At 69.1% G+C, this 54,209-nt stretch carries 58 protein-coding genes, 1 pseudogene and 1 riboswitch (1 of these 60 running past the window's edge); of the genes and pseudogenes, 27 read left to right on the top strand and 32 right to left on the bottom strand.

All coding sequences use genetic code 11. The annotated features are described in order from the left end of the window. The 3 genes in view from IEY87_RS33125 to IEY87_RS33115 are tightly spaced (at most 56 nt apart) and all read right to left on the bottom strand, a layout consistent with a single transcriptional unit that may run on beyond the window. On the bottom strand, positions 1–1,590 hold the 5' portion of the coding sequence (locus IEY87_RS33125) for a sensor histidine kinase (protein ID WP_189142781.1). Its footprint begins 960 nt before the window's first position; the window shows 1,590 of its 2,550 coding nt (coding positions 1–1,590); the start codon lies at positions 1,588–1,590; its stop codon lies off the left edge, out of view. Between the two features lie 56 nt (positions 1,591–1,646). Continuing rightward, the gene (locus tag IEY87_RS33120) at positions 1,647–2,297 is read right to left on the bottom strand and encodes a DUF998 domain-containing protein (protein WP_189142780.1); all 651 of its coding nucleotides are present in this window, start codon (positions 2,295–2,297) and stop codon (positions 1,647–1,649) included. A 42-nt stretch (positions 2,298–2,339) separates the two neighbouring features. Beyond that, positions 2,340–3,074, bottom strand: coding sequence for a TetR/AcrR family transcriptional regulator (locus IEY87_RS33115; RefSeq protein ID WP_189142779.1), 735 nt, complete (start codon positions 3,072–3,074; stop codon positions 2,340–2,342). 91 nt (positions 3,075–3,165) lie between these two features. Between IEY87_RS33115 and IEY87_RS33110 the strand changes: the two genes are divergently transcribed. Further along, positions 3,166–4,377, top strand: coding sequence for a saccharopine dehydrogenase family protein (locus tag IEY87_RS33110; RefSeq protein WP_189142778.1), 1,212 nt, complete (start codon positions 3,166–3,168; stop codon positions 4,375–4,377). A 110-nt stretch (positions 4,378–4,487) separates the two neighbouring features. Here the strand turns inward: IEY87_RS33110 and IEY87_RS33105 are convergent, their stop codons facing one another. Continuing rightward, on the bottom strand, positions 4,488–4,676 hold the full coding sequence (locus tag IEY87_RS33105) for a hypothetical protein (RefSeq protein ID WP_189142777.1): 189 nt from the start codon (positions 4,674–4,676) through the stop codon (positions 4,488–4,490). A gap of 200 nt (positions 4,677–4,876) precedes the next feature. On the opposite strand from IEY87_RS33105, the gene IEY87_RS33100 reads away from it, so the two are divergent. Next, positions 4,877–5,125, top strand: a complete 249-nt coding sequence (locus IEY87_RS33100; protein ID WP_189142776.1) for a hypothetical protein — start codon at positions 4,877–4,879, stop codon at positions 5,123–5,125. Positions 5,126–5,224: 99 nt separating this feature from the next. Here IEY87_RS33100 and IEY87_RS33095 read toward each other — a convergent pair whose 3' ends face one another. Next, entirely contained in the window at positions 5,225–5,806 is a 582-nt protein-coding gene (locus IEY87_RS33095) for an NADPH-dependent FMN reductase (RefSeq protein ID WP_189142775.1), read from the bottom strand. Between the two features lie 98 nt (positions 5,807–5,904). On the opposite strand from IEY87_RS33095, the gene IEY87_RS33090 reads away from it, so the two are divergent. Both IEY87_RS33090 and IEY87_RS33085 read left to right on the top strand, forming a co-directional pair. After that, entirely contained in the window at positions 5,905–6,255 is a 351-nt protein-coding gene (locus IEY87_RS33090) for a winged helix-turn-helix transcriptional regulator (protein ID WP_225277430.1), read from the top strand. A 31-nt stretch (positions 6,256–6,286) separates the two neighbouring features. Next, positions 6,287–6,472: a hypothetical protein gene (locus IEY87_RS33085; protein WP_189142774.1), complete on the top strand. Its 186-nt coding sequence runs from the start codon at positions 6,287–6,289 to the stop codon at positions 6,470–6,472. On the opposite strand, the gene IEY87_RS33080 is transcribed toward IEY87_RS33085, so the two are convergent. Continuing rightward, the gene (locus IEY87_RS33080; RefSeq protein WP_189142773.1) at positions 6,473–6,940 is read right to left on the bottom strand and encodes a hypothetical protein; all 468 of its coding nucleotides are present in this window, start codon (positions 6,938–6,940) and stop codon (positions 6,473–6,475) included. A gap of 75 nt (positions 6,941–7,015) precedes the next feature. Next, complete coding sequence (locus tag IEY87_RS33075) at positions 7,016–7,744, bottom strand: neutral zinc metallopeptidase (RefSeq protein ID WP_189142772.1); 729 nt, start codon at positions 7,742–7,744, stop codon at positions 7,016–7,018. 144 nt (positions 7,745–7,888) lie between these two features. Between IEY87_RS33075 and IEY87_RS33070 the strand changes: the two genes are divergently transcribed. After that, entirely contained in the window at positions 7,889–9,136 is a 1,248-nt protein-coding gene (locus tag IEY87_RS33070; RefSeq protein WP_189142771.1) for an AAA family ATPase, read from the top strand. Further along, complete coding sequence (locus tag IEY87_RS33065; protein WP_189142770.1) at positions 9,133–9,819, top strand: RloB family protein; 687 nt, start codon at positions 9,133–9,135, stop codon at positions 9,817–9,819. Before IEY87_RS33070 ends, IEY87_RS33065 begins: the two co-directional genes overlap by 4 nt. Positions 9,820–9,824: 5 nt before the next feature. On the opposite strand, the gene IEY87_RS33060 is transcribed toward IEY87_RS33065, so the two are convergent. Then, on the bottom strand, positions 9,825–10,334 hold the full coding sequence (locus tag IEY87_RS33060; protein ID WP_189142769.1) for a hypothetical protein: 510 nt from the start codon (positions 10,332–10,334) through the stop codon (positions 9,825–9,827). A gap of 115 nt (positions 10,335–10,449) precedes the next feature. Further along, entirely contained in the window at positions 10,450–11,322 is an 873-nt protein-coding gene (locus IEY87_RS47045) for a nitroreductase family deazaflavin-dependent oxidoreductase (protein ID WP_308112962.1), read from the bottom strand. A 117-nt stretch (positions 11,323–11,439) separates the two neighbouring features. Continuing rightward, positions 11,440–11,555: riboswitch (TPP riboswitch) on the top strand. On the opposite strand from IEY87_RS47045, the gene thiC reads away from it, so the two are divergent. The 4 genes from thiC to IEY87_RS33035 all read left to right on the top strand — a co-directional run bounded on the left by thiC (position 11,547) and on the right by IEY87_RS33035 (position 16,993). Next, positions 11,547–13,178, top strand: a complete 1,632-nt coding sequence (thiC, locus tag IEY87_RS33050) for a phosphomethylpyrimidine synthase ThiC (protein ID WP_308112963.1) — start codon at positions 11,547–11,549, stop codon at positions 13,176–13,178. Its footprint overlaps the riboswitch before it by 9 nt. 50 nt (positions 13,179–13,228) lie before the next feature. After that, the gene (locus IEY87_RS33045; RefSeq protein ID WP_189142768.1) at positions 13,229–13,849 is read left to right on the top strand and encodes a GNAT family N-acetyltransferase; all 621 of its coding nucleotides are present in this window, start codon (positions 13,229–13,231) and stop codon (positions 13,847–13,849) included. Between the two features lie 87 nt (positions 13,850–13,936). After that, positions 13,937–16,303: an ATP-binding cassette domain-containing protein gene (locus tag IEY87_RS33040; RefSeq protein ID WP_189142767.1), complete on the top strand. Its 2,367-nt coding sequence runs from the start codon at positions 13,937–13,939 to the stop codon at positions 16,301–16,303. Positions 16,304–16,321: 18 nt separating this feature from the next. Beyond that, positions 16,322–16,993, top strand: coding sequence for a 2'-5' RNA ligase family protein (locus IEY87_RS33035; RefSeq protein WP_189142766.1), 672 nt, complete (start codon positions 16,322–16,324; stop codon positions 16,991–16,993). Positions 16,994–17,060: 67 nt separating this feature from the next. Here IEY87_RS33035 and IEY87_RS33030 read toward each other — a convergent pair whose 3' ends face one another. After that, positions 17,061–18,389, bottom strand: a complete 1,329-nt coding sequence (locus tag IEY87_RS33030) for a hypothetical protein (protein WP_189142765.1) — start codon at positions 18,387–18,389, stop codon at positions 17,061–17,063. A 175-nt stretch (positions 18,390–18,564) separates the two neighbouring features. On the opposite strand from IEY87_RS33030, the gene IEY87_RS33025 reads away from it, so the two are divergent. From IEY87_RS33025 to IEY87_RS33015, 3 genes are all read left to right on the top strand, one after another. Continuing rightward, positions 18,565–19,062, top strand: coding sequence for an RNA polymerase sigma factor (locus IEY87_RS33025; protein ID WP_308426465.1), 498 nt, complete (start codon positions 18,565–18,567; stop codon positions 19,060–19,062). Beyond that, a complete protein-coding gene (locus IEY87_RS33020; protein WP_189142763.1) occupies positions 19,055–19,999 on the top strand; it encodes a hypothetical protein in 945 nt (314 codons plus the stop codon). The genes IEY87_RS33025 and IEY87_RS33020 overlap by 8 nt, the downstream gene beginning before the upstream one ends. Positions 20,000–20,136: 137 nt before the next feature. Then, positions 20,137–21,105 (top strand): hypothetical protein, encoded by a 969-nt coding sequence (locus IEY87_RS33015; RefSeq protein ID WP_189142762.1) that lies wholly within the window; start codon positions 20,137–20,139, stop codon positions 21,103–21,105. Here the strand turns inward: IEY87_RS33015 and IEY87_RS33010 are convergent. The 3 genes from IEY87_RS33010 to IEY87_RS33000 all read right to left on the bottom strand — a co-directional run bounded on the left by IEY87_RS33010 (position 21,089) and on the right by IEY87_RS33000 (position 26,353). Beyond that, complete coding sequence (locus tag IEY87_RS33010; protein ID WP_189142761.1) at positions 21,089–22,090, bottom strand: BtrH N-terminal domain-containing protein; 1,002 nt, start codon at positions 22,088–22,090, stop codon at positions 21,089–21,091. The genes IEY87_RS33015 and IEY87_RS33010 overlap by 17 nt on opposite strands. Positions 22,091–22,322: 232 nt before the next feature. Then, entirely contained in the window at positions 22,323–23,222 is a 900-nt protein-coding gene (locus IEY87_RS33005; RefSeq protein ID WP_189142760.1) for a zinc-binding dehydrogenase, read from the bottom strand. Between the two features lie 65 nt (positions 23,223–23,287). Beyond that, entirely contained in the window at positions 23,288–26,353 is a 3,066-nt protein-coding gene (locus IEY87_RS33000; protein WP_225277432.1) for an AfsR/SARP family transcriptional regulator, read from the bottom strand. Positions 26,354–26,481: 128 nt separating this feature from the next. On the opposite strand from IEY87_RS33000, the gene IEY87_RS32995 reads away from it, so the two are divergent. Next, entirely contained in the window at positions 26,482–27,483 is a 1,002-nt protein-coding gene (locus IEY87_RS32995) for an NADP-dependent oxidoreductase (protein ID WP_189142758.1), read from the top strand. A 196-nt stretch (positions 27,484–27,679) separates the two neighbouring features. Here IEY87_RS32995 and IEY87_RS32990 read toward each other — a convergent pair whose 3' ends face one another. After that, positions 27,680–28,354 carry an FMN-dependent NADH-azoreductase gene (locus IEY87_RS32990; RefSeq protein ID WP_189142757.1) on the bottom strand — a complete coding sequence of 225 codons (675 nt, stop codon included), beginning with the start codon at positions 28,352–28,354 and terminating at the stop codon, positions 27,680–27,682. Between the two features lie 52 nt (positions 28,355–28,406). Then, the gene (locus IEY87_RS32985) at positions 28,407–30,644 is read right to left on the bottom strand and encodes an LLM class flavin-dependent oxidoreductase (protein WP_189142756.1); all 2,238 of its coding nucleotides are present in this window, start codon (positions 30,642–30,644) and stop codon (positions 28,407–28,409) included. A gap of 123 nt (positions 30,645–30,767) precedes the next feature. On the opposite strand from IEY87_RS32985, the gene IEY87_RS47280 reads away from it, so the two are divergent. Further along, positions 30,768–31,130 carry a winged helix-turn-helix transcriptional regulator gene (locus IEY87_RS47280; RefSeq protein ID WP_189142755.1) on the top strand — a complete coding sequence of 121 codons (363 nt, stop codon included), beginning with the start codon at positions 30,768–30,770 and terminating at the stop codon, positions 31,128–31,130. A gap of 87 nt (positions 31,131–31,217) precedes the next feature. Here IEY87_RS47280 and IEY87_RS32975 read toward each other — a convergent pair whose 3' ends face one another. The 4 genes from IEY87_RS32975 to IEY87_RS32960 all read right to left on the bottom strand — a co-directional run bounded on the left by IEY87_RS32975 (position 31,218) and on the right by IEY87_RS32960 (position 37,125). Next, on the bottom strand, positions 31,218–33,083 hold the full coding sequence (locus IEY87_RS32975; protein ID WP_225277433.1) for a CocE/NonD family hydrolase: 1,866 nt from the start codon (positions 33,081–33,083) through the stop codon (positions 31,218–31,220). A 68-nt stretch (positions 33,084–33,151) separates the two neighbouring features. Continuing rightward, positions 33,152–34,381, bottom strand: a complete 1,230-nt coding sequence (locus tag IEY87_RS32970; protein ID WP_189142941.1) for a serine hydrolase domain-containing protein — start codon at positions 34,379–34,381, stop codon at positions 33,152–33,154. A gap of 144 nt (positions 34,382–34,525) precedes the next feature. Beyond that, positions 34,526–36,052, bottom strand: coding sequence for an FAD-dependent monooxygenase (locus IEY87_RS32965; protein WP_189142753.1), 1,527 nt, complete (start codon positions 36,050–36,052; stop codon positions 34,526–34,528). Positions 36,053–36,264: 212 nt separating this feature from the next. Beyond that, positions 36,265–37,125: an SDR family oxidoreductase gene (locus tag IEY87_RS32960; protein WP_189142752.1), complete on the bottom strand. Its 861-nt coding sequence runs from the start codon at positions 37,123–37,125 to the stop codon at positions 36,265–36,267. A 124-nt stretch (positions 37,126–37,249) separates the two neighbouring features. Here IEY87_RS32960 and IEY87_RS32955 point away from each other — a divergent pair, with 124 nt between their 5' ends. Beyond that, a complete protein-coding gene (locus IEY87_RS32955) occupies positions 37,250–37,861 on the top strand; it encodes a TetR/AcrR family transcriptional regulator (RefSeq protein ID WP_189142751.1) in 612 nt (203 codons plus the stop codon). Positions 37,862–37,939: 78 nt separating this feature from the next. Here the strand turns inward: IEY87_RS32955 and IEY87_RS32950 are convergent, their stop codons facing one another. After that, complete coding sequence (locus tag IEY87_RS32950; RefSeq protein WP_189142750.1) at positions 37,940–38,956, bottom strand: alpha/beta fold hydrolase; 1,017 nt, start codon at positions 38,954–38,956, stop codon at positions 37,940–37,942. A gap of 337 nt (positions 38,957–39,293) precedes the next feature. Here IEY87_RS32950 and IEY87_RS32945 point away from each other — a divergent pair, with 337 nt between their 5' ends. Continuing rightward, positions 39,294–39,875 carry a dihydrofolate reductase family protein gene (locus IEY87_RS32945; protein ID WP_189142749.1) on the top strand — a complete coding sequence of 194 codons (582 nt, stop codon included), beginning with the start codon at positions 39,294–39,296 and terminating at the stop codon, positions 39,873–39,875. A gap of 27 nt (positions 39,876–39,902) precedes the next feature. Here the strand turns inward: IEY87_RS32945 and IEY87_RS46825 are convergent, their stop codons facing one another. Both IEY87_RS46825 and IEY87_RS46820 read right to left on the bottom strand, forming a co-directional pair. Then, positions 39,903–40,436, bottom strand: a complete 534-nt coding sequence (locus tag IEY87_RS46825) for a pirin-like C-terminal cupin domain-containing protein (RefSeq protein ID WP_308112968.1) — start codon at positions 40,434–40,436, stop codon at positions 39,903–39,905. Between the two features lie 3 nt (positions 40,437–40,439). Further along, positions 40,440–40,601: pseudogene (locus IEY87_RS46820) on the bottom strand (pirin family protein); the annotation flags it as partial. 28 nt (positions 40,602–40,629) lie between these two features. Between IEY87_RS46820 and IEY87_RS32935 the strand changes: the two are divergent. Beyond that, the gene (locus tag IEY87_RS32935; protein WP_189142747.1) at positions 40,630–40,974 is read left to right on the top strand and encodes a winged helix-turn-helix transcriptional regulator; all 345 of its coding nucleotides are present in this window, start codon (positions 40,630–40,632) and stop codon (positions 40,972–40,974) included. Positions 40,975–41,045: 71 nt separating this feature from the next. On the opposite strand, the gene IEY87_RS32930 is transcribed toward IEY87_RS32935, so the two are convergent. Together IEY87_RS32930 and IEY87_RS32925 are read right to left on the bottom strand one after the other, a co-directional pair. Continuing rightward, positions 41,046–41,525 carry a hypothetical protein gene (locus tag IEY87_RS32930; protein WP_189142746.1) on the bottom strand — a complete coding sequence of 160 codons (480 nt, stop codon included), beginning with the start codon at positions 41,523–41,525 and terminating at the stop codon, positions 41,046–41,048. Positions 41,526–41,616: 91 nt separating this feature from the next. Next, entirely contained in the window at positions 41,617–41,988 is a 372-nt protein-coding gene (locus IEY87_RS32925; protein ID WP_189142745.1) for a YciI family protein, read from the bottom strand. Positions 41,989–41,991: 3 nt separating this feature from the next. Here IEY87_RS32925 and IEY87_RS32920 point away from each other — a divergent pair, with 3 nt between their 5' ends. Continuing rightward, positions 41,992–42,222, top strand: coding sequence for a hypothetical protein (locus IEY87_RS32920; RefSeq protein ID WP_189142744.1), 231 nt, complete (start codon positions 41,992–41,994; stop codon positions 42,220–42,222). Positions 42,223–42,279: 57 nt separating this feature from the next. Here the strand turns inward: IEY87_RS32920 and IEY87_RS32915 are convergent, their stop codons facing one another. Next, positions 42,280–42,792: a GNAT family N-acetyltransferase gene (locus IEY87_RS32915; RefSeq protein WP_225277435.1), complete on the bottom strand. Its 513-nt coding sequence runs from the start codon at positions 42,790–42,792 to the stop codon at positions 42,280–42,282. A gap of 239 nt (positions 42,793–43,031) precedes the next feature. Between IEY87_RS32915 and IEY87_RS32910 the strand changes: the two genes are divergently transcribed. Further along, positions 43,032–43,856 carry an SAM-dependent methyltransferase gene (locus IEY87_RS32910; RefSeq protein WP_189142940.1) on the top strand — a complete coding sequence of 275 codons (825 nt, stop codon included), beginning with the start codon at positions 43,032–43,034 and terminating at the stop codon, positions 43,854–43,856. Between the two features lie 154 nt (positions 43,857–44,010). Here the strand turns inward: IEY87_RS32910 and IEY87_RS32905 are convergent, their stop codons facing one another. The 3 genes from IEY87_RS32905 to IEY87_RS32895 form a co-directional block, all read right to left on the bottom strand. Next, complete coding sequence (locus tag IEY87_RS32905; protein WP_225277436.1) at positions 44,011–45,261, bottom strand: serine hydrolase domain-containing protein; 1,251 nt, start codon at positions 45,259–45,261, stop codon at positions 44,011–44,013. Between the two features lie 287 nt (positions 45,262–45,548). Next, the gene (locus IEY87_RS32900) at positions 45,549–45,842 is read right to left on the bottom strand and encodes a hypothetical protein (protein WP_189142742.1); all 294 of its coding nucleotides are present in this window, start codon (positions 45,840–45,842) and stop codon (positions 45,549–45,551) included. Positions 45,843–45,936: 94 nt separating this feature from the next. Further along, positions 45,937–46,800 (bottom strand): LysR family transcriptional regulator, encoded by an 864-nt coding sequence (locus IEY87_RS32895; RefSeq protein ID WP_189142741.1) that lies wholly within the window; start codon positions 46,798–46,800, stop codon positions 45,937–45,939. An 80-nt stretch (positions 46,801–46,880) separates the two neighbouring features. On the opposite strand from IEY87_RS32895, the gene IEY87_RS32890 reads away from it, so the two are divergent. Beyond that, the gene (locus tag IEY87_RS32890) at positions 46,881–47,381 is read left to right on the top strand and encodes a cupin domain-containing protein (protein WP_189142740.1); all 501 of its coding nucleotides are present in this window, start codon (positions 46,881–46,883) and stop codon (positions 47,379–47,381) included. Then, on the top strand, positions 47,378–47,740 hold the full coding sequence (locus tag IEY87_RS32885) for a DoxX family protein (protein WP_189142739.1): 363 nt from the start codon (positions 47,378–47,380) through the stop codon (positions 47,738–47,740). Before IEY87_RS32890 ends, IEY87_RS32885 begins: the two co-directional genes overlap by 4 nt. Positions 47,741–48,084: 344 nt before the next feature. Here IEY87_RS32885 and IEY87_RS46125 read toward each other — a convergent pair whose 3' ends face one another. Further along, positions 48,085–48,522, bottom strand: a complete 438-nt coding sequence (locus IEY87_RS46125) for a hypothetical protein (protein WP_225277437.1) — start codon at positions 48,520–48,522, stop codon at positions 48,085–48,087. A gap of 284 nt (positions 48,523–48,806) precedes the next feature. On the opposite strand from IEY87_RS46125, the gene IEY87_RS46120 reads away from it, so the two are divergent. Beyond that, positions 48,807–49,313 carry a hypothetical protein gene (locus tag IEY87_RS46120; protein WP_225277438.1) on the top strand — a complete coding sequence of 169 codons (507 nt, stop codon included), beginning with the start codon at positions 48,807–48,809 and terminating at the stop codon, positions 49,311–49,313. An 83-nt stretch (positions 49,314–49,396) separates the two neighbouring features. On the opposite strand, the gene IEY87_RS32875 is transcribed toward IEY87_RS46120, so the two are convergent. Together IEY87_RS32875 and IEY87_RS32870 are read right to left on the bottom strand one after the other, a co-directional pair. Further along, on the bottom strand, positions 49,397–49,777 hold the full coding sequence (locus tag IEY87_RS32875) for a YbaB/EbfC family nucleoid-associated protein (RefSeq protein ID WP_189142738.1): 381 nt from the start codon (positions 49,775–49,777) through the stop codon (positions 49,397–49,399). 10 nt (positions 49,778–49,787) lie between these two features. After that, positions 49,788–50,177 (bottom strand): YbaB/EbfC family nucleoid-associated protein, encoded by a 390-nt coding sequence (locus tag IEY87_RS32870; protein ID WP_189142737.1) that lies wholly within the window; start codon positions 50,175–50,177, stop codon positions 49,788–49,790. An 81-nt stretch (positions 50,178–50,258) separates the two neighbouring features. Here IEY87_RS32870 and IEY87_RS32865 point away from each other — a divergent pair, with 81 nt between their 5' ends. From IEY87_RS32865 to IEY87_RS32850, 4 genes are all read left to right on the top strand, one after another. After that, the gene (locus IEY87_RS32865) at positions 50,259–50,573 is read left to right on the top strand and encodes a hypothetical protein (RefSeq protein ID WP_189142736.1); all 315 of its coding nucleotides are present in this window, start codon (positions 50,259–50,261) and stop codon (positions 50,571–50,573) included. Beyond that, complete coding sequence (locus IEY87_RS32860) at positions 50,564–51,427, top strand: WXG100-like domain-containing protein (protein WP_189142735.1); 864 nt, start codon at positions 50,564–50,566, stop codon at positions 51,425–51,427. Before IEY87_RS32865 ends, IEY87_RS32860 begins: the two co-directional genes overlap by 10 nt. Positions 51,428–51,433: 6 nt before the next feature. Continuing rightward, the gene (locus IEY87_RS32855; RefSeq protein ID WP_189142734.1) at positions 51,434–52,105 is read left to right on the top strand and encodes a hypothetical protein; all 672 of its coding nucleotides are present in this window, start codon (positions 51,434–51,436) and stop codon (positions 52,103–52,105) included. 176 nt (positions 52,106–52,281) lie between these two features. Further along, complete coding sequence (locus IEY87_RS32850; RefSeq protein WP_189142733.1) at positions 52,282–52,710, top strand: hypothetical protein; 429 nt, start codon at positions 52,282–52,284, stop codon at positions 52,708–52,710. Between the two features lie 233 nt (positions 52,711–52,943). On the opposite strand, the gene IEY87_RS32845 is transcribed toward IEY87_RS32850, so the two are convergent. Then, positions 52,944–54,098, bottom strand: coding sequence for a hypothetical protein (locus IEY87_RS32845; protein ID WP_189142732.1), 1,155 nt, complete (start codon positions 54,096–54,098; stop codon positions 52,944–52,946). Positions 54,099–54,209 lie beyond the last annotated feature (111 nt).

Below are 54,209 nucleotides of genomic sequence, written 5' to 3'. Positions count from 1 at the left end.
GGCCGCGTTCTCGATCAGCTCGGCGAACAGGTGCATGAGGTCGGCCACGGCGGTGCCCGTCACGCCGGCCTCCGGCATCGGGTAGACGCGGACCCGGGTGTACTCCTCGACCTGCCCGGCCGCGCCGCTGAGCACGTCCTCCAGGGCGATGACGCCGCGCCACCTGCGCCCGACCGAGCCGCCCGCCAGCAGCACCAGGCCCTCCGCGTGGCGGCGCATGCGGGTGGTCAGGTGGTCGAGCTTGAACAGCCGCTCCAGCGCCTCCGGCTCCTCGGTCTGGCGCTGCATCTCGTCCAGCTGCTTGATCTGCCGCTGGACCAGCGACTGGGTCCGCCTGGCCAGGTTGCGCAGCGCCTCGGAGATGCCCTCGCGCAGCCGGGCCTGCTCGACGGCCGCGTCGATCGCGGTGCGCTGGACGCTGTCGAAGGCGGTCGCCAGGTCGGCGACCTCGCGGGTGGCGTCCGAGCGGACCTCGATGCGGGGCGCCTCGGCCTCGATGTCCACCTCCTCGCCCTGGCGCAGCTTCGTCACGACACTGGGCAGCCTGGTCTCGGCCAGCTCGTGGGCGCTCTGGCGGAGCACCGCCAGCTCGCCGGAGACGCGCCTGGCGACCCGGATCGAGATGAAGATGGAGAAGACGACCGCGAGCAGGCCCAGCACGCCCGCGACCACGGCCCGCACGATGACGGCCATGCCGGCCGGCTCCACCCGCGCCAGCAGGACCTCACCGGATCTGGCGAGACTCTCGGAGAACTCCGCCAGCACCGGGTCGACCGTGCCGCGCCAGAGCTGGATGTCGACCGGCTTGCCCATGACGTAACTCGTCAGCGTGCGCTCCATCGCGACGTAGCGCGGGGAGGCTCGCAGGGCCTCCAGCGGGGCGCGGAGCTCGTCGTCGAGGTCGGCCATGGCCTTGGGGAACAGGTAGGTCCTGGCGCCGTCGATGCCCGAGAGCACGTGCACCTGGTCCATGGTCCACTTGTCCGCGCCGGGGGTGGCGTTGCCCGCCACGATCAGCGCGTGCTCGCGGCTCAGCAGCTCGCGCACCTGCTGGGTGGCGATGAGCCCGTTCGCCTGCTGGGCGAGCTCGACGTCGGTGCTCGCCGTGAACGAGGAGTAGAGGTCGTCGATGGCGTCGTGGATGGTGGCGTACTCGGTGATCAGGGTCTGCGGGGTGAGCTCACCTCTGTCGACCTGGCGTCTGATCTCCGGCAGCCGGGTGATGGCCTTGAGCGTGGCGGTGAGCTGGGTCTTCATCTCGGGGGTCAGCGCCGACTGGGTGCTGTCCAGCTTGGACTGCGCCGTGAGCGTCTTCTCGACCACGTCGACCCGGCCGCGGGCGACGGCGAGCCCGGCGGTGTCGGAGGCGCCGCCGACGAGCTCGGCGGAGGCCAGGCGCTCCGCCTCCAGCTGAAGGGTCAGCGCCTCGGTGTGGTCGATGACCCCTCTCCAGATGGTCTCGACCTTCAGCAGGTTCAGCGCCTCACTCGACGTGGTGCCCGCCGCGAACCCCCATAGCGCGACCAGGGAGATCAGGGGGATGACGAGCAGCGTCGAGATCTTAAATCTAATGGATCTGCCCGATGCCATGACACCCGCTCCCGGATAGAAGATCGCCGGAGAGAATAGCATCGAACGAGGTGCTTTTAAGATCGACTAGCAATAATTCCGTGATATGTCGGGAAATTAGTGGTATGCCGTACGCTGCCCAGCCAGACCACCCGGACCAGCCATCCCGCGAGTACGGCGAGCAGCGCGACCTCCGCCCCCAGCAGCGCCCACTCCACCAGGCCGATCAGCACCCCGCCCCCGGGCAGCGCGACGTACGTCAGCGCCAGCACCCCGAGGCCGCCCGCCAGGGCGAGCCACTCCACGACCCGGGCCACCGGCCGCCAGTCCGCGTCGGCCGCGAGCCTCGGCACCAGCAGCGCCGCCGCCGCCGGGAGACTCACCAACGCCGCGGCCAGCGCCCACTGATGCGCTTGTACGGCCTGCTCCGGGCCCAATGGTGTGGCCGGGATGACCGCCGTGACGGCGAGCGCCCCCGACCACACCATGAACAGCCTCCCCGGCATCCCCCGGACCGGCGCCCCCGCCGCCCGCAGTCCCCCCAGCAGTGCCAGTGACCCCAAGGCCATGACCGCCGTCGCCAACTCCGTGACGCCCCCGCGGCCGGTCACGGCGTACTCGCTCACGCTCACGTTCATCGAGGCGCCGGGGCCGGTCAGGACCCCCGCCACGGCGAACGTGATCGCGGCCAGCGCGACGAGCGGATACAGCCTCTTTACTGCGGTCATGTGCAACAGTCTGAAGACGGACGATGTTCCCCGCATCGGGCCTCATCCCCGAGGCGACCCTGATCCGTCCCTGACCCTGAGGTCGGCCAGCTGGGCGCGGGCGCTGTCCAGCAGCATGTCCAGCGCGGTGGGATAGGCGCTGTCGTTCATCCGGCCCACCAGATGGCCGGCCGTGGCGGCGATGTGCGGGTGGCTGCTCGCGGGCAGCCGGGCATAGGTCGCCTGCCACACCTGCTCGTCGGCCTGCCTGGTGGCGGCAGGCAGCGCCAGGGAGGCGGCGTCCAGGACGGCGAAGGCGAGGCTCTGGTCGATGAAGGCGTGGTAGATCCGGACCGCGTCGTGGTCGGGGAAGCCGGCCGTACGCAGGATCGCCAGGATCGTCTCGTCCACCGCGACCTCGTGCGGGCGGCCGGTCACCCGGCTGGCCGTCAGGACCGCCGCCTGCGGGTGGGCCAGGTAGGCGGCGTGCACGCTCAGCCCGAGGGCGCGCAGGTCCGTCCGCCAGTGACCGGTGGGGCGCCAGTCCGCCAGCGCGTGCGCAAGCAGCTCGTCGGCGATGGCCAGGGTCAGGTCGTCCATGCCGCGGAAGTAGCGGTAGATCGCGCTGGCGTCGGCGCCCAGCGCCAGGCCCAGGCGGCGGGCGGTGAGGCCGGCGGCGCCGTGCTCGCGGAGCATGCGCAGCGCGGTCTCGACGATGAGCTCGTGGGTGAGGACCTGCCCCTGCCTGGTCGGGCGGCGCCGCCTTCTGGCCGCGTCGGGCACTACTCGCTTGGCCATGCTCATCCTTATGCCAACGCCATTGACGTTGACGACCCTACCGGCTTTGCTGGGAGCGCATCCCCCAGACATCAGGAGAAGGTCCACGATCATGCGCATTCTTCTCGTGGGCGCCGGTGGTGTGGGGACCGCCGTCACCCGGATCGCCACCCGGCGGCCGTTCTTCGACCACATGGTGGTCGCTGACTACGATCTGTCCCGTGCCGAGGCCGCGGTCGCCCCCCTCGACGCCCGCTTCACCGCCGCCCGGGTCGACGCCGCCGACCAGGCCGCCGTCCTCGGCCTGCTCACCGAGCACCGGTGCGACGTGCTGCTGAACGCCACCGACCCGCGCTTCGTGATGCCGCTGTTCGAGGCGGCGCTCACGGCCGGGGCCGACTACCTCGACATGGCGATGTCCATGTCCCACCCGCATCCGGATCTGCCGTACGAGCGGACCGGCGTCAAGCTGGGCGACGAGCAGTTCGCCAGGTCCGGCGCGTGGGCGGACGCCGGGCGGCTGGCCCTGGTGGGCATGGGCGTGGAGCCCGGCCTGTCCGACGTGTTCGCCCGCTACGCCGCCGACGAGCTCTTCGACGAGATCGAGGAGATCGGCGTCCGCGACGGGGGCGACCTCACCGTCGACGGTTACGACTTCGCGCCGTCGTTCTCCATCTGGACCACCATCGAGGAGTGCCTCAACCCGCCGCTGATCTACGAGCAGGAGCGCGGCTGGTTCACCACCGAGCCGTTCAGCGAGCCCGAGATCTTCGACTTCCCCGAGGGCATCGGCCCGGTCGAGTGCGTGAACGTCGAGCACGAGGAGGTGCTGCTGGTGCCCCGCTGGATCGACGCCGGCCGGGTCACCTTCAAGTACGGGCTCGGCGAGGACTTCATCGCCAAGCTCAGGACCCTGCACGAGCTCGGCCTGGACCGCATCGAGCCGGTCACCGTGCCCACCGAGGACGGGCCGGCCCGCGTCTCACCCCGTGACCTGGTCGCCGCGCTGCTGCCGGACCCGGCCGGCCTCGGCGACCGGATGCACGGCAAGACCTGCGCCGGCACCTGGGTGAAGGGCACCAGGGACGGCGAGCCGCGCGAGGTCTACCTCTACCACGTGGTCGACAACCAGTGGTCGATGCGGGAGTACGGCTCCCAGGCCGTGGTCTGGCAGACCGCCGTCAACCCCGTGGTCGCGCTGGAGCTGCTGGCCACCGGCCGGTGGGAGGGCAGCGGCGTGCTCGGACCTGAGGCATTCGAACCCCGCCCCTTCCTCGACCTGCTGCGAGAGTACGGCTCACCGTGGGGCATGCGGGAGCAGTGACCGCCCTGGGGCATGCGGGAGCCGTTCTGGGCCAAGCGGAGCCGTTCTGGGGCATGCGCGAGCCGTTCTGGGTCAAGCGGGAGCGGTGACCGCGCGGCCGGCAGGGCGCCTCACAGCCCCGATGGGTCGCGGCCGACGCTGATCTCCTCGGCGATCCGGCGGAGCTCCGCAACCGCGATGCCGGGCGCCGGAGGGAGCTGTCTGGCCAACGCGTCCATGACCACGGGCACCGGCTGGCCGGCCAGCCGCTCCGCGATGCCGTGGACCGTCATGAACAGCGCCTCTTCGGTGTCGTGCATCCCCGTCTCCTCGCGTCGGTTACCCGCGCAACGGTACGACCTGCCACCGACAGTTCCCGCCAACGACGCCAGCGTGTTCCGCCCCGCCGAAAAGGAGAGAGGCGTGGCGGCGTGGGGGTTTCCAGCCCTGTTCAGGAAGGCATCATGGGGTCCGGTCGGGTTACCGTAGGACTATCCGATTTCTCTCTGGGAGAACGGTCATGCCGAGGGATCCTGATCACGTGCTCGATGCCATCGACGGCGTCGTCGACGAGTGGGAGACGCTGAGCGCCGACGCCATGCGGTGGGTGCCTCCCGAGAGCGGCAAGGGTGGCAACGACCTGCTACGCGAGGTGACCGACATCTTCGGCCCGCTCGCCAACGCGCTCACCCTGGCCTTCCGCCCGCTGGGCGACGCCGTCACCCGCGTTATGGACCATCTGGTCGACGACGAGGAGGACGAGCGTTAGCCGAACTCGGCCAGGTGCTGAGTCTTAGCCGGATCGGCCAGGCTGAGTCTTAGCCGGATCGGCCAGGCTGAGTCTTAGCCGGATCGGCCAGGCTGAGTCTCAGCCGGACTCGCCCAGGCGCATCGGGCGCAGCGCGCCCGTGAGCTTGGCCAGTTCGGCCAGCATGACGTCGGCCGCGCCGGTCATCACGTCATTGGGGCGCACCTGACCGTCCTCCCCTATCACCTGGGGGTGGAACGGGATGTTGACCGCCTCGACCACGGGCACCATCTTCAGCGTGCCGACCACCAGGCGCAGGCCGGCGACGGCGCGGGTGCCGCCGGAGACCCCGCCGTAGCTGACGAAGCCGACGGCCTTGTGGTGCCACTCGTGGTGCAGGTAGTCCAGGGCGTTCTTCAGCACGGCGTTGAAGCTGTGGTTGTACTCGGGAGTGACGAAGACGAAGGCGTCCCCGCGCTCCACCGTGGCGCTCCACTCCTTGGTGTGGGCGTTGACGTACTGCTTGAGCCTGGGGTGGTTCGGCTCGTCGAAGAAGGGCAGCGCGACGTCGGCCAGGTCCACGAGCTCGACGTCGAAGTCCCCTGCGGCCACTGCCCGGTCGCGGAACCACTCCCCTATGGCCCTTCCGGAGCGGCCGGGGCGGGTGCTGGCGATCACGACATGCAGAACGGGCTTGACCATGGGGTTTCCTCACGCGGCAGAGTGCTCGGTTGCTCAACATTATGTAGTAACTAATATTTCTGTAGCAACTCGGGTCCCCGCTTGGGTACGATGCCTGGGTGAGCGCCCATTCCGTCTGCGTCCGTTTTCACACCGCCCTGGAGTTGATCGGCGCCCGCTGGTCAGGGGCCGTGCTGCACATGCTGTTCAAGGGCACGCACCGCTACGCCGACATCAAGGCCGCCATCCCCGGCGTCAACGACACGATGCTGGCCCGCCGCCTGCGCGAGCTGGAGGCCGCCGGGCTCATCGAGCGCCGGGTGCTGAGCACGTCCCCGGTCCGGGTCGAATACCACCTCACCGAGATGGGCGCGGAGCTGCTGCCGGCGTTCGACGAGCTGGTCAGCTGGGCGCACAAGTGGGTGCCGCTCCCCGAGGAGCTTCCTCACCTGGCAGCGAAAACCACCTGATCCTGTCGGTGGCGCCTGCGATAGTGAGGGAGTGGTTCACACCTTCTCCCTCCTGCCCTGCCATGTCCGGCAGCTGCCCGGCGACGCGCTCGAGCTCATGCCGATCGTGCTCCCCATGACGCTGACCAGCGTCCAGCGCCGCCAGTTGGCCGCCATCCTGCTCGACGGCCTCGACGAGGATCAGGCCCCCGCCCGCGCGGAGCTCTGTCTCGCCTAGTCACCCCGGCCACAGCTGCACCCGATAGAAGTCCACGTCATAGGTGTCGGCGGCGACCTCCGGCCCGTGATCATATTTTCCGAACTTCGCGTGCACCCGCGTCCGCCAGTGCGCATCGCGGGCCCGCAGGTCGAAGGGGGCACACTCTTCCAGCTCCGCCTCCTCGAACTCCACGAGGACCACCAGCCCCGAAGGCAGGAAGAGCCGCCCGTCCCAGGTCAGCTCCCAGGGCTCGTCCGGGACCGGGGGCCCGCCCCACAGGTCGAGCCGTACATAGCTGGTCTTCTTGGGCCAGACCTGGAAGAGCACGCTGTTGTCGCCGACCGCCAGCCACTCATGGCCCGGCGGGCTCACCTCCTGCCCCCAGGAGGAGGACACCTCGCCGCGGTGGCCCTCGGCGACCTCCCTGTCCAGCAGGTAGAAGGGCCCCGTCATCTGGTGCAGCGCGCTGGCCGCGGGTCCGTCCACGGCGATCCACTACCCACCAGGTCAGGCCCCGATCCGGTCCATGGCCAGGTCCATCGTGCACAGATGCGGGACCGTTCAGGCAACGGCCTTCGACGTGGCGACCCAGGTGTTGCACACGGACGGCGCACCAGCGGCGAACCCGCGCTTCAGCCAAGAGCGGCGGTTCGCCACCGTCCCCTCGAACCCCCGGCCGAACCCGGACATAGGCGTCGCCCACCGCGTCCCCGGCCGCTTGCCCCAGACGCCCTTCAACGTCACCCCGGCCAGGCAGTCGGACTGGAGTCCGTACCTGCGCCCCTGCTCCGCCCCCTCGTTCCTGTCACCGCGACGCAGCTTCCGCTGAGCGGCGTCGATCCCGGCCGCCTCCTGCAGGTAACGGCCATAGGCCTTGCCCACCGCCACCAGAATCGCCCGATCGTCACGCGTCCTGACCCAGTCCGGGCCAAGCTGGACCCGGATCACCCGCTCGCAGATGAGTGCGGCCGAGCCCACCATCGCGTCCGGCGAATATCCGCCGCACTTGGGCATCCGTCGCGCCACGGCCAGCGAGGCGGGCCTGACCTTGAACCCGGCCGACCTGAGCACCGGCGCCCAGGCGGTGTTCAGGCACCTGACCAGCTTGGCCAGGTAGCCGCGAGTGGCGGCTTCGGTCGTGCCCTTGGACAGGACGCAGGCACTGATCACCGGCTTGGTCCTGGCGTAGAGGGCGTTGGCGGTCAGCCCGGGGGCCCCATTGACGGGGTAGGCGGCCGTACCGGAGAACAGCAGCGCCGAGGAGAGCGAAATGGCCAGGGGGATGCTCATGCCACCCAACCCTAAACGGATCATGACCTTCACCGACAACGGCTAGCAATAAATTCTTATCAGAGGGCATCTCTAGAGGATTCTTCTCACAAGAAGCCTTAGAATATGGTCTCGAATCTTACCCGCGCAGGAAAGAGGCTCAGCATGTTGGTGGGGTTCCGAGCTTCGAACGTTCTGTCCTTCCGGGAGGAATTCGAGCTGTCGCTGCTCGCCCCGACTGGGTCCGACAGCGCCGCGCGTCCGGTCAACGGCTTGCACATCTCCCCTGTAGCGGCCGTCTTCGGCGCCAATGCGTCAGGGAAGACCAACGTGCTCAACGCGATGCGTTGGATGCGCCACGCCGTCCTCGACTCCGTGGCTGACTGGGCTCGCGCCAGAGGTGTGCCAAGGCGGCCGTTCGCGTTGGAGCGGGAGGCGCTGCAGGATGCCTCCCTGTTCGAGGTGGACGTCCTGATCGGAAGGGACAGATACGTCTACGGCTTCGAGGTCTCCGACGAGCGTGTGGAGACGGAATGGCTTCATGTGTTCCCCAACGGGAGCCGACGCCGCCAGGTCTGGTTCGAACGGGACGCCGAGCGGCTGGCTCGCGGCGCGGACGAGTACCGATTTCCCAGCGATCGGTTGAAGGGCGCCAAGAAGCCTGTGGTCGACTACACCCGTCCGAACGCGCTGTTCCTCACAGCGGCGGCGTCTCTGCAGCTGAAGCAGTTGGTGCCGTTGTACGAGTGGTTCAAGGACAATTTCTGGCTGGTGGGGCCGAGCGAGGAGCTTCGAGAGCGTGATGCCTACACCCGATGGCAGCTTCTGAGACCGGGATTTCGTGACCGAGTCGAGGGCCTGCTAGCCGTCGCCGACTTGGGAGTGACCGAGGTTGTAGTGGAGGATCGCGGCGATGAGATGCCGGAAGTCTCCCTGGTCCACGACGGTAACGACGGACCGGTGGCGTTCGACATCCGACACCAGGAGTCATTCGGCACCCTCGCCTGGTTCGCCTTCCTCGGGCCTCTGCTCAAGGCGCTCGACGACGGGACCGTTCTGCTGGCGGACGAGCTGGACTCCAGTCTGCACCCGGTGCTGGTCGCCGAGGTCATCCGGCTCTTCAAGGATCCCGTCGCCAACCCACGGGCAGCGCAACTCCTGTTCACCGGGCACGACGCGACATTGCTGAGTAAGGCTCACGTCGATCGCCCGCTGGACCGTGAGCAGGTGTGGATCACCCAGAAGCGCAGGACCGGCGAGTCCGAGCTCTATCCCCTGACCTCTGTGGGCGTACGCGCGGACGAGAGTCTGGAGCGCGGGTACTTGCGCGGACGCTACGGCGGAGTGCCGCACATCGGGCTGGGCGGCATGGCGCTGGAGGTCGAGAAGCAAACCGCCGGAGGCCGCGCGTGAACCGGATCAGAAAGAAGGGGGCACCGACCGGCAGCGCCCGAGTGCCACGTGTGGTGACCGAGGGCAGGCAACGTCAGGTGATCTATGCCGTCGTGGAGGGCGAAAGTACCGAGCGCGACTACCTGAGCTTCGTGAAGGAGAGGTTCTGCGGTGAGCCGCGAGCCTTCGACATTCATGTCCTTTGGCGACGTAAGGGCCTGAAGCCTGATGAAGTGGTGGCGTGGGCCCTGGAAAAGCTCGACGAGCTCGACGACCCTAAGCGCGAGCAGGTGTGGGCGTTCTTCGACAGAGATGATCACAGTCGTGTCGAGGACTCCTACGCCAAGGCGGATGCCGCAGGAGTGAAGGTGGCGTTCTCACACCCGTGTTTTGAGTTGTGGCTGCTGTTGCACTTCGCTTCCGGCGTGCAGGGAGCACCGAGGTCGAAGAGCGTTCAGGACCAACTGAGAGGTGCACACAAGGCATTTCGCGACTATGACAAGCGCCTTGAAGACGCCCAGAGGCAGGCTCTGGACGGTAGGGAGCACGATGCGGGCCGCCGGGCGAAGACTCTGATCGCCAACTGCCCGAGTCTGGGATGCACAGCGGGGAAGGGCCATGCCCGGGACTGCAGGGTGCTGGATCGGGCACCGTCAACGGACGTCTGGAGACTTCTGGCCGAACTGGGTGTGCTGTCCCGCTGATCCCGTCAGCACATGACGGCGCCGGGGTTGGCGGACTCACCGCCGAGGGCGGAGACGGTGACGTTGTACTCGTTGGACGCGGCCAGGCCGGAGTCGCCGGGGAACCAGACGTAGGCGAAGGCCGTCCCGCCGCCGACGGAGCCGGTGTAGCAGAGGCTCCTGTCGTTCGTCACGGACGGGTTGGCGGGGGCGCGGCGCCAGCCGGACTGGGTGGCCTGCTGGTCGTAGAAGGCGAGCACGTCGGCTCTGCCGCCGGTGAAGCGGTAGTTCTGGCCGACGTACACGTGCAGGTCGCCGGCCTCGCAGCCGGACGAGCGGCCGCCCAGGGCCTCGGCCCCGGCCGGCGCCTGGTCCAGGATGGCGAGGGAGCTCAGCACCGGCTGCAGCCGCTGCTCCGCCCCGGCGCAGCCGGTGTCGGTGCCGAACAGCGAACCGGCCGCGGAGGCGACCACGGCCAGGCCACTCGTACCGATGAGCCCCACGATGATCAGTCCGGCGACGATTTGGCGCTTCACGAGGCGGAGCCTAGTCGACCTGAGCGGGGAACCGGGACAGTCACCTGGTCGACCTGAGCGAGGAACCGGGACAGTCACCTGATCGACCTGAGCGGGGAACCGGGACGGCCGCGCGCTACGACCTCTCCAGGATGACCAGCGGAAGGTCCCGCTCGGTCGCCTCCTGATAGGTGTCGTAGCGCGGAAAGACCTTCGCCATCACCGGCCAGAGCTCTCGCTTCTCCTGCGGGGTGGCCACCCGGGCCCGCGCGCCGAACGTGTCGCCGCCGACCTGCACGGTGACGTCGGGGTGCGCGGTCAGGTTGAGATACCAGGCGGGGTGCTGTGACGAGCCGCCGTTCGAGGCCACCAGCAGATGCCGGTCGCCGTCCCGCCCGTAGATCAGCGCGGTACGGCGGAGCAGGCCGGACTTACGACCCCGGGTGGTGAGCAGCAGGGTCGGCATGCCGTGGTAGAGGTGACCCTTTTGACCGTTGCTGTCCACGTACGAGCGGATGTGTTGAGCCACCCAGCCCGTCGGGCTGTCCAGCACCTCCTCGGCGGGCGCGGGCAGGCTGCGCAGCAGGTGATAGCGCCTGGCCTGGCTGCTCTTCGCCCCGGGGGACTCCTGGACTCCTCGCCAGTCGGCCGAGCCCTGCCCCGAGCTCGCGACGGCGTCCCGAGGCGCCTGTTCGCCGGTCCACTCGGCGTAGTTGAGTGTGTACATATCGTCGTCGCTCACGTGGAAGTGGCCCGAGATCCCGCCGGGATGCGGCTCGTACGCGACGGGCTCCGCTCCCGTCAGCCCGGCCAGGAACGCGCGATCGGCCTCGCCGTTCGCCCACTGCGTGTAGGTCAGTACGGTGCCGCCGTCCGTGGCGGCGAACTCGGTGAACGAAAGGAGCCCGGCCGGCCACGGCGCGCCCTCCCAGGCGGCGGCCGAGGCGGATTCGGTCACCAGGACGGTGCCGGCGTCGGGACGGGCGATCTCCGGCCACATTCTGCTCATCAACGGTGTCCTCAAGGGTCAGGCGGCGTAGGGGCAACAGGAGCGGGCCGAGCGTAGCGCTGCTTGTCGATCTCTGAAAGGGATCTTGCGTGTTCTCGGGGGGCGGGTTAACTTGAGGCAGTCCAACGCGGGAGCCCGGTTCGACCGGGCTGAGAGGACGGCTACTCATCAGCCGCCGACCGCCAGAACCTGATCCGGATAATGCCGGCGAAGGGAGTTGCGTGGTGAGCGACGCGCGCTTTTCCAAGGTCCACATCGGTGATCTCCGAGTCCCCATGCGCGAGATCCTGCTGTCCAACGGCGAACGAGTCCGCCTGTACGACACCTCAGGCCCGTACACCGACCGGTCCGCGACCACCGACCTCACCCAGGGCCTGCCGCCGCTGCGCCGGGAGTGGATCCTCGCCCGGGGCGACGTCGCCGCGCGGGACGAGGGGCCGCTGCGGGCGACCGGGGCGCCGGTCACCCAGCTCGCCTACGCCCGCGCGGGGGTGATCACCCGCGAGATGGAGTTCGTCGCGGTCAGGGAAGGGGTGCCGCCGGAGTTCGTACGGGACGAGGTGGCCGCGGGGCGGGCCATCATCCCGGCGAACGTCAACCATCCCGAGACCGAGCCGATGATCATCGGCCGCAACTTCCTGGTGAAGATCAACGCCAACATCGGCAACTCGGCCGTCACCTCCTCCATCGAGGAGGAGGTGGACAAGATGACCTGGGCCACCCGCTGGGGAGCCGACACCGTCATGGACCTGTCCACCGGCAAGGACATCCACGCCACCCGCGAGTGGATCATCCGCAACTCCCCCGTCCCCGTCGGCACCGTGCCCCTCTACCAGGCCCTGGAGAAGGTCGACGGGGTCGCCGCCGACCTGTCGTGGGAGGTCTACCGCGACACCCTGATCGAGCAGTGCGAGCAGGGCGTCGACTACATGACCGTGCACGCCGGCGTCCGGCTGGCGTACGTGCCGCTGACGGCCCGCCGCAAGACCGGCATCGTCTCGCGCGGCGGCTCGATCATGGCCGCCTGGTGCCTGGCACACCACCGCGAGAGCTTCCTGTACGAGCACTTCGCCGACATGTGCGAGCTCCTGGCCGCCTACGACGTGGCGTTCTCCCTGGGCGACGGGCTGCGGCCCGGCTCCATCGCCGACGCCAACGACGAGGCCCAGTTCGCGGAGCTGCGCACGCTGGGCGAGCTCACCGCCGTCGCCCGCGACCACGGCGTCCAGGTGATGGTCGAAGGCCCCGGCCACATCCCCATGCACAAGATCAAGGAGAACGTGGACCTGCAGCGCGAGCTCTGCGACGACGCGCCCTTCTACACGCTCGGCCCGCTGGTCACCGACATCGCCCCCGGCTACGACCACATCACCTCCGGCATCGGCGCCGCCATGATCGGCTGGTACGGCACCGCCATGCTCTGCTACGTCACCCCCAAGGAGCACCTCGGCCTGCCCAACAGGGACGACGTGAAGACGGGCGTGATCACGTACAAGATCGCCGCGCACGCCGCCGACCTGGCCAAGGGGCATCCGCAGGCGCAGGCGTGGGACGACGCGCTGTCGGACGCCCGGTTCGAGTTCCGCTGGGAGGACCAGTTCGACCTGTCGCTCGACCCGGACACGGCCCGGTCCTTCCACGACGAGACCCTGCCCGCCGCCCCGGCCAAGACCGCCCACTTCTGCTCGATGTGCGGGCCCAAGTTCTGCTCGATGAAGATCAGCCACGATGTACGGCGCTTCGCCGCGGAACGCGGCCTGGCGGAGTCCGAGGCGCTGGCGGCGGGCCTGGCGGAGAAGTCGGCCCAGTTCACGGAGCAGGGCGGCCGGGTGTACATCCCGCTCACGGAATCCTGAGAGAAGTTCCCGGCCGCATCGCTGGGCGGTGCGGCCGGTAGCGTCTGCGCATGGGTCAAAGCACCGATTCCTCGCAAACAGTGGCGGAAGTAGCGGAGTTCCTCGCAGCCGAGCCGGCCGGCTCGTCGCGGGTGACCCTGCGCGCCATCACCGCCCGCGACCAGGACGAGTTCCTGGACCTGACCACCGCCAGCGCGGACCTCTACGGTGCGCGGATGCCCCTGCCCACCACCCCGGCGGCATTCCAGGAGTTCCACGCGCGGTTCGACCACGTGACCACCCAGGGCCTGCTGGTCTGCCTGCGCGAGACCGGCGCCATGGCGGGCACGGTCAACCTCAACAGCATCATCCGCGGCCGCTTCCAGAACGCCTCCCTCGGCTACGCGGCCTTCGCCCCCACCGCCGGACGCGGCTACATGACCGAGGGCCTCGGCCTGGTGATCAGGTACGCCTTCGAGCGGCTGCGGCTGCACCGCTTGGAAGCCCAGATCCAGCCCAGCAACGAACCCTCGATCAAGCTGGTCCGGCGCCTCGGCTTCCGCCACGAGGGCACCGCGCCCGACCTGCTGTACATCGCCGGAGCCTGGCGCGACCACGAACGCTGGGCGATCACCAACACCATGGTCGCCCCCGGCCCCTGGCCCACCCATCCGACCCAGCCCGCGCACTGAACCGGTCAGGAACGGAGAAGCGCAGGTCACCGAGCCGCGGCTAGCCTGACCAGCACCGCAGACCGTTCAGCGACAGATGGAGACCCGATGAGCACGGACACGCACGCAGCGGACGCCCACGACCTGATCCGTGTGCACGGCGCGCGCGTGAACAACCTCAAGGACATCAGCGTCGAGATCCCCAAGCGCCGGCTGACGGTGTTCACCGGCGTCTCGGGCTCGGGCAAGAGCTCGCTGGTGTTCAGCACGATCGCCGCCGAGTCGCAGCGGCTGATCAACGAGACCTACAGCACCTTCGTCCAGGGCTTCATGCCGACGCTGGCCCGGCCCGAGGTCGACGTGCTCGACGGGCTGACGACCGCGATCATCGTCGACCAGCAGCGGCTGGGCGCCGACCCCCGCTCCACGGTCGGCACCGCCACCGACGCCAACGCGATGCTGCGCATCCTGTTCAGCCGGCGCGGGCAGCCGTACCTCGGCTCGCCCCAGGCGTTCTCCTTCAACGTCGCCTCGATCAGCGGAGCGGGCGCGGTCACCCTGGAGCGCGGCGGCCAGACCGTGAAGGAGCGCCGCGAGTTCAGCATCACCGGCGGCATGTGCCTGCGCTGCGAAGGCCGGGGCAAGGTCACCGACCTCGACCTCACCCAGCTGTACGACGACTCCAAGTCGATCGCCGAGGGCGCGTTCACCATCCCCGGCTGGAAGTCCGACAGCTTCTGGACGGTACGGGTCTACGCCGAGTCGGGCTTCGTCGACCCGAACAAGCCGATCCGCGAGTTCACCGAGAAGGAGCTGGCCGACTTCCTGCACAAGGAGCAGGTCAAGGTGAAGATCGACGGCGTCAACCTCACCTACGAGGGGCTGATCCCGAAGATCCAGCGGTCGTTTCTCGCCAAGGACCGGGAGGCGATGCAGCCGCACATCCGGGCGTTCGTGGACCGGGCGGTCACCTTCACCACCTGCCCCGAGTGTGACGGCACCCGGCTCAGCGAGGGGGCCCGCTCCTCGCGGATCGGCGGGATCAGCATCGCCGACGCCTGCGCGATGCAGATCAGCGACCTGGCCGCCTGGGTCCGCGGCCTCGACGAGCCGTCGGTCGCGCCGCTGCTCGCCACGCTGCTGCGGACCCTGGACTCGTTCGTGGAGATCGGGCTGGGCTACCTCGCGCTCGACCGGCCGGCGGGCTCCCTGTCGGGCGGCGAGGCGCAGCGCGTCAAGATGATCCGCCACCTCGGATCCTCGCTCACCGACACCACCTACGTCTTCGACGAGCCCACCATCGGTTTGCACCCGCACGACATCCAGCGGATGAACGGCCTGCTGCGGCGCCTGCGGGACAAGGGCAACACGGTGCTCGTCGTCGAGCACAAGCCGGAGATGATCGCGATCGCCGACCACGTCGTCGACCTCGGCCCCGGCGCCGGCACGGCGGGCGGCACCGTCTGCTTCGAGGGCACCGTCGAGGGGCTGCGGGCCAGCGGCACCCGCACCGGCCGCCACCTCGACGACCGCGCCACCCTCAAGGAGACGCTGCGGACGCCCAAGGGCGCGCTGGAGATCCGCGGCGCGACCACCAACAACCTCCAGAACGTCGACGTCGACATCCCGCTCGGGGTGCTCTGCGTGATCACCGGCGTCGCCGGCTCCGGCAAGAGCTCGCTCGTGCACGGGTCGATCCCCGCCGGCGCGGACGTGGTGTCGATCGGCCAGGGCGCGATCCGCGGCTCCAGGCGGAGCAACCCGGCGACGTACACCGGACTGCTCGACCCGATCCGCAAGGCGTTCGCCAAGGCCAACGGCGTGAAGCCGGCGCTGTTCAGCGCCAACTCCGAGGGCGCCTGCCCCGCGTGCAACGGCGCCGGCGTCATCTACACCGACCTGGCCATGATGGCGGGCGTCGCCACCACCTGCGAGGAGTGCGAGGGGAAGCGGTTCCAGGCGGCGGTCCTCGACCACCGCCTCGGCGGCCGCGACATCAGCGAGGTGCTCGCGATGCCGGTGACCGAGGCCAGGGAGTTCTTCGCCGCCGGCGAGGCCCGTACGCCGGCCGCGCACGCCATCCTGGACCGGCTCGCCGACGTCGGGCTCGGCTACCTCAGCCTCGGCCAGCCGCTCACCACGCTGTCCGGCGGCGAGCGGCAGCGGCTCAAGCTGGCCACCCACATGGCCGAGAAGGGCGGCGTATACGTCCTCGACGAGCCGACCACCGGCCTCCACCTGGCCGACGTGGCGCAGCTCCTCGCCCTGCTCGACCGGCTGGTCGACGCCGGCAAGTCGGTCATCGTCATCGAGCACCACCAAGCGGTCATGGCGCACGCCGACTGGATCATCGACCTCGGCCCCGGTGCCGGCCACGACGGCGGCCACGTCGTCTTCGAGGGCACCCCCGCCGACCTCATCGCCACCCCGTCCACCCTCACCGGCGAACACCTGGCCGCCTACGTCACCACCTGACGCCTGCATACTGCTGCGATGAACGATTACCCTGAGTTCTTCGTCAGGGGGCGGGCCGCGCTCCTCGCCGGAGCGACCACCCACGAGCGGCCGCTGGTCGAGGACGCGATGCGGTGGGGAGCCGCCGCGGTCATGCGGCCCGGTGGTCCCGTTCTCGCGGAGTTGACGGACCTGGCCAAGTCCGTGGGCGGGACCGCCGGAGCCGGCCACTGGGTGCACGGGCCGGAGTCGCTGCACTTCACGCTGCGGTCGCTGGACCGATACCGGAAGGTGATTCCGGACGATGATCCGCGCCGGCTGGCCTACGCGGCCTCCTTGGCCGAGGCGGTCGCCGGGCTGCCTCCGGTCCGGATCGAGGTGCGCGGAGTCAGCCCGCACTCCGGCGGGGTGCTCGCCTTCGGTCACCCGGTCGATGACACCCTGACGACCCTGCAACGGCGGTTCGCGCGATCCTTGCGTACGCGCGGCGCGGCGGAATTCGAGTACTGGGTGCGCGACCGCTGGTACGTGAGTCTGGTGCACTTCGGCACCCCGGTGACCGATCCCGAACCGATCGTGGCCTGGTGCGACGAGCATGCCGACGTCCCCATCGGCCTCGCGGAGATCAACGCCGTCGAGATCGTCGAGGCCGTCCCCGCCGGTGTCGGCATCCGCCTGAACACGCTGGAGCGATCCGCCCTCGCCGGATAGCGGCTCGGGCAGCCCCCGTACAGAGACGGCGGGCAGTCCCCGTACCGGGACTGCCCGCACGCGCCGGCTACCTCGCCAGCCGGTCCTCGATCCACTTGACGAGCGGCAGCGAGATCGAGCTGTGCTCGCTGTTGTCGGTGTCGAAGGCGAACTCGTCCAGCGCGAACCGCCCGGAGGTCAGTGCCGACAGGTCGGTGTCCAGCTCGTCGGTCCAGTTCGGCCCCTCCAGCGCCACCGCGCTCGCCGACGGGACGAAACTCCCCACCTTGTACGCGTCCTCGATCGGTGCGCCGAGAGCCGCCGCGATCCGGCCGTAGGTGTCCAGGGTGCCGCCGGGAGCGCCGTCGAACGCCGGGACCTCGGTGGTGAGGCTGCGCTGCAGCACCTCGCCGAGTGACATCTCCCCGGCCGGTTGCTTCGTGCCCCGGTCCGGCTGGATGCGGGGAGCGGCGCTCGCCACGTCCGGCCACGCCCAGTCGAAGGCCACCTGTCCGGGCGGCAGCGGCCGGCCGGTCCCGTCCCCGGTTCCGTTGGCCACCCCCAGCTTGACCGGGCGTGCCGGGAAGTCGCCGAGCGCGTGCAGTTCGTCGAGGAACTCCTGACGCAGCTGGTTGGCGGCCACCGGGCCGGAGTAGGCGGCGTCCGGCACCCAGCCCCACAGCAGCTGCTGGGCGGCCGGGCTGCGCAGCAGTTCGGACTGCTTGATGCCGCCCTCCGGAGGCTGGATCACCTCGTCGAAGAAGTAGGCGAGCTGCTGGAGGACCAGCGGCGTCCACGCGCCGTTGTGCGGGGTGTCGTACGACAGGTAGGTGTCGGTCTCGTGGTCGGTGCGCTGGTTCTCCAGCCTGGCCAGCGCGTACCGCGTGATCATGCCGCCCATGCTGACGCCGCCGACGATCAGCTTGGCGTTGCCCCGCCGCTCGGCGATGGCCCGCAGGATGGCGGCGGCCGCCACGCCCGCGTTCGCCTGGATGTGGGTGTGGCGGGCGTCGAAGCCCAGCAGGATCACGTCCAGGCCCTGGGCGTTCAGCTGGTCCAGGAAGCCGTCGGTCTCACCGGCGTACGGCTTGTTGAAGTGGTCCCACAGCGCGGGCAGGTCGCTGGGCCCGTAGTTGAAGCCGTCCGCGAAGATGAACGGCCGGGTGATCTCGGTGTTGCCGCCGCCCAGATAGACGGCGGCCCTGCCGGTCGCGAAGCGGCCCTGGTACGGCTGGTCGGCGGTGAGTTTCCACTCGTGGTCCGGATGCCGGGCCGGCTGGCCGGACGGCTGCAGCCGCATCCCGAACCACGGCTGCTTCGGCAGCTGGGCGGACAGCTCCGCCTTCCGCTCCGCGGTGAGCGCCTGACCGGCCTTCTGCGCGGGGCGTTCTACGTCGATCCTGGGTTCCTGGGGCATGGCACAGCCTCCGATGTCTCACTGTGTGTGTCTTCGCTATGACACTAAGTGATTAGCCGTGGAGAACCCGGGATGACCGCGACACCGCTTTCGAGGTGTCCTGACGGCCGAGCAGGACGCCCGCGCCCCGGCCCGCGGGCGACACGAAATGTGACCATTCCCGCCCGGATCGCGTCTGATCGAATGTGACGATCACAAGAACGCGGAGGGCATCATCATCGAGGAGCTGTACCGCGAGCACTGGGCGCTCGTGTGCGGGTTCCTGTTGCGCCGCACCCGCGACCCCCACCTTGCCGAGGACCTGGCCCAGGAGACGTTCGTCAAGGCGACCAGGGCGCTGCTCGGCTGGCGCGGCGAGAACGCGGCCGCGTGGCTGCTCACCATCGCCCGTAACGTCCTGGTCGACCACGTCCGGCGCCACCGCCACGAACTGGCCCTGCCCGACCCCGACGAACTCGGCGTGCCCGCGCTGCACGTCGAGTCGCTGGTCGTGCACGACGTCCTGGATCGGCTGTCCGAGCAGCATCGCAGGCTGCTCACCCTGGTCTACTTCGAGGGCTTCTCGCTGGTCGAGGTGGCCGCGATGACCGGTAAGAAGCACGCCACGATCAAGACGGCCGTGTGGCGGGCCAGAGCCGCCTTCGCCGATGTCTACGGAGTTCCTCATGACTGACGATGATCTGCTGCCCATGCCCGACTTCGACCCCAGGACGACCCGCCGGGCCGTCCGGCGGGGTCTCGCCCGCACCGCGATGACGGTGCTGGCGGCCCTGGTCGTCCTCGCCCTGGCGGCGACGGTCGGCTCCAGCCAGATCCAGCGGCGCGGCGACCGGGAACAGCGCATGACGGACGTCCTGGGCACCGCCTTCAAGATCTACAACCCCGGCTACGACATCGAGGTCCGAGAGTGGGGTAACACCACGCCGCTGTCGATGTCGTTCACCGTGGCCGTCAGGCCGGTGCGGGCCGTCGGGGGCTTCGTCGGTGGTTACGAAAGCGGTGAGCATGTCATCACCCAGGACTTCTTCGGCCGCGTGAGCAGGTTGCCGCTAGGCAACTACGCCAGCACCACCCTGAGCAGGGCGCTGGTCAACGTGGGTACGGGCAACCAGCCCAAGCAGGACAGCCGCAAAGTCCTGGCCAGACTCCCGGAGGAGCTCAACGCGTTGGCGGTGGTCGAGTTCGCCAAGCCGCTCACCACCGAGGAGTTGGTCGACTACACCGCCAGACACAAGTCATCTGCCGAGAAGGTGGTCTACGAGCGGCGCCCCAGGTCGATCCCCATCACGTGGGGAGGGATGACGTGGGACCGAGCCCCGATGCCGGAAACTGATGCCGGAGAGGACCATATGATCGAGCCGGATGAGGCGATCAAGCTGGACCTCGCGAGCTTCCGCCACTGGGTGAGCATCCTCAAGGACCACGACGACGGCAACCTGCGCGACTTCGACCTGAGCCTGGCCCGGTTGCGCAAAGCCTCGAACGACGGCCTAGCCTACGCCTACGTGGACTCGTTGGTCACGATCGGGAAACTGCGGAAGATCATCGAGGATCCGCTGGTCCAGACGGTCCGCGTAGCGGATGTCAGCTACGACCTCGAACGGCCCTAGAGGGCTCGTGCGAGCCGGCCGAGTCCTGTTGAGGCCGTCGCCATGAAGGGCTCCCACGCAGTCGACGGTCATCCGCTACCCTGACCCGGCTGATCATCTTTGGGAGAAGGTGCCGAATGCAGGCAGCGCCATCTCCGGTGGCGGCGGCGCTGCGCTTCGGTGCGGTTCTGGCCGCGTCCGGACCGGTGATCCTGACGGCCTTCGGGATCGGCAGGCAGAGCGTCGGCTGGTTCTGTTCCGTGAAGGGCTCCGCTCCCTATCCGCCGGAAGGCCCTTACGCACTGGAGAATGTGCCGGGAGAGCTGCTGTTCTGGGGTGTTCTCCTGCTGCCGGTCGCCGTGGCCGCACTTCTCCTACTCGGGTCACGCCGGGCCACGCTCACCGCCGTCGCCTCGGTCGGCACCGTGCTCGCGTTCGGGCTCGTCACCGTGCTCCTCCTGCCGGGCCTCGACCCATGCACCGGGCAGGAGCGTACGGTCGTGCTGCCTTGGCTTTTGATCGTCTGTTATCCGGTGGCCGCAGGAGCGCTGTACCTGGCGGCTCGGTCACCCCTGCCGCGGAGGCCGGACGGAATCATCCTGTGGGTGGGCGCCGTCGGCGCGGCGGCGTGGGCGGCGATGTTCCACCGTTGCGCGATCACCTACAACATGCGCGTATCCGGCATCGTCTACATACGGATCCCGGAGACCTCCTTGGACGGCCTCGCCGAGTGGTCCGGTGAGGCCGACATGATCGGCTTGCCGGTCATCCTCGTCGCATTGGCCGCGGCCGCTTCTCCCCAAAGGGGACGACTGGCCAGCACAGCGGCCGCGGCGGCCCTTCTCCTCTTCCCGCTGCTCGACGTCGCGACGTACAGCAGCGACTTCTTGCCTTTCGTCGATTCGGTACGGTGGCCGCTGCTCGTCGCGGCCGTTCTCGTCGTATCGGCCGTTCGGCGCCCTCGGGTGCGGATCTCCTGGGCCGGGAGCGTCCACCTGGCACGCAGCGTGATCAGTGAGCGGTCGAAAAACATGAGTCCCGGACGGACAAGGGATCTCGCCGTCGCCGTCGTGATCGTGGCCGCCGGCATCTGGCTGATCGTCTCGTCCCTCACGCCGACGCGGTAGAAGCGCAACGACGCAGCACCTGCATGGCGTCCTTCTCGATGCGTGACAGATCGTGCAGGATGACGCCGGCCTGCTCAAGGTGGCCCGCGTCGCCGCTCTCCCCGGCCTTCGCGATCAGGGTGGCCACGTCCGTCCACAGGACGGCGGCCTCGGCGTACAGCCGGTGGCCGGCGCGCAGGTCGCCGTCGTCGATCAGCTGGGCGCACTCGCCGAGGAAGTCGCGGTAAAGGGCGCGGAACAGGGCGCCGCCGGTGCCGCCCTTCTCCATGAGGAGGGCGGCCTGCGGCAGGTCCCGCTGCGGCTCGGCGGCGCGGAGCAGCCAGCCGGGCACCCGCTTGCCGGCCTTCTCGATGCCGCGGTGGCCCAGGTTCGCGATGGGCGGGGTGAGGAAGGCGTCGGCGCAGTGCTTGATGGCGGGGATGATCCGGTCCTGACAGGAGAGCGGGCGAGCCGGCAGGGCGATGGTGAAGGATCGGTTTCTGGCGGTCATCGGGCCGCGCTCGGCCCGCGCCAGGGCGAGGCCGGCCCGGCCGGTGCGCACCGCGCCGCCCTGCTGGTCGGTGTCCACCAGGTAGACGTCCTGCTCGTCGTAGCCGTACATGGCGACGACATGACCGCCGAAGTGCACCTTGGACCGGAAATAGTCCAGGTGGTAGCAGTCGAGCTGGAGGCCGACCGGCCGGCCGGCGTCGATGGGGGCGGCCACGTTCGCCCACGCCTTGCGCGGTGAGGTGGTCTCCTCGACCGTCAACGTCAGGCCCAGCCTGGCGGCCAGGTTCCTGGTGAGGTCGAAGGGCTTGACGCGGCCGCCGAGGAAGGGGAACGCCATGCTCTTGCTGTCCCAGTAGACGAAGGACAGGCCCGAGCCCAGCCCGAACAGCATGGGCTCGGACAGATCCAGGCCCTCATGCCGCAGCAGGACCCCCAGCGCCGTCGTCTCGCAGTGCCGCAGGCCCCGGGCCTCGATGTCCTGCACGATGGTCATGCGTCGCTCTCCTCATGCCGGCCGAATGACTGGAAGCAGCATGCGGCCTCCCACAGGGGGAGAGTACAGCCGGAAAAGTGACAGCGATGAGGTCACTGGCCGCACTTAATCGCAGCCCGTTCACCGGGCCGAGCCCGTGTCGCAGGGGGTCACTATGTCCTGCGTGAGGCGCACCGCCCAGGACTTTCCGCACGTCAGCGAGGGCTGAGCAGGCCCAGCACGGCTGAGTGCGTCACAGGTCGAGGATTGCCTTTCCAGCGACGCGGCGGGCGAGCAGGGCATCGGCTGCTTCCATCGCCTTGTCCCACGGCCCGCGCCAGCCGACCTGCGCGTCCAGCTCGCCGGCCGCCAGCAGCCCGACCAGGTGAGCGAGGTCGCCGCCGAACGGCGTGGTCACGTTGAAGTTCTCGATCCGCCCCCGCGCCGACCGCGTGCCCGCCAGCTCGAAGTCGATGACTGTGGCCTCGCGGGCCGCCCGGCCGATGGCCATCACCACGCCGTCGTCCTCCAGCCGGTAGAACGCCTGCGCGAGCTGCCGCCCGCCCACGTTGTCCAGCACGCCGTACACCCGGCCCTCCAGGCTCTCCGGACCGATGACGACTTCTGCGGCGCCGAGCTCACGCAGGCCCTGCGCGCGGGCGGGGCTGCCGGCGGAGGCGACGACCTGCGCTCCCGCGCGGGCGGCGAGTTGCACGGCGTAGCGGCCGACGCCCCCCGACGCCCCGGTGACCAGGACACGACGGCCCGCCACCGGGCCGAGCCGGCGAAGGGCCTGCAGCGCCGCGACTCCGGCGACCGGCAGCGCACTGACCGACCCCAGGTCAACGGCCTCGGGAACGACGGCCAGGTCGGCGGTGTCCACGGCGCGCAGCTCCGCCCATGCCCCCGACCAGCCGAAAGTCACCACGCGGGTGCCGGCGGCAGGACCCGAGCCGTCGGCGGCAGGCTGGACGACCACCCCGGCGGCGTCCCATCCCGGGACGTACCCGGGACGGGCGTTCGCGCTCCTGTAAGCGATCTCGCCGAAGTTCAGGGAGAAGACCGCCACCTGGATGAGCACCTGGGAGGGCGTGGGCACCGGGTCGGGCACGACGTCGATGGAGAGGTCCGGGGTCAAGGTCAGAGCGCGCATCGTTACTCCTGATCAGTGGGTGACGGATACGACTCTGACGCTGCGCGCGCACGATCGGCTGGGGGTCAGCGCACGGACCCCTCCTCACCCAGCGCCGCGCGGACGGTGGCCGCGATCCGGTCGACGTCGCCGCGTTCCGCGGGTGGCAGGGGCGCGCCGACCGATTCCCTGAGCGCGGCGGCCTCGCCCAGCAGGGCCGCAGCCTCCTCGTGAGCGCCCTCGGCCGCCGCGACCCCGGCCAAGCCCTCCCGGGCCAGGGCGATGGCGCGCGGATCGCCGAGTTCGTGGGCCGCCGCGAGCCCTTCCTGGTGCAGGGATCTGGCGGTGGCGGGGTCGCCGCGCTGTTCGGCGATGAAGCCGAGCTCGGCCAGCAGCAGCGTCACCCCGTAGAAGGGCACGCCGTAGTCGGCTTCCAGGCGGCGGTTCCAGGTCAGCGACTGCTCGAAGAGCCGCTGCGCCGTGTCGAAGTCGGCCGCGCGGCGGGCGACGAGGCCGAGGCCGACCCGGGCGAACTCCTCGGCGAAGCGGTTGGACTGCTCGGCCGCCAGGCGCAGGCCGCGCTCGTGCAGGTCCCGGGATCCGTCCAGATCCCCGGTCAGCAGGGCGAGCCGGCCGAGGCTGGACAGCCGGTAGGAGACGTCGGTCCACAGCCGCAGGTCCTCGGCGGTGCGCAGTCCTTCGCGGTGCAGCCGGGCCGCGCGTTCGTAGCCGCCGGTGATCTCGGCGAGGTAGCCGAGCATGTCGGAGGCCTGCAGTCGTCCCCAGCCGTCACCCAGCTCACCGAAGATCGTCAAGCTCTGGGTGCCGGACCGCTCGGCGAGGGCGTGTTCTCCCTGGAACATTGCCTGCTTGGCGCGCCCCGCCAGCGCCGCCGCCTCGCCCCAGCGGTCGCCCTCGGCGCGGAACCCGGCCAGCGCCTCCGTCAGCAGGCCCGCCGCGGTGGCGGCGTCCCCGAAACTGAGATGCGCGAGTGCCAGGAACCAGCGCGCGCGTGCGTCGCGGGCGTTCAGCGCCCGCGCCGCGGTACGGCTGCGCTCCAGCAGACCGGTGCCGTCGCCGGTCAGCATCGCGAACCCGGCCTCCCACGCCGCCGTCACCGGGCACTCCGTTCCGGCCAGCGCCAGGGCCGCGGTGAAGGAGGCATGGCCCTCCCGGTGCCTGCCGCGCAGGTACCAGTACCACGCCAGGGCGAGGACCAGGCGCGATGCCAGTGCGGGGTCGGTGATGTGCGCCAGCGTGGCCCGCAGGTTGGGCGCCTCGGCGTCGAGTCGTTCCAACCACGGGCGCTGGGCGGGACCCCGCAGGTGTCGCCCGGCCTGTTCGGCCATGTCGGTGTAGTAGAGGTCGCGGCGCTGGAAGACGGCATCGCCGGGGGTGAGCCGTTCGAGACAGTAGGCGGCGATCGACTCCAGCAGCCGGTAGCGGTTCCCGCCGGAGAATTCGACCATCGACCTGGACATGAGCTGGTCCAGCAGGACGGCGATGTCCGCTCCAGGGTCCAGTCCGTGGCCAGCGCACACCACCGCGGCCGCCTCCAGGGTGCAGCCGCCTGGGTGGACGGCCAGCCGGAGCAGGACCAGCCGCTGTTGCTCGGTGAGCTGCTCCCAGCTCCAATCGATCACCGCACGCAGGGTCCGCTGGCGGGCGGGCCTTCCCCGGCCCGAGACTGTGAGTAGGTGGAAGCGGTCGTCCAGCCGGTCGGCCACGCCGCGGACGCCTAGCGCGCGTACGCGGGCGGCGGCCAGTTCCAGCGCCAGCGGCAGGCCGTCCAGCCTCCTGCAGATCGCCGCCACCGACGGCGCGCTCGCCTCGTCCAGCACGAAGCCGGGCGCGGCGGCCGCGGCACGGGCAACGAACAGTTGTACGGAGCCGGCTCGCGCGGGGTCCGCTCCGGGCGCTGGAAGCTCTAGCGGCGGCACCGCGTGCACCGTTTCCCCGGGCAGCGCCAGCGTCTCCTGGCTCGTGGTCAGCACCCGCAGGCCAGGGGCGGCACGCAGCAGCAGGTCCACCAGCTCGGCGACCGGTTCGGCCACGTGCTCGCAGTTGTCCAGCACGAGCAGCAGCCGCCGGCCGCGCAGGGCGTCGGCGAGCCGGTGCGCCAGAGCGGCCGGCCGCACGCCGGGACGCGAACCGGTCGCCGTGTCGTCGCGGACATCCAGCTCGGCGGCCACCACCTCGGCCACGGTCGCGGTCTCGCCCGTGGTGCCCGCCAGCTCGACCAGCCACACCCCATCAGGGAAGGCGTCGGCGGCGCGCTCGGCGACCGCCAGGGCGAGCCTGGTCTTGCCGACACCGCCCGGACCCGTCAACGTGACCAGGCGCGCCGTGCCGAGCAGGGTACCGACCTCGGCCACGTCCTGCTCGCGGCCGATCAGGGCGGTCAGGGGAGCGGGCAGGTTCGTGCGCGGCCGCGGCGGCGCGAGCGAGGGATCCTGACGCAGCATCGCCTGGTGGAGGGCGGCCAGCTCAGGGCCGGGGTCGAGACCCAGCTCGTCGGCCAGCCGGTGCCGCAGCTCGTCATACCCGGCCAGCGCCTCTGCCTGCCGTCCCGACCGGTAGAGCGCGCGCAGATGGGCGGCACGCAGGCGTTCACGCATCGGGTGCGCGGCGACCAGCTCGCCCAGCTCGTCGGCCAGCAGGGTGTGCTCGCCCAGCTCCAGCCGTACCTCCGCTCGTTCCTCCAGCGCGGTCAGGCGCTGCTCCTCCAGCCGGAGGGCGGCGCTACGAGCGAACTCCTCATCGGCGAAGTCGGTGTAGGCCGGACCGCGCCACAGTGCCAGCGCGTCCGACAGCAGCCCTGCCTTCGCCCGCGGATCGGTGGCGGCGCGGGCCCGGCCGAGCAATGCGGCGAACCGGACGGCGTCCACGTCGGTGGCGCGCAGGACATAGCCCCGCGTCTGGAAGACCACCAGCTCGCGCCCTCCCGGCTCGGCCTGCTCCAAAGCGCGGCGCAGCTGGGACACCTTGGTCTGCAGCGTGTTGACGGGATTGCCCGGCGGGTCGTCCCCCCACAGGTCCTCGGCCAGGCGGTCAGCTGACACCGGGCGCCCCTCGTGGGCCAGCAGGTCGGCCAGCAGCGCCCGGACTTTCACCTCGGGGACCCGCACGGGCCGCCCGTCGTCGGTCCACACAGAAACAGGGCCAAGTACACCGAATCGCACCAGGTCACCGTACCCGCAGCGAACCCCCAGCCGATCGTGCGCGTCCCTGTCCAGAGTGGAGCCCAACACCAGAGAGCACCACGAGCGAGGAGCACACCATGACCGTGAACCAGGAGATCCACCTGGCCGTCCGCCCCGTCGGCGAGCCCGGCGCGAAGAACTTCGAGCTGGTCACGACCGCGCTGCCCGAGCTGGCCGAGGGCCAGGTGCTGGTCCGCAACACCTGGATGTCGGTCGATCCCTACATGCGCGAGCGGATGCACGACGCCGAGTCCTACCTGCCTCCGTTCGAGCTCGGCGCACCCCTGGACGGCTCGGCGATCGGCGAGGTCGTGGCCTCGCGCTCGGCCGACATCCCGGTGGGCGCGACCGTCGTGCACTTCCTCGGCTGGCGCGAGTACGCCGCGGTGGACGCCGCCGCCGTGACCGTCGCCGACCTCACCCTGGCCCCCGCCGAGGCGTGGCTGGGTGTGCTGGGTACCACCGGACTGACCGCCTACGCGGCCCTGACCCACGTGGCCCCCGTACGGGAGGGCGACATGGTCTTCGTCTCGGCAGCGGCCGGGGCGGTGGGCAGCATCGCCGGGCAACTCGCCCGCAAGCTCGGGGCCTCCCGCGTGATCGGCTCCGCGGGCGGGACGCTGAAGGCCAAAAAGCTCGTGCAGGACTTCGGCTACGACGCTGCGATCGACTACCGTGCAGGTTCGGTCGCCGCGCAGTTGGCCGAGGCCGCCCCCGACGGCATCGACGTCTACGTCGACCACGTCGGCGGCGACCACCTGGTGGCGGCCATCGACGCGCTGCGACACGGCGGCAGAATCGCGATGGTCGGCGCGATCAGCTCCTACAACGCCACCGAGCCGGTCCCCGGCCCGAGCAACCTGTTCACCCTGGCCGCCAAAGACGCCACCCTGCGCGGCATGCTGATCAACTCCTACTTCCACCTCTTCCCGGAGTGGATCACGAAGGCGGCCGGCTGGCTGGCCGACGGCTCCCTGCACACCGAGCTGACCGTGGCCGAGGGCATCGAGCGGGCGCCCGCCGCGTTTCTGGACATGATGCGCGGCGGCAACGTCGGCAAGATGCTGGTCAGGCTCTGACCCACCTCGGCCGCGATCCGCAGCTCTCACAGAGCGATGAACAAGGGAGCAGATCATGTCAACCAAACTGACCACGGCCGAGCGGGAGAGTTTTCTCGCCTGAGACCGAACGTTGGGAGCCTGAGTGAACGGGTGCAAGAGCGCCTGCACAGTGACACCTGCCGCCCGGATGAACGCCGGTGCGCGCCTGTTCTGATCACCGGCCGGCTGCCCATACGCGCTCAGGTCGAGTGCGGGTCGCGAGGGTGTGGCCGCTCTCGCGCGCCTGGTTCTCGGCGTCGGACTTGATGCGCTCGGCCAGGTCGGCGAACTGGTCGAGGGCGGGGTTGACGCCGACGAGGGTGAACTCGCGGGTGACCACATCTAGGTCGAGTTCCCAGACGTCCGCGAGGATGCGGCGCATCCATGCGGTGGCGTGGTCCCATCCCTCCTTGGGCGTGCCCGGGGAGTAGTTGCCGCCCTGCACCGTGACCAGGACTCCCGGCTTGCCCGAGGTCACGGACGCGATGTCCGTGGCCATGCGCAGGTCGGTGCTAACCAGGTCGACGTAGGTCTTGAAGTGCTGCGACACGCCGAAGTTGTACAGCGGGACGGCGAACAGGTAGGCGTCGGCGGCCGCGAGCTCGTCGACCAGCGTGCCGGCCAGGTCGATCGCGGCCTGCTGGGAGGGCGTACGCCGGTCCTCGGCAGTGGCCGAGGCGGTGACGGCGTCGGCCCACGCGTTGCTGGGGAGGGGGGCGAGGCCGAGGTGCCTACGGGTCACGGGGGAATCGGGCACGGCGTCGCGCCAGTGCTGTTCGACGATGTCGGCGAGAGCGCGGCTGGTGGAGCCCTCGCTGCGGATGCTGGAATCGAGACGGAGAAGAGACATGGTTTTCCTCAAGGTGGTGGTCGTCCGGGCAGCACGGGCCCGGCCGGGAACGTCAGCGCCGTGTTGGTTCAGAGGTCGGTGCACGGGTGCGGCCGGGATCGTCCGCCGCAGGGGTGATGGCGAAGTTGTCGCGGAACAGGCCGGTCGGGTCCCACTGGCGTTTGAGGTCCCGGAGCCGTCGCAGATGGGCGGGCGGGAAGGCGTGCGCCAGGGCGTCCGGGCCGGTGTCGGTCTCGAAACTGAGGTACGTGCCCTCGAACAGCGGAAGGAGGCGCCGCCAGCTCTCCTCGTACCCAGGCGAACCGCCCCCGAGGGCCGCGATCAGGAAATTGGCGTCCCGCCAGGCATACGCGGTGGCGTCCGCAGCGGTGGCGGCGACGGCGCCCCCGGCGGAGCGGATCGTAAGGATGAACCTGCTGTTCGTCGCCAGCAGGTCGGCGATCGCCTCAGTGGTCTCCCCGGTGAGGTGCCGTACGAGCCCGGCGTGCGAGACGGGCTCGCCGCGGCCGTGCTGCGCCTCATCTCCCGGGCCGAGGGTGAGCAGCGCGCTGTACGGCATGAGCTGGACCGACTGGTCGACGAGCGGGGCCAGGTCCCCGATGGGGGTGAGGCGCTCGACGATCGTGTCGGCGTCCTCGGAGTCGACCACGACGAGCGCCTGCACGGCGGCGGGGCGATCGGGGCGGGTGGGCCCGATCATCAGGGTGCCGGTGACGCTGGGGTGGGCGTTCTCGATCGCGGTACCCCAGCCGCGCAGGAACGCCGCGACGTCGTCGGGCGCGAACACCAGCATCGCGAAGCCGATCTGGGCTCCGACGGGGTGGGCGTCGATCTCGAAGGACACCGCGACGCCGAAGTTCGCGCCGGCGCCGCGCATGGCCCAGAACAGGTCGGAATTTTCGTCGTCGCTCGCGTGGACGAGGTCGCCGGAGGCCGTGACGACGTCGACCGAGCGCACGTGGTCGATGGTCAGGCCGTGTTCACGGACGAACCAGCCGATGCCGCCCGTGGTCGCCAGCCCGCCCACGCCGACGCCACCGTGATCGCCGGAGGTGATCGCGAGGCCGTACGGGGCAAGTTCGCGGGCTACGTCGCCCCAGCGGGCGCCCGGGCCGATCCGGACGCGGTGGCCGTCCAGGACCGTGACGTCGTCGAGCGCGTCGAGGGCGATCACGATGCCGCCGTCGTTGAGCGAGCGCCCGGACAGACCGTGCCCGCCGCTGAAGAGGCCCAGCGGTACGTCGCGGTGCCGGGCGGCGTACCGGACGGCGTCCTGCACCTCGGCCGGGGTCCGTGGACGCAACACCAGGCCCGGATCGCCGCCGCGGAAGTAACCGGCGGTGTAGCGGGCGTATCCGCGGTCGCCCGGGGTGAGCGCCCGAGCGGCGAGGGCCGCGGGCACCGGGTCGCCCCCGAACGCGACGGCCCTACCGGCCACGTGCCCTGAGCGGGCCTCGGCGACGCGCTCGCGGATCTCAGCGGCGGTGGTCCGGGCGAAGCGACGCAGTTCCGCCGGGTCGTCGCTGGCCACGATGAACACGCTCACCCCGTCCTCGACGGCGATCCGCGCGAGGTCTTCGGCCGTATCGCCGGGGGTGACGTTCAGCAGGCGGGTGATGTCGCGCGGATCGCGGCCCGCCTGTGCGGCCGCCTCGTCGATGAGCTCGTTCCCGCGCGCCAGGTCGCCGGGCTTGAGCCAGGGCAGGCTGGGCAGCCACCCGTCGGCCTTCCTGCCGATGAGGCGCTGCATCCGCGGCTTGTACGCGCCCAGCCAGATCGGGACCTCGTGTGCGGGTGAAGGCCCTCGCTCCGCCGGACCGACCTGGTAGAACCGGCCGTCCAAGCGCAGCGGGTCGGGGTCGTCACCGGCCCAGAACCCGCGGATGACGTCGAGCGCCTCGTCGAGCGCGCTCACCGATTCCGCGGCGGTTCGTCGCGGGCCGCCCATCCCCGCGATGGCGTCCCAGAATCCTCCCGTCCCGAGTCCGAGCACGGCCCGGCCGCCGCTGAGCAGGTCCAGGCTCGCCACGGACCGGGCGAGCACGGCGGGCGGGCGCAGCGGCAGGTTCAACACGTTGCCGGAGACGTGGATCCGGGAGGTACGGGCGGCCACCCAGGTGAGCAGGGTCCAGGTGTCCAGGAACCCCGCCTGGTACGGATGATCCTGGAACGTGACCACGTCCAGCCCCGCGTCCTCGCTCAGCACGGCCAGGTCGACCACGCGCTGCGGCCTGGCGTTGACAGGAGTGATGAAGCTGCCGAACCGCAGCTCGTGACCATAATCGGGCATGGCTCCATGCTGCCGACGTCCCCCAGGAACCTCAAACAGGCAGTAACCGACTTACGGAAAGTAAGTGACGCCGGCATCTGGAGCAAGCCGTAGCGGGCGAGGAGACGTCTCCTCGCCCGCGCATTGAGGCCCTCGCACACCGCGAGTGACTGGCTTTTCCCCAGTAATGGACTTACGCTTAGTAAGTGCCCCCTCCGAGAACCACTCGATCGCAGACGCAGTAGAACCACAGCGACGAGGCCGAGTGCCGCCGCGCCAGCCGCGCCCTGGAGGTCGTCGGGCAGCGATGGGCGCCCGGCATCCTGCTCGCGCTGGCCCGCGGCGCCCGCCGCGCTGGTCGAACGTACGGTCATACCCACGACCCCCGTATCCGTGCGCTACCACCTCACACCGCGAGGGGTCGATCTCGTAGCCGCGCTCCAACCCATCGCCGGTTACGTCCAGCGGTGGAACGACGACCCCGGCGCACCCGCTTCGAGCACGTGACCGGTCCGCCTCGTCGATGTACTCGGCGACGGCCGCCGGACGAGCCGGCCTTGTTCGTGCGGGTGATGGGTGATCAGATCTGAGCTGCTATCTTCCGCTGGACAGCGACGTGCCGGCGACCAGCGGAAGCGAGACCGAGGTGCCGGCCAGGTCGACGGTGACCTTGGTCCCGGTGCCGGGTTCGGCGTCGGTGACGTCGGCGTTGGTTCCGGTCAATACCAGGCCCAGCCGATGACCGGCCTTGAACTCGTAGTCCTGCGCCAGCATCGACCAGGTGATCTGGTACGACTTGCCCGGCGTCAGCGGTGCCGGGTGGCTCAGCGACGTGTGGTTCTGGGCGTCCATGATTCCTCGGGCGACCACCTGGAAGCCGGAGGTCACCGTGTTGTCGGCCATCCTCCGGTAGCAGCCGTCGTCGTCGGCCGTGCTCTCGCCGACGCAGTCTTGGCCGTCGATGAACTTGAGGCCTTGCCCCCCGGAGGGGTCGACGCCGTGGATGCGGGTGTCCTGGCCGTAGTCGACGAGCAGGACGCCCAGGTTGGCGGTCGGCTTGTCGAGCTTGAGGCGCAGGCTCACCGACGGCGTTCCGGACAGCCGGCTCGCGTTTTTCAGCGGTGGGGTGCGAAAGGCCAGCCGGTTGGGGTCGGTGGTGGCGGGGTCACCGGCCATCGCGGCCTCGGTCTGCCTGGTGTCGAGGTAGCTGCCGGTGCCGGTCGATGGCTCGGTACCCAGAGAGCCGTCCTGCTGGGGTCGCAGGGTCGTCGTCCGCGTCCGTGCCGGCCAGTCGGCCTGGGTGACCCAGCGGCCGGGGCCGAGCTGTACGTCGGCGCGCGGCCGGCGCATGATGTCGTTGGAGACGCCCATCAGTTCGTGGTCGAACCACTGGTGCAGGGTGTCGACCCACACCTCACGGCGGGCCCAGAACGGGTCGAGGTGCCCGTACTGTGTCACCCACGCCTTGCGTTGCACGCTGCGGGGCAGCCCGGCCCACCACGTGGAGAACTGGTCGGCCATCACGTTCCGGTCCTGCATTCCCACCACCGAGAAGACACTGGCGCGCACGTTGCGTACGTTCGAGATCGGCCCGGTCCGGTAGTCGAGTTCGTGCCAGTAGGCGTTGTGGTCGCCGGTGGCGTCGTCCGAGCCCTCGGTCATGCGCTGGTGTACCGCCGCGCATTTCTCGTCCGGATCAAGGTCGACCCGTTGGGCCATCCATTCCTGCCCGCCCTTGATGTCGGTGAGGGTGCCGTTCGCGCGCCACATTTCGTACCAGCTGCTGGGGCTCGCGAGCGGCACGATCGTCGCCAGCCCTCGCACGCCGGTGCCGGCGACGCCGATGGCGAGGGATCCCTCGTACGAGTGGCCGATCATCCCGGTACGCCCGGTGGTCCAGGTGGCTTCGACCGGAGCGCCCTTGGCGTCGTAGGCGGTCGCCCGGCCGTTCAGCCAGTCGATGACCGCCTTGCCGCCCAGCACGTCGGACGGACCGCCGGTGGTCGGGCAGCCGTCCGACAGCCTGGTGCCGATCATGTCGACGGACACGAACGCGTACCCACGTGGCACGAAGTAGTTGTCGTAGAACAGCGGAAATTTCGTCAGATTCCCCTCCGCGTCGTACTTTTTGTGATCAAGCTCAAAGCCGACCCCCGGTTCGTCGAAGTACGGGCTTTCGTGCATGATCACCGGGACCTTGAGCCCGGAACCGCTCTCCTTCGGCCGGATGATGTCCACCCGGACCAGATCCTTCTCGCCATCGCCGTCGCTGTCGACCGGCGACTGCACCCGGACCTGCTCGCGGATGGCGTCCTGGTAGGAGAAGACGGGCTGTGTGACCCGGCCAGAGACTATGATCTTCGGCTTCGCGGTCGCGGATACGGCAGGAGCGCCGGCGACCACGAGCGCGATCGCGAGTGGGACGGCGGCGAGAAACCCCCGCCGTTGCGTGTTCAACATGTGCACCCCTTTTGAGCTGTTCGTAACAAGCTGTAGCCGCGCGGGCCCTTTTCGATGGGGGTTCGGTGTCAGTTGTCGAGTGCCTGGTAGAGGGTGGTCCAGAAGTCGTGGATGAGGTGTGCCGCGTTCGGGGTTGACATGCCGACCTGGGTGAGCAGGATGCCGGTGAGTTGGTTGGCGGGGTCGGCATAGGTAGTGGTGCCGGCTCCGCCGTCCCAGCCGAACTGGCCGATGGGGGCGTAGTCGCCGCGGTAGGTGCGTACCGCCATGCCGAAGCCCCAGCCGCCGTGCTGGCCTTGGCCGAAGGACACGTGGACGTTGTCGGTGGCCATGGCGTGCCGGGCGGCTTGCTGTTCGGGGGTGAGGCGGTTGGTGGTCATCAGTTCGACGGCGGGCCGGGACAGGACGCGCTGGCCGCCGTGCATGCCGCCGTTGAGCAGCATGCGGAAGTAGGCGTGGTAGTCGTCGGCGGTGGAGACCAGCCCGCCGCCGCTGCCCGGGAAGGCCGGTGGCCGGCTCCATCGTCCGCCCACAGCTTCGTCCCACACGTGGAATTCGCCAGTTTGCGGGTCGGGGGCGTAGAGGGTGGGCAGCCGGTCGATCTGGTCGGCGGGAACGTGGAAGGCGGTGTCCTTCATGTCGAGGGGGCCGAAGATGCGTTCGCGCAGGAACGCCTCGAACGGCCGGCCGGTGACCCTGGCGACGAGCACGCTGAGGACGTCGTGGCTGATCTGGTACTGCCAGCGCTGCCCCGGCTGGTACATCAGCGGCAGCGTGCCCAGGCGGCGCATCCACTCATCCGGCTCAGGCATCGGCTCCGGCAGATCGGGCGTGAGCCCCTGCTCGAAAATCGCACCCATGATCGGACTGCCCAGCGCCGTCATGTCCATGCCCAGCCCGAACGTGGAACTCAGCAGATCCCGTACGGTGATCGGCCGCCGGGCCGGCACGGTGTCGTCCAGCGGGCCGTCGATCCGCTTCAGCACCCGCCGGTCGGCCAGCTCCGGCAGCCATGGCTGCACCGGGTCGTCCAGCCGCAACCGGCACTCATCGAGCAGAACCATCGCCGCCGCCATCGCGACCGGCTTGGAGGTGGAAGCCATCCGGAAGATCGTGTCCCGGCGCATCGGCGCACCACCGTCATGACGCATCGTCCCGATCGCTTCCACATGCGTCTCACCGCCCCGGCCGACCAGAGCGACCAGCCCGGGAATCTTCCCGGACTCGACATGCCGCGCCAGCACGTCGTGCAGTCTGCGCAGCCCTGCCTCGGAGAAGCCGTTATTGCCGTGTTCCATCATCGATCTCCTTGCGCACAGTGGTCGATTTTTTGCGGGCCTGTCCCGGCGTGGCGCTCATGGCCTCGGCGAGTGGGAGCTCGGTCACAGGACGCCCTCGGCGCCCGGAACGCCGGGGGACGGTGTGGTCACCCGGTCGTCGTTTCAGGGTGTGCCGAACCAGCCGGAGAGTGCTTCGCGCAGCGCGGGCGCTGCGCTGTCGGTGGGTTCGTCGATGGTCGCGGCCCAGGCGATGTGGGCGTCCGGGCGGATGAGCAGGGCGTCGGCCGGCCGATCAGCCGTTTTGACGGTGTGGATATCGACGCGAGGCTGCCAGTCTCGGGCGGCCTGCCGCAGGTCTGGGCGGTCGGCGAGGTCGAGGAGGACGGGCCGTGCGGCGTGCATGAGCTCCGCGACGCTGGTCACGCCCTGGTCGGTGTGCAGGGTGAGGTCGGGGGCGAAAGCGCCGGCCAGCGGGTGGTGGGAGCCGGGCATCGGGTAGCGGATGTCGGCGCCGGCGACCAGGGCTCCCATGCGGCGCAGCGGCTGTTCGTCGGTGAGCAACTCCTGGAAGACCTCACGCAGCGCCTCGGCGGCCGCATCGTGCCCGCGCCGCAGTGCCACCTGGGCTCGGGTGTGCAGCATGGTGCGGGCGCCGGCGAGGTGGCGTTCGCCGTGGTAGGTGTCCAGCAGGCCGTCCGGCGCCCGGCCGTGGACGTCGGCGGCCAGTTTCCAGGCCAGGTTGACCGCGTCCAGCATGCCGGCGTTGAGTGCCACACCGGTGGCGGGGAACAGGTGCGCCGCATCACCGGCCAGCAGGATTCGCCCGTGGCGGTAGCGCTCGGCCTGGCGGGCCTTGAAAGTGAACCGCGACAGCCGGATCGCCTCTCCCACCGGCAACCGCACGCCGAGCACGCGGCGGAGGCTGTCCTGGAGTTCGGTCACGGTCATCGGCGTGTCGTCGTCGTACTCGGTGCTCTCGTCTTCGATGGTGTACAGAGAGACGACCTTGGAAGCGGGCGACGCGGCGACTCCGAAGAGGCCACGCTCCGTCCGGGTGAAACCCGCGCGGATCGTGCCGAAGCCGGGGACATCAAGGTCGCCGTTGCTGCGTATGGCCACGGTTTCGGGCAGGGTGACCTGGGCCAGCCGGTTGATCTCCGGGTAGGTGGTGCCGGGAAAGCCGATGCCGGCCCAGTCACGGACCCGGCTGCGCGCGCCGTCGCACCCCACGAGGAAGCGGGCGCTCATCCGGTACGGCCCGTCCGGGCCGAGCACGTCCAGAGTCACCGCGGCGTCGTCCTGGCTCACCCCGACCACCTGGTGTCCGCGGCGGATGTCGGCGCCGAGTTCGCCGGCGCGTTCGTCGAGCAGCCGCTCAAGCCGGGGTTGCGGGAGCGGCAGGGCGTGCAGCGGGGGATCCGCCAGCCGGGTGAGGTCCAGATGCACGCCGCCGAACGGGAACCGGGGAGCAGGGACAGGGTCGGTGCAAGCGGCTTCGAAGCGTTTCAGCAGACCTCGGTAGCGCAACAGCTCGAGGATCTGGCCGCCGAGACCACCGGCCTTGGGGGTGTCGCGGCGCTGCGGCCAGCGCTCCAGCACCAGCGGCCGCACCCCGGCCAGCCGCAGTTCGGCGGCCAGCATCAGGCCGGCTGGGCCGGCGCCCACAATGATCACATCGGCGTCCGTCATCGGTCGCTCCTCTCGCAGGTTCTCGTCGCGTCCACGTGCGGCCCGGTCACCGGCATCGTTTCCGCGGGTTGTGGCAAGGCCGGGCTGGGTGTCGGATGAGGAATGACCGATGCGCATAGAGACGTCCTCCAGGTAGATATCGGCGCGGCCGAGTGGACGGTCGCCGCCGGAGCCGGCGGTTCTGGTGCCGGAAAGGCCGGCGTTGACGCCGGTCAACCGGCGGTCTCCGGGGCAGGCACGGCGTGTTCGGCGGCACGGCTGACCTGCTCCCAGGCGGCCCAGGTCCCCATGCGCCGCTGGGAGATGTCGAAGGCCAGGTCGTACACCATGCTGCCGAGCAGCAGCCGTAGCGGCGGGTCTTCGCTGTCGACCAGCTTCAGCAGCGCCTCGGCGGCCAGGCGCGGCTCACTGTCGATCGAGCCCTCGGCCCACTGCTTCTCCAGCTCGGCGCGCAACGGGTCGTACTCCGCCGACGGCGACGTCGTCGTCATGCTGGTGTACAGGTCGGTCCAATAACCGCCGGGCTGGAGGATGCTGAGCTTGACCCCGAACGACGCGGCCTCCATCGCCAGGGCCTCGCTCATGCCCTCCAGCGCGAACTTGCTCGCGCTGTACATCCCGGTGCTCGGGAAGCCGCCCAGGGCGGCGATGCTGGAGACCTGCACGATGTGACCGGCCGCCTGGGCACGCAGGTGCGGCAGGACGGCCTGGCAGACCCACATCGCCCCGAAGAAGTTGACCTCCAGCTGGGCACGCGCCTCGGCCTCGGTGAACTCCTCGACCATGCCCGAGGACATGGTGCCGGCGTTGTTCACCACGATGTCGAGCCGGCCGAAGTGCTCGGCGGCGGTGTTCACGGCGGCGAACACCGCGTCGCGGTCGGTCACGTCCAGGGGAAGGACGAGGAGCCGATCTCCGTACCGGTCGTCGAAGTCCTGTCGCGTGATGGTCCGGGCGGCGGCGGCCACGTGATCGCCGCGCTCCAGCGCGGCGAGAGCGAACGCGCGGCCCAGGCCGCGGCTGGCTCCTGTGATGAACCAGGTACGGGAAGGGGCGGTATCAGGGGTACGCATATGCCGAGCTCCGATCGGTCCTACGAGACGATCCGTCTCGTCTCGAATAACCGTGACAGTACAGGGCCACCTTTGCCGCGTCAAGACGGGCCGTCTCGTCTCGTTCGTTTGTTAGGTTGGCGGCATGACGACGCAGCGCAAGCCTCCCGCCGACACGACCCGCCGGAACGAGGCCTCCCGGCGGGCCATCCTCGCCGCGGCCTTCGAGCTGGTACAGGAGGTGGGATACGCCAAGCTGAGCATCGAGGGCATCGCAGCCCGGGCCGGCGTCGGCAAGCAGACGATCTACCGCTGGTGGCCCTCGAAGGGGGCGGTGCTCTTCGATGCCTTCCTCATGCTCAGCGAGCAACCGGACAGCGGAGAAGCCGCCCTGCCCGACACCGGTGATCTGGAGGCAGACCTGAAGACGGTGCTCCGAGCCACGATCGAAGAACTCAACGATCCGCGCTACGACGAGCCGATGCGCGCCCTGAACACGGAGATCACGCACGATCCGGCGCTCGCCGCTCTCTACGCGGAACGGCTGGACGCCCCGATGAAAGAGCTGAAGAAACAACGACTGCGCAGCGCCCAGCGGGCCGGGCAGTTGGCCGCGGATCTCGATCTCGACGTGGCCGTCGACCTGCTGTGGGGACCACTGCTCAACCGGTGGCTGCAGCGCAGCGGACCGCTCACCCCCGACTATGCCGACAGCATCGTCGAGACCGCTCTCAACGGCCTGCGCCCGCGCCGCTGAGGCGGTTCGTTCAACTGCTCTGCCTGGCCACCGTGTGAGAAGCCACGGCATCCGCCACGCCACGATGGCCGGGGCCGGTTACGCGTCCTTCGCCAGCAGCTCCTTGAGGGCGTCGTCGATGAACTTCGTGTCGACCGGATTGAGGCCGCCTCCGGCGAAGTGTCCCCATGCGCCAGGGATGACCCGCAGCTCCGCGTTGGGCATGTGGGAGACCTCCCACTCGTTGTCCTCGGGCGGGAAGTAGAGGTCCTGCTCCGCGGGCATGACGATCGCCGGCATGCGGATCGCGGCAAGGGCCTCCTCCACCCCGTCGAATCCCGGAGTCCGGCCTATGTCGGCGTTCTGCCAGGTCCACAGCATGGCGAGCAGGTTGTTCGCGTCGCGCTCGATGAACAACCCCTCCCAGAAGCCGACGAGGAAGTCTTCGAGGGAGCCGTAGCCGAGCGGCTCGCGCTCGTGGACTCTCTCCCGGTAGAACTGCTGGGAGAAGCCCCAGCCCGCGTAGACGCGGGCCATCGCCCGCAGCCCGATGCCTGGCTGCTCGTGGTACCAGCCGTTGTTCCATGCCGCGTCGGCGGTGAGAGCGGCCTTGACGCCCTCAAGGAAGACGATGTTGTGAAGACTCGTCGTCGCCGCGCCGCAGAAGGGAAGTATCCGCCGGACCATGTCCGGATGGCTGACCGCCCACTGGTAGGTCTGCCCGCCTCCCATGGACCAGCCCGTGACGAGCTCCAGGCGCTCGATGCCGAACTGCTCGGTGACGAGCCGGTGCTGCACCTGGACGTTGTCGTACATCGTCACGTGCGGGAACCGTGCCCGGTCGTGCGGCGGAGGGGTGTTGCTGGGAGACGACGAGAGCCCGTTGCCGAGCATGTTCGGAATGATGATGAAGTACGTGGCAGGATCGAGCGCCATGCCCTCACCGATCAGCCACTCGTTGTCGTCATGCTGGCCCGAGTACCACGTCGGATAGACGATCGCGTTGCTCTTGTCGGCGTTGAGCGCGCCGTAGGTCTTGTACGCCAGCTTGGCGTCAGGCAACGTGGCGCCGTTCTGCAGCCGGACATCACCCAGGTTGAAGACGTCGTAATCCATGGGGCCTCCTTGCCGACCACCGGTCCCGATCGCCCAGTTCTTCGCACTCTGATCCGTACTTTAGTCTCGCCGCCGAACAGGAGTCAGGGCGCCTGGCCCGTTTCCCCAGGTCACGATGCTCGGGCGTGGGTACACCCGCTCAGATACAGCTACTCCGAAGGAGTTCGGCCGATGGTTGCCGGCGACGTAACACTCCGTGGAGATGTGCGCGAGGACCGCCACCTCCTCGCGGCGAAGACCCGGTCGGCGGGCCGGCTGCTGCCGGCCGATTGATTTCTTACAAGAGCGACAGCTCACGACACGCTAATTTGGGCACCCCCAAGCAGAGGAGAGCCCCGTGGGCAAGGTGGTCATGTACAGCTCGGTGTCGGTGGACGGCTTCGTCGCGGACGAGAATGACCAGCCCGGACCGCTGTTCGACTGGTTGTCCAGCGGTGACGTCCCGTTGGACGAGAGCGGCGAGCTGAAGGTGTCGCAGACGTCCTACGACTACACCCGGCCGTACTGGGACCAGATCGGAGTCACGATCGTCGGCCGCCACGTCTTCGACCTGACGGACGGCTGGGACGGGAAGCCTCCGGGCGGGATCGACCACGTGGTCGTCGTGTCGCACCGGCCGGAGCCCGAGGGCTGGGACCCCGAGGCGCCGTTTCACTTCGTCGACGGCGTCGAGGCCGCTCTGGCCAAGGCGCAGGAGCTTGCGGGTGACCGCATGGTCGAGGTCGCCGCCGGCGACGTCGGTGGCCAGGTGCTGGCCGCGGGCCTGATCGACGAGGTGCGCATGGACGTCGTACCCGTCGTGTTCGGGTCCGGCAAGCGCTACTTCGGGTCGGTCCACGCGCAGCACCTGTTGGCGGATCCTGACGTGGTGCTTCAGGGCAACCGGGTGCTTCACCTGCGCTATCGGGTGCGCCGATGACCGTACCGCTGGAGAAGCGCTCGTAGATCACGCACCGGCGGGCAGGCGGGTGTGCCGGGGGATGCTGCCGAACTTGCCGGAGTGGAAGTCGCGGTAGGCCTGTTCGATCTCGTCGCGGGTGTTCATCACGAAGGGGCCGCTGGCGTACACGGACTCACCGATGGGCCGCCCGGCGAACAGCAGCACCTTGGTCCGTTCGTCACCGTCGCCGGTGGCCAGGGTCAGCGTGGTCGGATCGCCCGGCCGGGACACCGGATCGGACCAGGCGATCTGCCCGGCGCGCACGGTCCGGCCGGCGATCGCCGGCTGTCCCGAGAGCACGTACGCGAACGCGCGCTGGTCCCCGTCGAGCACCTGCCGGTACTCGGTCCTCGGGTCGAGCGTGAGCACCATGCCCAGGATCGGCCAATGATTGAGCGCCAGCCCGCGCGCCTCCCCGGTCTCCCCCGAGATCAGCTGGACCAGCACACCGGGCTCGGTGTGCACGGCGTGCATGCCGGCCCTCAGGTCCTGATAACGGGTGGGTACGAGCTTCCGATCCGCCGGCAGGTTGACCCACATCTGGATCACATGGGCCTGCTCCGAGCGGGCGGCGACCTCACGGTGGATGATGCCCCGCCCCGCGGTCATCCACTGCACGTCCCCCGGCCCGAGCACCCCGGCGTTTCCCATGCTGTCGCCGTGCTCCAGCGCCCCGTCCAGGATCAGGGTCACGGTCTCCATCCCGCGATGCGGATGCCTTTATTTTTAGCAAGTGACTAAGGTGCCGGACACCCCGGTCGACGAGGAGAGCTGCCACCGCATCCTGCGCGCGATCGACATCATCGGGGTCCGCTGGACCGGCCCGATCCTGCTCGCCGGGGCCCGCGGCGCCCGCCGGTTCAAGGAATACCGGGCCATGGTGCCGGGCATCTCAGATCCGCAGCTCACGCTGCGACTCAAGCAACTACAGGCCCGCCGGCTCATCGAACGCACAGTGATCCCCAGCACCCCGGTCCAGATCACGTACGCCCTCACGCCCGACGCCGAGGAGCTGATCTCCGCGCTTCAGCCGTTGTCGCGCTGGAGTGAACGACACCTCCCGCACGAGGACGCATGACCCGCCGCCAGGGACACCAGCCACCTACATCAAGGTTTTGACCTGGGTGAAGGACAGAAGGACGGGACCGGTCAGAGGGAATTCTCCGGCTTTCCTGCCTTTCTCGATTTCCGGGCGAGATAGGCGCAGTGGCCGAGCCCGGCGAGCCCGCCGAGCGTCCCGTGCAGCGCCACCCCCAGCAGGAGCCAGTGCGGCCAGGTCGTGACCGGAGTGTCGTCGTCACCCAGCCATAACGTCAGCGCGAGGGTGGTGAGCCCGGCGCCCAGCAGGCCGCCGCTCCCGGCCGCGTACCGCCGCCGGGACAGCACCCGTCCGACGTGAACGAGCAGCCCAGGCCAGGCGAGGATCGCGACGTAACTCAGCGCACCGCCGCCGAAGTAGCCCGCGAGCTGGAGGAGAGACGCCGACGAGAAGCCCTGGTACGTCCAGTCGAACATCTTGCTGAGCCATGAACCGGTCGCCCAGACGAGCGTCAACGCGGTGGCGATGACGAGGAACGCACTGACCGTCCAGGGGGCGTCTCGGCCGCCGGCGGAAGGCGTGTCGCTCATGTTCGGTGCCGCTCCTCATTGGCGACCTCCAGGCTAACCGCCACTCACGGCGGTGATCACCGCCGTGAGTGTCTTCCTCGATCAGACGTCGTCATCGCCTGTCGGCCTGGCGGAGCATCGCGTCTGTCTCGGGGTCGGGCATGAGTTCCCGGACCTCCTGCGCACAGCGGCAAGCGACGGCGGTCTTGGCAGCCCACGCCAGTGCCTCTTCGCGTGAGGCCACGTCGACGACCGTGAACCCGCCGATGACCTCCTTGGTCTCCGGGTAAGGGCCGTCGGTGACCATCCCGTCCGTGGCCACGATGCTCGCCCGCTGCCTTTCCAGCCCGGCGCCGAACACCCACACACCGGCGTTCACGGCCTCCTGGACCACCGCGTGCGCGGCCTTGCCCACGTCGTCCCAGTCCTCGTCGGGAATGTGGTCCATCGCCCCATCATTGAACGAGATCAAGTACTGAGTCATCCCATGACCCCCTTGCTCCGGCGCCCCGGCTCCGTCATCGCCGCCTTCCGCGAGGGCTACACCCGCACTGACGACTTTCGCTTCGACGACATCGCCATCCAGCCCTTCCAGCACACGTTCGACGGGGTGCTGTTCGGCCTCGTCATCGAAACCTTCGAAGGCGAAGAACACGCCGAGTTCTACCCGAACCACATCGGCTTCTACGAACCATGGGACGGCATGTACGACACCTGACCATCCTCGTGATCAGTACGGATGCGGGAGAGTGAGCGGCGGCCGGTGCTCACGTCTCTACCTCGGGTCGAGTTCGCGCGTCATCCAGATCGTGTCGCCGTGTTCGGCGTCCTCGGTGATGCGGTCGCTTCGGTGGAAATCGAGCTTCTCGAGGACACGGAACGAGGGTGCGTTCCACTCCCGCACGGTCGCCCAGAGTCGTCGACGTCCTGTTCGAGTCGCGGCTTCGGTGACCGCACGGGCGGCTTCTGTCGCGTAACCCTGGCCGTGAGCTCGTCGTGCCAGCTCGTACGCGATCTCAGGCTCGTCGAGAGATCCCTGGCCGACGGTCAATCCGCAGTACCCGATGAACTCACCGGTGTCTCGCAGCTCGATCGGCAGCAACCCGAGCCCCGGATCCGCCGCCAGCGGATTGTTGAGGAGCCAGCCGCGGATGTCCTCGACCGTCGGGCGCCCCTCTGCGTCGATCCGCCGTACCGACGGCACTCGTGGATCCCGCTCAAGCCACAACCCGCGGTACTCCTCGGCATCCGACGGCACCCACCGCCGCAACCGCAGCCGCTCGGTCACCAACTCCGCCGGTAGATCCTCACAAGTCCCCACCCGGCCAACCTAACCCGATGCCGGTCAAAACCGGAAAACGACTTACACCGCGGTCATCGACCCGTCACATGCTGATCTCGATGAAGCGTTCCGTAACCCGGTTCATACCGGAGTAGGGAAGGATCGCTCATGAGAAGCGATACGGAACGCGGTCACGCAGACCTATCCATGGAGCCGAGAGGCAAGCAGGAGCGCCGGTGTCGGACATGACAGAGGCTCGGATCGCGGCCGCCGCGCGGATCAACACCACGGTGGCACATCCTGCCCGGGTGTACGACTATCTGCTGGGTGGCAAGGACAACTTCGCGGCCGACCGCGAGATGGCCGCGAAACTGATCGAGTTGTCTCCCGGCACACGTGAGGGCGTCCGTGCCCACCGTGCCTTCCTCCGCCGAGCGGTGCGCTACCTCGCCGAAGTGGGTGTCTCGCAGTTCCTCGACATCGGCACCGGCATCCCCACCCAGGGCAACACCCACGAGATCGCGCAGGAGGTCAACCCCGCGACGCGGGTGGTCTACGTGGACAACGACCCGATCGTCCTGGTCCACGGCCGGGCCCTGCTGAACGGCAGCCCAACCGGAATGACCACGGTGATCGAGGCCGACCTCCGGCAGCCCAAGATGATCTTGTCTCATCCCGAGGTCCGGACCGTGATCGACTTCACGCGTCCGGTGGCTGTCATCCTGGCGGGCGTCCTGCACTTCGTCACCGACCAGGAGGATCCGTACGCAACGGTGGAGCACATCAAGAGCGCCGTGCCTGCGGGCAGCCACCTGCTGCTGTCGCACATCACCCTCGACTTCGCGCCCCGGGTGCGCGAGGAGGACTTCACCAAGCCGTACGACAAGAGCAGCGCGCCTATGGCCCCCCGCACGCACGCCGAGGTGCTGCGGTTCTTCCAGGGCTGGCATGTGGTCGATCCGGGCGTCGTCGAGGTGGTGAAGTGGCGGCCGGACGTGAGCGAGCGCCGGGAACACATTCCGGGCGGCGGCCATGCCTGGGCCTACGGCGGGGTCGCGATCAAGCCCTGACAGAGATGGCACGCTGTTCGCAGAGGTGTTAGCAAGATCAAGCCTTGTCGCCAGTGATCCCCACGAGAGATCCCGTGGCAACTGTCCCTTCCGGATGAAGCCGGCGCGGCTGGGAAAGGTTCCGATCGGTGACCCGCCCGCGCCGCGCCGGCGCTCACGGTGTGGCCGTGCCCCCGTCCACGCCGATCTCCGGGAGCGGCCGTGCCGCCCTGGTCGCCGCCCCCGCGTCAGGCCCGCACGCCGCCTCCAGCAGGTGGTTCCCGATCGCGAAGTCGATGGCGTGCGTGACAGGACTACCGTTCTCGTCGAGCTGCTGGTAGTTCCTCAGGTTCGTGCCGAAGGCGAACTGGTGGCCGCCGTCGGTGTCGGAGAACGCGAAGGTCTGCGTGCCGGGGACGCTCCCGTCGTGCCCCCAGAACCTGCCGCACGGCAGGTCGAGGGGGTAGATCCCGAGACCGTAGTCGAACACGGCGCCCGAGAACGACCGGATGGGCACGGTCTTCTGCATCTCGGCGAGCAGAGTCGCGTCGAGCAGCTCGCCGCGCAGCAGCAGCCGGAAGAAGCGGTTGAGGTCCTCCATCGTCGAGGCGACCGCACCCGACGTCCAGGCCCAGGACATGTTGTAGACGCTGTAGTCCTTGGGCGGGTCGAAATAGCCGAACAGCGCCTCGTACGCCTTGGAGTTCGGCCCAGGGAGGTACGGCGTACGCGGGAACGACGTGTGCCGCAGCCCGGCCTTCCGGAAGACGTGGTCGGTGATGTACCGCTCGGCGCTCGTGCCCGTCACCTTCTCCAGCAGCAGGCCGGCGATGACGAAGTTCGTGTTCGAGTACGCCCCGGGTGCCACCCCCGGCCGCCCGGTCGCGGGGGCGCCGAGCCCCGCCCGTACCAGCTCCTCCGGCGGGAAGGCGCGGAAGCGGTTGGCGTCCAGGCTCTCGACCGTCGGGAAGATCACGCCGGCGTGGTCGGCGATGTGGCTGGTGTGGTTGAGCAGCATGCGTACGGTGATCTGCTGCCCGCGCTCACCCGGGAACAGATCCGGCAGGTAGCGGCCGATGGGGGCGTCGAGCTCGATCGTGCCTTTGCCGACCTGCTGTAATACCGCCACGGCGACGAACGACTTGGTGACGCTCCCGGCCCGGTGCACCATCTCGGGCCGCATCGGGCGGCGGGTATCGACGTCGGCGACGCCTGCGGCGCCCTTCCAGCTCCGGCGGCCGTCCACGACGTTCGACGAGATGCCGTACATGCCGGCCTCGTGCACGGCGTCCAGCGTCTGCCGCAGCCGCTGCCGGTCGAGGCCGCCGTCCTCAGCAGCGGCCACGGGCCCCGCCACGAGCATCGCGGCGGCCAGGGTCGCGGCTCCCAGCCGCGAGGCTAACGTGCTGAATCGACGAATGGTCATAGCGCTCAGCATGAGCCTTCCGCTCGGCGAAGGTGAGTGCGCTGTGTCACAGGTCCCGCATGACAGAAGTCAACTCCCCCGACGTGGCGACAGCCGAACGATCAGGAAAGCACGAAGGCCCGCCACCAGGTTGCTCCGGTCAGGGCCTTCGCGGCTGTCCGAGTCAGACGGACTCGAACCTCCTCACCTGCTGATCCGTGGGCAAGGCAGACGGCACGTCCATCCCCTGTCGCAGATCGCCCCAGCCGCAACGGTGCGATCTGATCGTTGCCCAGCACGTCTCTTGATCAGGGGATGTAGACCTCGTAGTAGAAGCCCGGAGGGTAAGGGCCACCTCCGCGGAACCAGTGACAGTAGGCGAGCCCGGTGTATTGACCGTTCAGCGCAGCGTCATCGAAGGCGAGGTCGCAGTCGGCCATGGTCTGATAGGGGCCCTGCAGGTACCAGTCCGGTGCCGGCCAGTTTGCGGCGACCACGGCCGTGCTGGTCTGGGTGGCGGCGACAGCGGGTGCCGCACTTGCCAGGACGCCGACGCCCAGCGCCACGGCGAGTACAGCGGAATGTAATCGGCGAACCTTCATTGTGGGTGACTCCTCACATCCGGGAAGGAGAACACCTTCAGATGAGCATCGGTCAGGACAATCGTCAAGATCAAGGATCGTCGGTCAGGACGGGTCAGTGGGTGCGGCCGTCGCGATAGGCGGCGATCGCGATCCCGACGAACGAGCGAACCAGCGGATTCGTGTCGCCCTCGTTCCATGCCACCACCACACGGCTCGGGGGCATGTCGATCAGCGGCACCACGGCGAGCCCGGCCGCCTGCTGGTGGTTCAGGAGAGTCATGCCGATCGTGCCGTTCCAGAGAACGGCTTGCCTGCACTCCTGGACGGCACGCACCACTGGGCCCTCCCGAGGTGCCCCGCCGTTCCAGTACGACTGCCAGACGGGGTCGGTGCCCTCCGGGAACAGGAACCAGCGGCGGTCGGCCAGATCGGCCAGCTTCACGCTGTCCCGCCCGGCCAGTGGATCGTCCGCGCGCACCAGCGCGCCCACCGGGTCGGCACGCAACTCTCGTACGGTCAGACCGGTCTCGTCGAACGGCCCGCGGGTCAGGGCCACGTCGACCAGTCCAGCGTGCAGGCCGCAGGTGGGATCGGTCAGGTCGGTCTCGCGAATGCGGACCTCGACCTGCGGGTGCCGACGGCGGTAGGCGTCGGCCAGCCGGGCCGCACCCGGGTCGGCGCTGTCGCCCAGGAAACCCACCGTGATGGCCGCGGTGCCGGCCGCCGCGGCCACGCGTATACGCAACCGGTCGGCCTGGTCGAGCAGGGTCCGCGCCTCGTCCAGCAGCACGGCCCCCACCGGAGTGAGCGAGACGCCGGAGGGCGAGCGGTCGAAAAGCGCGGCACCGACCTCATTCTCCAACTGCTTGATCGCTCGGCTCAGCGGCGGTTGACTCATGTGCAGCCTGGCGGCGGCCCGGCCGAAGTGGAGTTCGTCGGCGACCGCCACGAAATAGCGCAGCGTACGTAGCTCCATGATGCGACGATACCCGTACGGTATCGGCGGCACAGAACAGATCTTGGACGGGCGCAGTGCGCTGACGGTGAGATCGAGACATGACCGACCAACCGCAGGCCAGTGAACCGACCGCCGACCCCGCTGTATCGGTGGTCGGCCCGGGCGACGGCGAGACGATCGTCCTGGGCACCACGCGACTGCGCGTCCTCGAAGACGGCAGCAACACCGGGCACCGCCTCGGAATCGCCGAATCCATCCTCGCGCCGCACACGCCCGGACCGCCGCAGCACCGTCACGCCCAGCACGACGAGGGCTTTTACATCATCTCCGGAGCGGTACGGTTCACGGTCGGCGACCAGGACTACGACGCGACGGCGGGCACGCTCGTCATGGTCCCACCCGGCGCCCCGCACACCTTCGCCAACGTGACCGACGAACCCGCCGTCATGCTCAGCACGTTCACACCCGATCTCTATGTGCAGTATTTCCGCGACCTGGAGGACATGATCGCCGGTGGCCGGGCGATGACCCCGCAGGCCAACATCCAGGCGATGCGCCGCTACGCCACCGAGCCCGCCACCCGTGGATGGACACCGTGAACGTCGCGTACTGGATCGTCGCCGGCCTGCTCGCTCTCTTCTACCTTTACGCGGGCGGGGTGAAGGTGGTCCGGAGCCGTGAACGGCTCCGGCCGATGATGGCCTGGGTGGACGACATGCCGATGCCGGCCGTCAGGGCCATCGGCGTGATCGAGGCACTCGGCGCGATCGGGCTGCTCCTCCCGCCGCTGACTCGTATCGCCTCCTGGCTGGCCCTGGCCGCGGCCATCGGCTTCGTGGTCCTCCAGATCGGCGCGACCACCCTGCACCTGAAACGCGGAGACCGCCAGATCGCCCTCAACATCACCCTCCTCCTCACTGCGTCCCTCACTGTCTGGCTGGCGACAACATGGCTGTGAACAGGACCGATGGGCATGGCCGACCGCTGTAAGCAAGATCCGTAAATTGTCCTGACAAACACTAAGGCCCACTCCCAGAGACTTCTGGTAGCGGGCCTTGTATACGGCGCCCTCCTGCCTCTGGCGAAGGAGGGCATGTTGGAGATCAGCGAAGAGCGACTTGAGCAGGTCTTTCCCGCAGACTGGGTTCACCGTCTGCGGGAGGGCCTCGGCGGTGCCTGAGCAAGGATGCTGGTTTCCGCCCCCGTGGACGAACCGATCGTCAAGCGCTTCGCCAGGCGTCAGTGATGCAGGACTCCTCGAAGTGCCACCTTCCCGCGGCACGAACTGAAACCACACCTTGATCAGGCCGGGCTCTGCAGGAACACGTTCGGAAGGGGCGTCCCTTGCCGCCCGCCAAACCGTGCTGGCATCATGGCGAACATGATCGAAAGAATCGAGTCTTCCCTCCGCCGGTGAGCGCGGCGACCGAGCCTGGACCGCTCGGACCCCAGATCGGCTTGTTCGACTACGCGATGCACCTGCATCAGCAAGATCCAGACTCCCCGCTGCCACGTGATGGAGAGCCGTACCCCGACGATGGACTCCACCGTCAGCGGGCTCGGCCACACCCACCTGAAGATCAGCGACTCCGAGGCGCGGACATCGCCCGCATCCTGGACGCACACTTCGCCAAGCCTGAGGCCCCGCCAAGCGCGCTCGCCGATGCGTTCCATGATGTCTACGTCCCCATCCATCACAACGAGCACATCGCTGCCGCGGCGCTCCGAGCGGACCGGCATCGGGTTCAGCAGACCGGGCAGTGGCTGGTGCAGCAGAGCACCGACCGATGCTCGGCCACCGTCGGGCTGGCGCTACTCGCCGCCGACTGGGCGGAGGAGGACATCCCGCTGATCCGGACCATCGGTCTGCTGTCGAACCACTTCGGCCCATTGGCTGCTCATGCTCTCCGACGCCGCCTCGGCGGCTCAGAGGCACTGCAGTGGCTTGCCGAGCGAGTGACCGGCTGGGGGCGGGTCTACGTCATAGAAGCACTCTGCCTGGCCGGAGGATACGGATCGCGTTGGTGGCTACTGCGTCACGCCTGCGACGGCGACGTCCTCAACGCTACTTCGCCGGCAAGGTCGCTACCGCAGCCCACCTGCATGAAGCGATCACCAGTGCTGAAGCCGACGACGACTTGGTCGACCACACCGGCCGCTTACTGGCCATCATGGCGGATTGCTCCGGCATGGGCCTGACCCTGGAGCACTATCCGCCCGCGTCCACCGTCCTCCAGGCGCATGCCCATCACCTGAGTCGCCAGACACCAACCCTGAGCAGGTACGTCGATGCGGCAGTCATCGCCGACCACCTGGCGCAGAAGCAACCGGAACGCGTCGGCTGCACCCTCGAACATCGAGACCGTGTCCTGCAGCACTACCTCGCGGTACTCAATCGAGAGGACTGGAGTGAAACGGCTCGGGCCGAGCTTGCCTCAGACAGCTGGTTCGCAAGCAACGTGGCAGCACGCCTGCATCTCCAAGCGTTCACAAACGCTGAAGCCGACGCTGGGACAGAGCCGGCGGAGTAGGCGACCACCCAACGCCCGCGTGCTCCCCACCCCATCACGACCTTGGCCGCCCTCTCCTGCGCACCGCGCTGTGAACCGGCTGTTCACCCCCACTCGGTGCCGAGCAGCCGTTCCAGCTCGGCCTGCGTCTGGACCGGGTCGTAGCCGGGGATGGCCTCGCGCATAAGGTCGTGGGTGCGCCGCTGGGCATCGGCGCCCGCCGCCCGCACCGCCGCGAGCGTCTCCTCGGCCAGGTCCTGGCTGCCCAGCCGGAGGGCGCGCCGGTCGTAGCGGACGTTGAGGACGCGCCCGTCCGCGTCGACGGTCACCCGCACGTGGCCCGACGGCCCCTCGCCGGTGCCGGTGACAGCCTGCATCTCCTCCTGCGCGGACTCCAGCCAGGCCAGCATGCGCTCGCCCCGGCGGGCTGCCTCGTCCAGCTCCCGTTCGCTGATATTGGCAGGGTCCATGTCCGGCCGAAACACGCTTCGCCTCCTAGTAAAGGTCGTTGATTGCCTGCTCGACCCGGGCGCGTACGAAGGTCTCGTCGAGCGGCGCCGGCAGGGCCGCGGTGACGTCGCGCACCCCGTCGGCGATCTCTCGCGCCTGCCGCCCGGCGTCGTCCTGCGCGGCCCGCAGCACCTCGGCGACCTTCCCGCCGAGCGCGGCCTCGCCGAGCCGCAGCGCCCGCGGGTCGATGCGCAGGTGGGTGTGGGCGCCGTGGCCGTTGGCGACCGCCTCGATCAGCCCGTCGTCGCTCTTGGCGCAGCCCTCCACCTGACCGATGGACGCCCGGGCGTCGTGCAGCGCGCGGATGGCGCGGCGGCTCTGGGCGACGTACTGGTGCAGGTACTCGGCGTCGTCCTCCGGCGCAGGTGAATGCATGTCGACTTCCGTCAGTCAAGGGCGGGTGAGCGTTTCAGTGTAAACACCGCGTCGCAATATGTCTGGATATGCTGCTTGAGCATGACGGGATTTGAGATCTCCTTGGGAACTGTGGGACGCGGCGGCGCACACGTCAGCGGCTACGGGGCGGACTATGACGCCTCGGTCATGCGGCTACGGGAACGGGGGAGCGGCGCCCGCACCTTCGGCGGCGAGGGGCTCTTTGCCACCATCATAGGGACCTACAACGAGTGCCTGCAGGTCTCGCTCGACGCGCTGACGGGGATCGGCGGGGAGATCGCCGAGACCGGCGAGGGCCTGCACATGGTGTCGAGGAACATCCGGGCGGCGGAGAGCACCAACGTCGAGAGCTTCGAGAGCCCCACATGGCGATAACGCTCGACCCGCAGGTGGCGGGCTTCCTCAACCTCATCGGCTACCCCTGGCCGAACGACAACGAGGACGAATGGCACCTCGAGGCGAACGACTGGCGCGTCGTCCTCGCCGGATCGTCGGCCCAGGGCGCGGCGGCCGACGAGACAGTCCGCCGCACGGAGCAGCATTACCAGGGTGATTCGGCCACGCAACTGGCGACCCGCTGGGACCGGGTCGGCGACGACGGCGGCCACATCTCCCAGGCCACCGCCGCGGCGAAGCTCGCACCGGTCGTCCTTGACGGCACCGCGAACGTGGTCAGTGCGGTGAAGCTGGCCGTGGGCACGCAGGCCGCGTTCGGGCTGACCGCCACCACCCAGGCGCTGCTTTTCGGCGGCGCGGCGGGCGGAATGCTCGCCCTCGCACGCATGCAGATGACCCGCCACGCCGTGGGCAAGGCGGCACTCGAAGGCGCGGAGGGCACGGCCAGGGGGCTGGCCCCGGTCCTGCGCGGCCGGGTGACCGACAGCATGCGCCGCATCATGAAGGAGATGGAGAAGCGGCCGCACGCCCGCGACGGCATGCTCCAGGCCCGGCGCAAGCGCGGAAGCGGCGGCGGCGGCTACAATCCGAACGCCGCGGCGAGCTATGACTCCGCCGCGCAGCGAATGCACGGCAGGTTGCCCAGCAGCAGCGACGTGAGCAAGATGACACCGGAGCAGGCCAGGCAGGCGGCGGCGGAAGTCAAGGACAGCGTCCTCACTCGGAAGATGAACGAGGCCCGTCTCGGCAAGGACTCCGGACACCAGGCGCGGCTGGAAGCGGAGCAGAAGCTCTTGGCCGAGCTCGAGCGCAAGGCCAAAGAGGGGAACTGACGCGAGATGCAGACACAGACAGGCGACGACCTGATGGCGCGCATCCTCGCCCGCCCCGTCGACGACCAGGTCCGCGGGCAGGCGGCCAACGACCTGCTCAACGAGCTGTTCGGCGGCTACCCCGTCGAAAGCCTCCGCGCCCTGCTGCACAGCGGCGACGACGACGCCGTACAGACCGGGGCCTGGCTGCTGTCGGAGCTGGGTGAGCAGGCCGCGCCGCTGCTGGAAGAGGTCCCCGCTCTGCTGGCCCACCAGCGGCTCCAGGTGCGGTTCTTCGCCGTCGAGTTCGTGCTGCTCGCCGCGGACGAACGACACGCCGGCATCATCGCCCAGGTCCTCACCCTGAGCCGGGCTGCCGATACCGCCATCCGGTGGAAGGTCCTGCACTTCCTGGCGATGGCCTCGACCGAGCAGCTCATGGCCGGGCTGTCGCGGCTGGATGACCCGGAGGTCGGGCGGCTCACGGCCGGGCTGGTCGCCTCGGACACCGAGGACCCCGACCCGGGCGAGGTCGTCGCTGGGATGGAGGGTGACGACCCGGTGGCCCGGCTGTTCGCCGCGGCGATCGCGGTGCGCATGGCCGAGGACGACCCGGCGCTGCTGGCCCACGCTGCCAGGGTGCGCGACGAGGAGATCAGCTCGTTCGCGCAGTGGCAGCTCGGGAGGTTCCAGGAGTAGCGCCACCGGTGGGGCCGACCGTCAGCGTCCGCCCCACCGCTCCGGGGCCAGCGGACCCGTCTGACTCGAATATGCACGGATTCTTGCCCGGGCTTGTCCAGATATGGCGACCAAGTCAGAATCGGTTCAGCCTTCAACTACTTAGTTGGGGAGTCACCGTACGGATGAGGAGAGGCATGAAGCGCATCATCTCCATTCTCGTCACCACCGGCGTACTCGGCGCCACGCTCACCGGCATCAGTCCCGCGTCCGCGGCCACCTCCGCAATCGACTGCACCGCAGGCGGCTACACCTGGGTCAGGAATAGCTACGTCCCCACCAACGTCGAGAGTGGCGCGATAGACGGTCGCATCTACAACATCGGCGGCCCGTCGGCGAACAACTACGAGATCTGCCTCGACATCCCGGACACCTCGACATTCACGATCCAGGTACGGATCGGGCCCACCGGGTCACAGCGTGTGTTCGTGGACAGCCGGCCCGGGGACAAGATCTTCCGCTTTTCGCCCGGTGCCAACACCTTCTGGCAGGTGTACGGCACGTTGACCGGGCCCGGCAGCACCTACCTCTACTACACCTGGCACGAGAAGCAGATCCCGGCCTGACGTGGAACGGGCCGACCACGGTGATGTGGCCGGCCCTACCGCTGCCCACGCTGCCAAGCCCCAGCACGACGCCGGCGCTCGGTGTGGACGGTCGACGGGACTCGCAAGTTCCGGCCTCTCCTCCCACCGGTTCACTTGGCCGAAAGAAGCGGGATCGCGGCTCAGCTTGCCCCGTCAAAACCCCGAGATGCGCACTCGAGTGAGCCCACTCGGTCCCATAGCTTTGCCGCGACTCAGGTCGAGCAGCTTGAGCCACCGATGCGAGCAAGGTCGACGACCACCAGTCGGTCGCGGGTTCGCCAGAAGACGAGTGGTCCATTCTGCGTCCATGCGCCGATCTTGATCTCCCCCCACGGCATCTCGGCCTTGGTCAGGGCATAGGACCCGAGCAATGCGGACTGGTGCGTGCAGCGGTCGTAAATCTGAGCGACATGTCCGAGTCCCCCGGCGCCCCATGTGCGAGGAATGGAGTCGTCTCCGTCAACGGTGGGGACACCGAGAAGGGCAAGCCGATCACGAATCGGCGGTCTCATCAGGAGTGCGTCTCCCGGCACCGTGGTGCGCTCGGAGCCATCCACCCGTAGCACCGTCGCCTGAGTGACCTTCCACAACTCCTGCCGATCCTCGCCTACGCACCATGCGGGACCGCAGGCTAAGCGGTGATCGAGGTCGTCGGCCGCGGCTACTTCGATTTCCTGACCTGTCTCAACGTTGACCACGGACCGCTCGTACTGGTCATAGGCCCACGGCCAGGAACTCACCCGAAGACGCCTCCCTGGAAGCAGTTGCTCGGGCTCTCCACCGCTCAGCGGAACCCGCCAAACATCGCCGTCGTATCCCCACCAGACAGCGTGCTCACCGGCGATCTGAAAGCCGTAGACATACGCCTCCTCGGCCTGAACGCCTAGCGGCAGCCGCGACACCATGTGCATCGGCCCCCCTGTTCGCGGCATGGCCCACAGTTCGTAATGACGTTGCCCGCCGTAAGATGCACCCGATGCATATCCTTTGACGAGCAATGCCACGTGGGACGCTCCAAGAGTCGTCGCCTGGACTTCGAAACAGCCACCACACGCCGCCCGCTCAGGAGCTTGCGCGAAGACACGTTGCTTCTTGGTTCTTGTGTTGAAACTGATGAATTCCGGACGGTGCTCACGAGTCATCAAGAGCAATTCGTCGCCACCGAGGGCGCCAATGGGCCACAGCCACATGCCATCCTTACGCTCAGCGGGCACCACGCTGACGACATCAGGCCAGACATCCTTAACCGGATCAAGGTGCGGTACGACCGGGAGTTCAGCCGGCCGCTGCGGCACCTCTTCCTCATCGCGGGAAGCCCACGCCACACCCACTGCGAGCACAAGTAACAGCGCCACACCTGCACGCACAACCGCGACCCGATCCCAAAGACGACTCACTCGTCGCAATCCCCCGCCCTAGCCTCGGGCTTTCACGGTGAATTTCGCCAGACTTGATCATTCACATAAGAAAAGTGCCTT

It is taken from the genome of Nonomuraea glycinis (genome assembly GCF_014646515.1).
GTDB classification, from domain to species: domain Bacteria; phylum Actinomycetota; class Actinomycetes; order Streptosporangiales; family Streptosporangiaceae; genus Nonomuraea; species Nonomuraea glycinis.
This window is presented reverse-complemented; position numbering and strand designations above follow the sequence as displayed.

Coding starts and splice junctions, on each gene's coding strand:
- IEY87_RS32970 (WP_189142941.1), bottom strand. CDS start 34,381: ATGGAACACGGCAATAACGGCTTCTCCGAGGCAGGGCTGCGCAGACTG.
- IEY87_RS33110 (WP_189142778.1), top strand. CDS start 3,166: ATGCGCATTCTTCTCGTGGGCGCCGGTGGTGTGGGGACCGCCGTCACC.
- IEY87_RS32995 (WP_189142758.1), top strand. CDS start 26,482: ATGACCGTGAACCAGGAGATCCACCTGGCCGTCCGCCCCGTCGGCGAG.
- IEY87_RS32965 (WP_189142753.1), bottom strand. CDS start 36,052: ATGACGGACGCCGATGTGATCATTGTGGGCGCCGGCCCAGCCGGCCTG.
- IEY87_RS32860 (WP_189142735.1), top strand. CDS start 50,564: ATGGCGATAACGCTCGACCCGCAGGTGGCGGGCTTCCTCAACCTCATC.
- IEY87_RS32955 (WP_189142751.1), top strand. CDS start 37,250: ATGACGACGCAGCGCAAGCCTCCCGCCGACACGACCCGCCGGAACGAG.
- IEY87_RS32975 (WP_225277433.1), bottom strand. CDS start 33,083: ATGTTGAACACGCAACGGCGGGGGTTTCTCGCCGCCGTCCCACTCGCG.
- IEY87_RS33120 (WP_189142780.1), bottom strand. CDS start 2,297: ATGACCGCAGTAAAGAGGCTGTATCCGCTCGTCGCGCTGGCCGCGATC.
- IEY87_RS33035 (WP_189142766.1), top strand. CDS start 16,322: ATGAACGATTACCCTGAGTTCTTCGTCAGGGGGCGGGCCGCGCTCCTC.
- IEY87_RS32910 (WP_189142940.1), top strand. CDS start 43,032: ATGACAGAGGCTCGGATCGCGGCCGCCGCGCGGATCAACACCACGGTG.
- IEY87_RS33095 (WP_189142775.1), bottom strand. CDS start 5,806: ATGGTCAAGCCCGTTCTGCATGTCGTGATCGCCAGCACCCGCCCCGGC.
- IEY87_RS33070 (WP_189142771.1), top strand. CDS start 7,889: ATGTTGGTGGGGTTCCGAGCTTCGAACGTTCTGTCCTTCCGGGAGGAA.
- IEY87_RS32920 (WP_189142744.1), top strand. CDS start 41,992: ATGACCCCCTTGCTCCGGCGCCCCGGCTCCGTCATCGCCGCCTTCCGC.
- IEY87_RS32850 (WP_189142733.1), top strand. CDS start 52,282: ATGAAGCGCATCATCTCCATTCTCGTCACCACCGGCGTACTCGGCGCC.
- IEY87_RS32865 (WP_189142736.1), top strand. CDS start 50,259: ATGACGGGATTTGAGATCTCCTTGGGAACTGTGGGACGCGGCGGCGCA.
- IEY87_RS46125 (WP_225277437.1), bottom strand. CDS start 48,522: ATGCCGGTCCGCTCGGAGCGCCGCGGCAGCGATGTGCTCGTTGTGATG.
- IEY87_RS32985 (WP_189142756.1), bottom strand. CDS start 30,644: ATGCCCGATTATGGTCACGAGCTGCGGTTCGGCAGCTTCATCACTCCT.
- IEY87_RS32960 (WP_189142752.1), bottom strand. CDS start 37,125: ATGCGTACCCCTGATACCGCCCCTTCCCGTACCTGGTTCATCACAGGA.
- IEY87_RS33030 (WP_189142765.1), bottom strand. CDS start 18,389: ATGCCCCAGGAACCCAGGATCGACGTAGAACGCCCCGCGCAGAAGGCC.
- IEY87_RS32930 (WP_189142746.1), bottom strand. CDS start 41,525: ATGAGCGACACGCCTTCCGCCGGCGGCCGAGACGCCCCCTGGACGGTC.
- IEY87_RS32895 (WP_189142741.1), bottom strand. CDS start 46,800: ATGGAGCTACGTACGCTGCGCTATTTCGTGGCGGTCGCCGACGAACTC.
- IEY87_RS33105 (WP_189142777.1), bottom strand. CDS start 4,676: ATGCACGACACCGAAGAGGCGCTGTTCATGACGGTCCACGGCATCGCG.
- IEY87_RS46825 (WP_308112968.1), bottom strand. CDS start 40,436: ATGTGGGTCAACCTGCCGGCGGATCGGAAGCTCGTACCCACCCGTTAT.
- IEY87_RS32900 (WP_189142742.1), bottom strand. CDS start 45,842: ATGAAGGTTCGCCGATTACATTCCGCTGTACTCGCCGTGGCGCTGGGC.
- IEY87_RS33075 (WP_189142772.1), bottom strand. CDS start 7,744: ATGAGCATCCCCCTGGCCATTTCGCTCTCCTCGGCGCTGCTGTTCTCC.
- IEY87_RS32905 (WP_225277436.1), bottom strand. CDS start 45,261: ATGACCATTCGTCGATTCAGCACGTTAGCCTCGCGGCTGGGAGCCGCG.
- IEY87_RS33005 (WP_189142760.1), bottom strand. CDS start 23,222: ATGCGCGCTCTGACCTTGACCCCGGACCTCTCCATCGACGTCGTGCCC.
- IEY87_RS32925 (WP_189142745.1), bottom strand. CDS start 41,988: ATGACTCAGTACTTGATCTCGTTCAATGATGGGGCGATGGACCACATT.
- IEY87_RS32990 (WP_189142757.1), bottom strand. CDS start 28,354: ATGTCTCTTCTCCGTCTCGATTCCAGCATCCGCAGCGAGGGCTCCACC.
- IEY87_RS33100 (WP_189142776.1), top strand. CDS start 4,877: ATGCCGAGGGATCCTGATCACGTGCTCGATGCCATCGACGGCGTCGTC.
- IEY87_RS32870 (WP_189142737.1), bottom strand. CDS start 50,177: ATGCATTCACCTGCGCCGGAGGACGACGCCGAGTACCTGCACCAGTAC.
- IEY87_RS33040 (WP_189142767.1), top strand. CDS start 13,937: ATGAGCACGGACACGCACGCAGCGGACGCCCACGACCTGATCCGTGTG.
- IEY87_RS32950 (WP_189142750.1), bottom strand. CDS start 38,956: ATGGATTACGACGTCTTCAACCTGGGTGATGTCCGGCTGCAGAACGGC.
- IEY87_RS32890 (WP_189142740.1), top strand. CDS start 46,881: ATGACCGACCAACCGCAGGCCAGTGAACCGACCGCCGACCCCGCTGTA.
- IEY87_RS33045 (WP_189142768.1), top strand. CDS start 13,229: ATGGGTCAAAGCACCGATTCCTCGCAAACAGTGGCGGAAGTAGCGGAG.
- IEY87_RS47045 (WP_308112962.1), bottom strand. CDS start 11,322: ATGAGCAGAATGTGGCCGGAGATCGCCCGTCCCGACGCCGGCACCGTC.
- IEY87_RS32855 (WP_189142734.1), top strand. CDS start 51,434: ATGCAGACACAGACAGGCGACGACCTGATGGCGCGCATCCTCGCCCGC.
- IEY87_RS33010 (WP_189142761.1), bottom strand. CDS start 22,090: ATGACCATCGTGCAGGACATCGAGGCCCGGGGCCTGCGGCACTGCGAG.
- IEY87_RS33020 (WP_189142763.1), top strand. CDS start 19,055: ATGACTGACGATGATCTGCTGCCCATGCCCGACTTCGACCCCAGGACG.
- IEY87_RS33115 (WP_189142779.1), bottom strand. CDS start 3,074: ATGGCCAAGCGAGTAGTGCCCGACGCGGCCAGAAGGCGGCGCCGCCCG.